The sequence below is a fragment of the Enterobacter cloacae complex sp. BZL2005 genome, assembly GCF_049238885.1.
GTDB lineage: Bacteria > Pseudomonadota > Gammaproteobacteria > Enterobacterales > Enterobacteriaceae > Enterobacter > Enterobacter roggenkampii.
This window is the reverse complement of record NZ_JBMKGI010000003.1, coordinates 171,911-227,599: the sequence shown is the minus strand read 5'-3', so window position 1 is coordinate 227,599 and position 55,689 is coordinate 171,911. Positions and strand designations below refer to the sequence as shown.

Genomic DNA, 55,689 nt, shown 5'->3' with positions numbered 1-55,689 from the left:
GGCGTTTGTCTTCAATACGGTTGAGGCGGCGCTGGCGGCGTTTCTCAACTGCCACATCCATTGCGCTCACCGGTATTGCTGCACGTTTATTACCGTTCCAGATCGCAGTACAGACGTAGGTACCATCCATCCGGCGAACGATAACGGAAGAGGGATCGTGAATATCGAAAGCCACGCGAACCTCTTCGCTATCCACCTGGATCAATTCTTCAGAGAAGTAGTCGTTGTTAAACAGACGCAACCAGCCACGCTGAGCGGTACGCACCATCTCCGGCATAAAGGCTTCACGCAGCTCAACATCAGTCAGATATTCAATATCGTCACCTTCAGCTTCAAGAACGGCCCGACGATAGGCAGCCGGAGTCATGTGACGCCCGTTACGTTTTGGAAGCTCGCGGTGTTCATGCGTGTTGTTGTATACGTCAACTTCGCTGGCGATTGCGTCAAGCAGCTGCTGCCAGGAGGGCAATTTACCCAGGGCATTACGCTGTACAGGTGTCAGCTCCCGTCCGTTCTCCTGCGCCTTGATGGCTGACTGGATTGCACGCGACGTGATGCGGGCATGCTCCCGGTCAGCACTGTCGCCGCTGAACGTATCGAACTGCATGGCCACACGGCGGGGAACACCCTTGTTAAGCCGTTCGATGATGCCGCGAGACTGAGGACGTCCCGGAATACTGGTCGGGTGCTCAATACCAAGGCGGCTGAAAATACCTGTCACATCGGCATCAAGCGTTTTGTTTGTTTCACCGCCGCCGTTATCGGAATACACAAATAACGGTTTTCCGAAATGACGCATGGCGTAACGGTAGGCATCAGCAACAGCAATAACGCTTTCTGAAAGTGCCAGGCTCCAGCCCGTAATAAAGCGTGTCCGGCCATCAATAATTAACGTCAGCTCTGGAGTGAACGGGCGTCCATGGTCAGGGTGTGCCACTTTCATCTCAAGGGATTTACCATCCGCAATCCAGCAGCCATTAACCGGCATAAGGGACCAGTCACGCTTCTGGAAGCATTCATAAGCCAGCGCAGCAGAGCCACTTACGCGGCCACGAGCTTTCTCGCGACGTGGCAGCTTCTCCATGGCCCGACGAACGGCATCATAAGAGGGACATGCAGCAGCCATTGCAGGCTGGTCAGCATAGATAACAGACCATTCCTCCTGGAAATCCCGGTATGCCTCGCGCAGGCTTGGGCCTTTGCGGTTACGCCAGTGAGCAAGGAACGCCGGGAGCCAGGTAATCTGCTCAGGCTTCTTCGCTTTAAGATGGCCAGGGGCCAGCATGGCCATACGCTCAACGCCTGGCTTTGTGGATTCAAAAATGGTCAGCCATTCCTGGAGGCTACGGGTACCAACACCGGCACGGCTGGAGCCTTTGCGGGCATTGGCCATCTCAGCAGCCTTAAGCAGATGTGCAGGCAGTGTACCTTTACGAGACTCGATGGAGATGTAGTTAACCGCTGCGGTACGGGACATCCCGGCATCGCGCAGTTTCTCCACTTCCATTGCCAGAACAGCACGAGCATCGGCGATCTCTTTCTGTTTATCAGTCAGAGAGCCCACTTCACGCTCAAGAAGAGCCGGGCACTGGCGAATCAGAGCAAGTTTACCGTTATCAGATAAACCTATATTCGAACTGGTTTTGGTTTCTTTTGTACTTACCTGTTGAGTTGATAATATTTCTTTGTAATAACGGTTCTTTAATTCTTCCTGAGTCACAATCGGTAACGAATCAATGTGGTATTCAAACGCTTTTGTACCAGTGCGTTTTCTTCTCATTGATGGATTCTTGGATGCAAGATTGTCCAAAAATTTCCGACAACCTCTCTCTGTTGCTGGTACACCAGCACATCCAGCTAACTCAGATACCGTCGACCACATCACAGCACCTCACAATATCTTGAAGGCCAGATAACCGACGGTTCAACGCCTATTGCGGAAGCAATAATGCGCTCACCCTTAGGGTATTTACGGTCTAAAGCGTTATTGAGAGTGCGGGCATTTAAACCAGCGTTACGGGATAATCCAGCCAGGGTGGTCCCTTTCTTACGTAACTCGGCAATGATGTCAGCACGATGCCAATCACAAGAAGTGATTCCATTTGTTGATGTTTTCTGAGATTCTACTCGTTTATACATAGTAATAACTCATCTGTCTTACACACTGTAATAGTAGTGTTGATCACTAAAAGGAAAATTACAAGCTTTTATTGGTTCCTTTTGTGAGTCAAATGACAACTATCGCGAACATGCATCTAACACTGGAGGAATCAATGAGTTATACAGAAAAGGATCCGCAGAACAAAAACGGCCCAAAAGTTCCTTTAAGTGATAATCAAAAAGGAACCACTTTTAGCGACAGGTTGCGGAAAGCGATAGACGGCAAGAGCATCCGTCAATTTGCGGCTGATTGCGGAATTAGTTATGGGGCGATGCATAAGTACTTTGCTGGCCACACACAACCGACATTGGACAACTTAGTTGTGCTGGCCCGTACAGCTGGAGTGAGTATCGAATGGCTTGCTACGGGTGAGCAGAGCAGTACTGGTACCAATTTAATTTCAAGGCCAGCAACTCCACCAAGTACAGCCATAAATGATGTGCATGGAAATGAAGTTGATTTAGAAGAGTTCATTTTTGTGCCGCGCTATAACGTGACTGCGTCTGCGGGCTACGGTGCTTGGAATGATGATGAAACGCCTATGTTCACGGTATCATTTAGACGTTATTGGGTGGTTAATCATTTAAAGGCTGATCCCAAACAGCTGTCTGTTATCAGCGTGCAAGGCGACTCGATGGAAGGCGTCCTGAACGACAAAGATATCATCCTTGTAAATCATGGTGATCGGGAACCTAGAGAGGGAATCTATGTATTGCGACTCGATGGACAATTAATCGTAAAACGAGTGCAGCGCTTGCCAGGAGCACAACTCATTGTTACGAGCACAAACCCGGTTTACAAGCCGTTCAACATTGACCTTAACAATGTCCCATCGGATTTTTGTATTGTTGGCAAAGTGGTCTGGTATGGGCGGGTCATTTAACAGTTTTTAAAACATGTTTAATACCGATCTCATTGCTCTCAAACCAGTGCAAAAGTTAGCGCATTATTTCTCATAATCTATCATTTTCTGTCGAGCTGTGCGGAATCCTCACCGCGCCTCGCAACCCCCGTCATTCATGGCCTCAGCGCCTTTCTTCCCCCACATAACCACCATGCAGAAACGATCACCTCCCCACAAGCAGGCGCTCATTGAGTAACCAGCGGGCAGGCGTCGTTCCCGTTGCCGCTTCGAAGCGACGCAGAAACGTGCGCTGACTCATACCGACACGACGCGCCAGCGAGTCGACGCTGTGCGGCTCGGTAAGATGCGTGTGCAGAAAATCAAACAGCTGACCGAGGCGCTGGCTTTCCCGCAGCTGCGCCACCGGGCGGCTCAGCTGTTGCGGCTGAGATCCATCCCGGTGAGGGGGAATGACAAGCCGCCTCGCCACGCTGTTGGCGGTTTCCATCCCGAAATCCCGACGCACGACGTGCAGACAAAGATCGATCCCCGCCGCGCTGCCTGCGGAAGTCAGGATCTCGCCTTCGTCCTGGTAGAGCACATCCTCGACCACGTCGATGTCAGGGTAGCGGGCTTTAAGCGTCTCAATGTAGCGCCAGTGCGTCGTGGCTTTGCGTCCGTTGAGCAGACCGGAGGCGGCCAGCACAAATACACCCGAGCAGATGGAGAGTAGCTGACAGCCCCGCGCGCTGGCCTGACGTAATGCGTTGCAGAGCGCGTCCGGGACCGGCGAGTCCACCCCCCGCCAGCCCGGCACCACGATCAGATCGGCAGACGCAAGCAGGGAGATATCGCCATCGGTAATGATACGGATCCCGCCGGTCGCCCGAAGCTCACCGTTGTCAACGCTTGCCACGGCAAAACGATACCAGTCGTCACCCAGCTCGGGGCGCGGCAGGCCGAAGATTTCCACCGCCACGCCAAACTCAAAGGTACACAGACCGTCATACGCCAGCACCACCACCTTCGGGCGGGCAATCTGTCTTAACGTTGTCATCTTTTTGCTGTTTTCTGGCATAAGCGAGCGCATTCATGAGCTGAATTTGTGGATAGAGTAGTGTTAACACAAACGCCAAAGATGAGGAAGGATCATGAGCTATGTTACTGAATTTCCGGCTGCCGAACCGCAGGAAGCCGTTACCCATTTTCTGCGTCGCCTGAGCGTCGAAACCGACTGCGCCGATGTGCATCATGCCATCACGCATAATGAGCAGGACTTTGTTTTGCTGCACGTGGTGGGGAGCCCGGAGCAGTTTGCCCGTCGCCATGTGCCGGGCGCTCTGCATATGCCGTGGAGCCAGATGACCGCTGAGCGCATGGCCCAATGGCCTGAAGGGACGCTGTTTGTCGTCTACTGCGCAGGGCCGCACTGTAACGGCGCGGACAGAGCCGCGCTGAAGCTGGCCCGTCTCGGGCTGCCGGTCAAAATCATGCTCGGTGGGATCACCGGCTGGGAAGATGAACGCTACGCGTTTGCCAGCGAGGCGTCCGTCGCCGCGCTGTGAAGATGAATTTTTTTCAACATACGTGAAATTTTCTCGTTTGCCGGCACCGGTGAGGTATGACATTGTTTTTGGACATTTAGACATCCAGAAGTCTAAAGATTCAAATAATGAATTATCACTGCGGGCAATTATCGCCGGCAGACTGAGGAGATTTCCATGCAACGACGCCACGCCCCGTACCGCGCCGACGTAGTCGGCAGTTTTTTACGCCCGGATGCCATCAAGCAGGCTCGCCTGAAATTTGCCAGCGGTGAGATTGATGCCGGGCAGCTTCGTGCGGTGGAGGACGAGGCCATTCGCCACGTCGTCGAGCAGCAGTGTGCGTGCGGCCTGCATGTGGTGACCGACGGTGAGTTTCGTCGTGCCTGGTGGCACTTCGACTTCTTCGACGGTCTTCAGGGCGTTGAGCGTTACGATTCCCAGCAGGGCATCCAGTTTAACGGCGTGCAAACCAAAGCCCACGGCGTGCGCGTCACCGGCAAGCTGGGCTTTGGCGAGCACCCGATGCTGGACGATTTCCGCTATCTGAAAAGCATCAGCGGTAACGCCCAGCCAAAAATGACCATTCCGAGCCCAAGCGTGCTGCACTTCCGCGGCGGTCGCAAAGATATTGATGCGACCGTGTATCCGGACCTTGACGTCTATTTCGATGACCTGGCGACCACGTGGCGCGATGCCATCCGGGCCTTCTACGACGCGGGCTGCCGTTATCTGCAGCTGGATGACACCGTCTGGGCCTATCTCTGTTCGGACGACCAGCGCCGTCAGATCCGCGAGCGCGGCGACGACGCCGATGAGCTGGCGCGCATCTATGCCCGCGTGCTGAACAAGGCGCTGGAGGGCAAGCCGGACGATCTGACCATCGGACTGCACGTCTGTCGCGGCAATTTCCGTTCCACCTGGATTTCCGAAGGCGGCTACGAGCCGGTAGCGGACGTGCTGTTCGGAACGGTTAACGTGGACGCCTTCTTCCTCGAATATGATAACGACCGCAGCGGGGATTTCGCGCCCCTGCGCTTTGTTCGCCCGGGCAAACAGCAGGTGGTGTTGGGTCTTATCACTACAAAAAACGGCGAGCTGGAGAATCCGGAGGGAATTAAAGCCCGTCTTGAGGAGGCGGCGAAATACGTGGCGAAAGAGCAGATTTGCCTTAGCCCGCAGTGTGGTTTTGCCTCGACCGAAGAGGGCAACAGCCTGAGCGAAGCCCAGCAGTGGGACAAAGTCCGGCTGGTCACGCAGATCGCCAGCGAAGTCTGGTAACCCCGTTATACGGCGCTGCATTATAAAAGTGCAGCGCTGTACCATTCTGAGTCGTTCTCTTTACATCCGGCGTTCCCCTCCCAGAAATAGCGCTATCTCCATTCTGGCACTCTTTTTGCTCCTGCTTCGCTGACACTTTTTTTTCCGCGTCCACGCCGTACCGGACGTTTTCGCACAGCGTTCTTTTTCAGGAGTGAAAATATGCAGCGTCGTACCTTATTAAAAGCTTTTGCGTTATCCGCGTCCGTCGTGGCGATAGGGATGAGTTTTGGCGCGCAGGCGGCCGATACCATCAAGGTGGGGATCATGCATTCGCTGTCCGGCACCATGGCCATCTCCGAAACCCCGCTGAAAGACGTCGCGCTGATGACCATCGATGAGATCAACGCCAAAGGCGGCGTGCTGGGCAAGAAACTGGAGCCGGTGGTGGTGGATCCGGCCTCAAACTGGCCGCTGTTTGCCGAGAAGGCGCGTCAGCTGCTGAGCCAGGATAAAGTGGCGGTGGTATTCGGCTGCTGGACGTCGGTGTCGCGCAAATCCGTACTGCCGGTCTTTGAGGAGCTGAACGGCCTGCTGTTCTATCCGGTGCAGTATGAAGGCGAAGAGATGTCGCCAAACGTCTTCTATACCGGCGCGGCGCCGAACCAGCAGGCGATCCCGGCGGTGGAATACCTGATGAGTGAAGACGGCGGCGCGGCGAAGCGCTTCTTCCTGCTGGGCACCGATTACGTTTACCCCCGCACCACCAATAAGATCCTGCGCGCGTTCCTGCATTCGAAAGGGGTGGAGGATAAGGACATCGAAGAGGTTTACACCCCGTTTGGTCATAGCGACTACCAGACCATCGTTGCCAACATCAAAAAATTCTCCGCGGGCGGCAAAACTGCCGTGGTGTCGACCATCAACGGCGACTCCAACGTGCCGTTCTACAAAGAGCTGGCTAACCAGGGGCTGAAGGCGACGGACGTGCCGGTGGTGGCGTTCTCCGTGGGTGAAGAAGAGCTGCGCGGGATCGACACCAAACCGCTGGTGGGTAACCTGGCAGCCTGGAACTACTTTGAGTCCGTGGATAACCCGACTAACCAGGCGTTTGTAGCGGATTACAAAGCCTATGCGAAGGCGCACAAGCTGCCGAACGCCGATACCGTCGTAACTAACGATCCGATGGAAGCCACCTACGTAGGTATTCACATGTGGGCGCAGGCGGTGGAAAAAGCGGGCACTACCGATGTGGACAAAGTGCGTGCGGCGATGGCCGGTCAGTCCTTTAAGGCGCCGTCAGGCTTTACGCTCACCATGGATGCCACCAACCATCATCTGCACAAGCCGGTCATGATCGGCGAAATCGAGGGCAACGGCCAGTTTAACGTGGTGTGGCAGACGGAGCAGCCGGTACGCGCCCAGCCGTGGAGCCCGTTCATCGCCGGGAATGACAAAAAGCCCGACCAGCCGATGAAAACCGCCAGCAACTAAGCCATCACCGCAGGGAGAAACGTCATGAACGCCATGCGCCTGTTCATCGCTCTTGTATGGCTTTCCGGACTGCTGCCAGGGATGGTGCAGGCATCGGATGCCGATCGTTTTGTTGCCGCCAGCCGCAGCCAGCAGGCGGATTTGTTGACGCAGTGGGCCGCCGCGCCGGATGCGTCAAGACTGCCGCTCCTTGAGGCGCTACAAAAGGAAAATCTCTACGTCGATACGCAAAAGCACGCCTTTGCACAACGCGATGGCAACGTCATCCCGCTGGGGGAGAGTCAGACGGCAGAGGGCCCAACCAAAGCCGTGCGCCTGACGAACCGGCTGCGCGTGCTGGCTGCAACCGCTATCGCCACGCATCAGCTGGTGAGTGACAGTGTCACCGAAAGACGGGCGGCGGCGCGTCAGCTGCAGCGCGATGCCCAGCCCGGGATGCTCGCTTTTCTGGAAAAGCGTGTGAACGATGAGACGGACGCCGTGGCGCGTCAGGCGCTGCTGCTGGCGGTCGCGAATCTCCAGCTGGCCAGCCCGCAGCCGGAAGTGCGCCGCAAGGCCGTCGAATTGTTAGGCCAGTCAGACGATCCGGACGTGCAGTCCAGGCTTACCCCGTTTACCCTGCCACAGACGGAGCCGGATAGCGCGGTGCGCGCGGCCGCAGAAGAGAGTCTTAGCCAGATCCAGCACCGCCTGATGTGGGGCGACCTGCTGGGCCAGGCTTTTATGGGGCTGTCCCTTGGGTCGGTGCTGCTGCTGGCCGCGCTGGGGCTGGCTATCACCTACGGCCTGCTGGGCGTGATTAACATGGCCCACGGCGAGATGCTGATGCTGGGGGCATATGCGACCTGGATGGTGCAGCAGGCGATGGCCGGGCTTGCGCCCCAGTGGCTGGCACTCTATCCCGTTATCGCGCTGCCGGTCGCGTTCTGCCTGACGGCGGGCATTGGAATGGCGCTGGAGCGCACGGTGATCCGTCATCTGTACGGTCGTCCGCTGGAAACGCTGCTGGCGACGTGGGGCATCAGCCTGATGCTTATCCAGCTGGTGCGCATGACCTTTGGCGCCCAGAACCTGGAGGTCGCGAACCCGGCATGGCTCTCCGGCGGGGTGCAGGTTTTTGCTAACCTGACGCTGCCGTGGAACCGCATCGTGGTGCTGGGCTTCGTGCTGATGGTGCTGTTCTTTACCTGGCTCATTCTGAATAAAACCCGTCTGGGGCTTAACGTGCGGGCGGTGACGCAAAACCGCAGCATGGCCGCCTGCTGCGGGGTACCGACAGGGCGCGTCGATATGCTGGCGTTTGGGCTTGGCTCCGGGATTGCGGGGTTAGGCGGCGTGGCGCTATCGCAGCTCGGTAACGTCGGGCCGGAGCTGGGCCAGGGCTATATCATCGACTCCTTCCTTGTGGTGGTGCTCGGAGGCGTAGGCCAGCTGGCAGGCAGCGTGGCCGCGGCGTTTGGGCTGGGGATCTTTAATAAAATCCTTGAACCACAGATGGGGGCGGTGCTGGGCAAGATCGTGATTCTGGTGGCGATCGTGCTGTTTATTCAGAAACGCCCGCAGGGGCTGTTTGCGCTGAAAGGGAGGGTGATTGACTGATGAGCCAGCCGCTGACCTTAACGCTGGCGCGCAAAGCGCCACGCACCACGCAGATAGTGGGCAGCCTGCTGGTGGTGTGTTTGCTGATACTGCCGTTTTTCGCCTTACTACCTGCGACGCATCCGCTGGCGCTGTCGACCTGGATGCTGACGCTGATTGGCAAGATCCTCTGCTATGCCATCGTGGCGGTGGCGCTGGATCTGGTGTGGGGATACGCCGGTATGCTGTCCCTTGGGCACGGCCTCTTCTTCGCCCTGGGCGGCTATGCGATGGGCATGTACCTGATGCGCCAGGCGGCAGGTGACGGTCTGCCCGCGTTTATGTCGTTTCTCTCCTGGAGCGAGCTGCCCTGGTTCTGGTGGGGCACCCAGCACTTTGCCTGGGCGCTGGTGCTGATTGTGCTGGTGCCGGGCCTGCTGGCGCTGGTGTTTGGCTGGTTTGCCTTCCGCTCGAAGATCAAAGGGGTCTATTTCTCGATTATGACCCAGGCGCTGACCTATGCCGGGATGCTGCTGTTCTTTCGCAACGAAACCGGGTTTGGCGGCAATAACGGCTTTACCGGTTTTACCACGCTGCTCGGGTTTTCGGTAACGGAAACGACCACCCGCATCGCGCTGTTCCTGGCGACCGTGCTGTTGCTGCTTCTGGCCCTGGGCACCGGGTTTGCGCTGGCGAAGAGCAAGTTTGGCCGCATCCTTACCGCCGTGCGCGACGCCGAAAACCGCCTGACCTTTTGCGGCTACGATCCGCGCGGGTTCAAGCTGCTGGTGTGGACGCTTTCTGCCGTGCTGTGCGGTCTGGCGGGGGCGCTGTACGTCCCACAGGTCGGCATTATTAACCCCGGTGAAATGTCGCCGACGAACTCGATAGAGGCCGCCATCTGGGTGGCGCTGGGCGGGCGCGGCACGCTGGTGGGGCCGGTGATTGGCGCGGCGCTGGTGAACGGGGCGAAAAGTTTCTTCACCGTCGCGATGCCGGAGTACTGGCAGCTGTTTCTGGGGCTGATTTTTATCGCCGTCACGCTGTTCTTGCCGCGCGGTGTCTACGGTCTGTTGCGTAAGGGAGAGAAATAATGCAGCCAACGGAAGGATTATTTACCCGCCAGCTGCCCGGCGATCGCTACCGGGACCAGACTGACCCTGTACTTCAGCTTGAATCCATTAACGTCAATTTTGATGGTTTTCAGGCCCTGACCGATCTCTCGCTGAATATCGGCGTGGGCGAGCTGCGCTGCGTGATTGGCCCCAACGGGGCGGGTAAAACCACGCTGATGGACGTCATCACCGGCAAAACGCGGCCAAAGAGCGGTAGGGCGATTTACGATCAGTCCATCGACCTGACCGCGCTGGAGCCTGCGGCCATCGCCCGCCAGGGCATCGGGCGTAAATTCCAGAAGCCCACGGTCTTTGAAGCGCTGACGGTGTGGGAAAACCTTGAGATCGCGATGAAAACCGATAAGTCCGTCTGGGCGAGCCTGCGGGCAAAACTCAACGGTGAGCAGCGTGACCGCATTGACGAGATGCTGGTTTTGCTGCGCCTTAGCGCGGAGCGCGACCGACGGGCTGGGCTGCTTTCCCACGGGCAGAAACAGTTCCTGGAGATCGGCATGCTGCTGGTGCAGGACCCGCATCTGCTGCTGCTGGATGAACCCGCCGCCGGAATGACCGACGCGGAAACGGAATACACCGCAGAGCTGTTCAAAACGCTGGCGGGCAAACACTCCCTGATGGTGGTGGAGCACGACATGGGCTTTGTTGAAACGATTGCCGACCATGTGACCGTGCTGCATCAGGGGCGGGTGCTGGCGGAAGGGTCGCTTCGCGAAGTGCAGGCCAACGAGCAGGTGATTGAGGTCTATCTGGGACGTTAAGGAGAGGGAATGCTACAGGTCAACGAACTGAATCAGTATTACGGCGGCAGCCATATCCTGCGCGGCGTGAGCTTTGAGGCGGTCACCGGCGAAGTCACCTGCCTGCTGGGGCGCAACGGCGTGGGGAAAACCACGCTGCTGAAGTGTCTGATGGGGCTGATCCCGGCGAAAACCGGGGAGGTCATCTGGCAGGGGAAAACGATTACCCACAGCAAACCGCACCAGCGGGTGCAGTCTGGCGTGGCGTATGTCCCGCAGGGACGCGAGATTTTTCCGCGCCTGACCGTGGAGGAGAATCTCCTGCTGGGGCTATCGCGGTTTTCCGCCCGCGAGGCGAAGCAGGTGCCAGAGGAGATCTGGCAGCTGTTCCCGGTGCTCAAAGAGATGAAGCACCGTCGCGGGGGCGATCTCTCGGGTGGGCAGCAGCAGCAGCTGGCGATTGGTCGCGCGCTGGCGAGTCGTCCGCGGCTGCTGATCCTGGATGAACCGACCGAAGGCATACAGCCTTCCGTCATTAAAGAAATCGGCCACGTGATCCGCACCCTGGCAAACAGAGGCGACATGGCGATCCTGCTGGTGGAGCAGTTTTACGACTTTGCCGCCGAGCTGGCCGACAGCTATTTGCTGATGTCCCGCGGCACCATTATTCAGCGCGGGCGGGGTGAAAATATGGAGCAGGAGGGCGTTCGCGGGCTGGTTGCGATCTGAAATGTTATAATATAACATTCTCATTCTTATAAAACGGAATGAGGGCGTTACTTTGGCTGCACATATTGGGAAATTTGCCATGACTCTGGGGGCGCTGCTGGTCAGCGGCCAGCTGTTTGCTCACTCGCACGGCCACCAGATGACCGAAGCGGAACAGAAGGCGGCGAACGGCGTGTTTGAGGATAAAGACGTGAAGGACAGAGCGCTGTCTGACTGGGACGGCACCTGGCAGTCGGTCTATCCGTTCCTGCTCGATGGTTCGCTGGATCCGGTCTTTAAGCAGAAAGCGCAGAAGGATAAAAGCAAATCCTTTGATGAGGTGAAAGCCTACTACCGCACGGGTTATGCGACGGACGTGGATGCCATCGGTATCGAAAATAACGTGATGGAATTCCATCAGGGGAAAGCGGTCAGCCGCTGCCAGTATGATTACAGCGGCTACAAAATTCTGACCTACGCGTCAGGCAAGAAAGGCGTGCGCTATCTCTTTGAGTGCAAGGACGCCAGCAGCAAGGCGCCGAAGTTCGTCCAGTTCAGCGACCATACCATCGGACCGAAGGCCTCTTCGCACTTCCATATTTTCATGGGCAATACCTCCCACGAGGCGCTGCTGAAAGAGATGGATAACTGGCCGACCTATTATCCGAACGAGATGTATAAAGAGCAGGTGGTGGAGGAGATGTTGCACCACTAGGTTTTTGCTTTTGCCGGGTGGCGGCTTCGCCTTGCCCGGCCTACATTTGCTACGCCGCTTTGGGTGACTCGCACCATGCCTTCACGCTCATCCCGCGCAAAATCATCAGCCACGCCACAATAATCGCGGCCATCATAATCACAAACAGCGACCAGTGCGGCAGGTTGGTCAGGATGATACCGGTGATCATCGGGTTTGCCGCCGCGCCGAGCCAGCCCAGCGCCTGCGCGGAGAAATAGCTCGCCTTCATTCCCGGTGGCGCAATGTTGTCAATCAGCATGTATTCACCCGGGGCATAGATAATCTCACCCAGCGTGAAAATAGCGGCAGCGATGCCCCAGTAAACCAGGTTTTCCCCGGAGAGCATAAAGCCGCCCAGCCCCACGATAAAAAACAGGGTGGCGAGGGACATCAGCGGGCGGATATTGCTGGCTGAGATTTTGCGGCCCAGCGCATATTGCAGCGTTACCACCACGGCGGCGTTGACGGGCAGCACCACGGCGACCACCTTTTCGGCGAAATCACTGTCCGCATGTGCAGCGAGAACGTATTGCGAAATACAGCTCGCGAACGACCCGCCCACGTACGACGCCAGCAGGCCAGAGAGCGTGTACCAGAACAGCGCGCGATCTTTCAGCAAGACCGACGGCTGCCACGGCGTCTTCTCCTCGGCGGTATCTAACGCCACGCTTTTCTGTACAAAGAAGTGGATAAAGCCCAGCGGCAGGGCGGCACAGAAGGCTGCCAGCCAGAACGGCAGCTGCAGGCTGTACATCACCAGCAGGGTGCCAATCGGCGGGCCGACCGTCCAGCCAATGTTCAGGAAGCTGTAGTTTAGCGAGAAGACCCGCGCCTTCTGGCTGGAGGTGAGCACGTCGGAGAACCAGGCTTTCAGCACCGTCGAAAAGACGGAGTAGGCGCAGTTGATCAGCGCAAAGAACAGCACCACCAGCGTGACGTTATTGACCAGCGGGATCGCCACAAATCCGGCGATAAAGGCTACGATGGCGATCAGCATGTAGCGTTTTTTATCAAACTTATCGGCAAGAATGCCAAATCCCAGGCTGAACACCACGCCAATGGTCAGCGCAATCGTCAGGGCATAACCGATATTCTCGACGCTCATGCTGTAGACGCGCGTGAGATAAATGGTCATAAACGGCAGCGTTGCCCCCCGACCGATGGTTAATAACAATGACGATGCCAGCAGCGCCGCGGTTGAGCGCCTGAGAGATGGTTTCATATTCCTGCCCGACAGTTGCTTATGCTTTTATTCGATGTGTGTTAACAGGATTACCATGACATAAGGGGCTTGTATAGCACCCTATTTATCCCTAAGTGCTTCAGCTGCCTGCCAGAAATAATGATCTTCTCGTGACGCACTTTTTTCTGTTACCTTGAAGTGTTAACAAATTATTAATAATTCAGGGGCGGGATATGACGCGGAAAGACGGGCTGCTGGCACTGCTGGTGGTCGTAGTATGGGGGCTCAATTTTGTGGTCATTAAGCTGGGGCTGCACAACATGCCGCCGCTGATGCTGGCCGGCTTACGTTTTATGCTGGTCGCTTTCCCGGCCATCTTCTTTGTGGCGCGTCCAAAGATCCCCTTTAAACTGCTGCTGGGCTACGGTTTGACCATTAGCTTTGGCCAGTTCGCGTTTCTCTTTTGCGCCATCAAGTTCGGTATGCCGGCCGGTCTGGCCTCGCTGGTGTTACAGGCGCAGGCGTTCTTTACCATTATTCTCGGGGCGTTTGTCTTTGGCGAGCGCCTGCAGGGCAAACAGCTGGCGGGGATCACGCTGGCGGTGTTCGGCGTGCTGGTGCTGATCGAGGCCAGCCTGAATGGTCAGCATGTGGCGCTGCTCGGGTTTATGTTGACGCTGGCGGCGGGGCTGAGCTGGGCCTGCGGGAATATCTTCAACAAGCTGATCATGCAGCACGAGGCGCGCCCGGCGGTGATGTCGCTGGTGGTGTGGAGCGCACTGATCCCGGTTATCCCGTTTCTGCTGGCGTCGAGTATTCTGGACGGTCCGGCGGTGATGCTGAACAGTCTGGTCAACATCGATATGACCACGATCCTGTCTCTCGTCTATCTGGCCTTTGTCGCCACCATTGTGGGCTACGGGATCTGGGGATCGCTGCTGGGGCGTTATGAGACCTGGCGCGTCGCGCCGTTATCTCTGCTGGTGCCGGTGGTAGGGCTTGCCAGTGCGGCGATATTGCTGGATGAAACGCTAAGCGCGCTGCAGCTGTTTGGCGCCGTGCTGATCATGGCCGGGCTGTACATTAACGTGTTTGGTCTGCGGGTTCGTCGGACGACGCGGGTAAGCGAAAAGGCATAAAAAAAGCCCCGCGTCTGCGGGGCAAAAACGAATCAGAAGCCGTGCTGATTATAATAAGGCACGCCTAATTCGTCGGATTTGTCGCTACCAGCACCCATGTGGTTGAAATCATAGGGCGACTGGTCATGTGCGGACGGCAAAATCATCGTATCAGGATTATTTTGCTGCGTTGCACGAGGGGTTTGCTCCGCGAAGGTCTGGCTGGAGAACAGCACCAGCAAGGCGAGGGCGGCGGAGGCGATAACTTTCATGATTTCCTCGGTTACGTCTGTGACAGGCGATGATTAACTACAGTGTTTTAACGGATACAGGTATCGGGATTCGCCCGGCACGCTGGTGATTCGGTACTTGTGAGGCGGCACGTCAAAATAGTTCTTGAACGTACGCGTCAGGGTTTGCTGCGATTCAAATCCGTAACGCTCCGCCAGATAAAGGATCGGCTCATTGCTTTCTTTCAGTTTCTGGGCAATCTCCGTCAGCTTGCGGCTGCGAATATATTGACCTAATGAATGGCCGGTCTCTTTTTTGAACATCCGTTGCAGGTGCCATTTGGAGTAACCTGAACGCTCTGACACTTTTTCAAGGGAGAGCGGCGATTCCAGGTTATCCTCGATCCAGTCCAAAATGCTATGAATGGTGATAGCGTCAGTATTGCGTCTGGACATCGTCATACCTCTTTTTTCTGTTTACGGCAGGATTTTCTTCAGCAAAAGCTCAAGGGTTGCCACTTCATCTGCCGTTAAGTTTTTTGTTAGTTCCTGATGCAGTGTTTGTCCTACTAATTGATGACATTGCTCGCACATGGCCGCGCCATCGCTGGTCAGCTTCACTAGTACGCCGCGTTTGTCATTCGGGTTAGGGCTTCGTTCTATCCATCCTTTGCAGACGAGACGATCGAGCATGCGGGTTAACGCACCCAGATCGACAGAGAGCACCTTTTTCAGCTCAACCGGCGTGATACACACTTCGCAGCGAATGGAACACAGCACTTTGAACTGTGTTGCGGTGATATCCAGCGGTGACAGATAGTCATTGAGCAGGCGATCTTTTTTCTGATTGACCATATGAATAAGACGACCCAGCGGAACAACGTCGTTAAAGATATCACTGGTGCTTTTCACAATGGTTGCCCTGGCAAGTAATTAGTCACGGCAGATATTATTGCTCAGGCAAGTATAAGTCAACTGAATGAATCAGCCGATGCCACGAATTGCTAAAACGTTTCATGAACTTTTTTTAAGGTGTTTCAAATCATAGGGATAACTTCCTGTTATCTTTTCAGAAGGAAAATAATCGTTACGTTGCGCCCATGGCTGAATGTCACACTTTCCCCCTATAATTGCTGTGTTAAATATGGATAAGGACGACAACGCACTATGTTGGATTTGATTAAAGCAATCAGCCTTGGGCTGGTGGTCTTGCTGCCGTTGGCTAACCCGTTAACGACGGTGGCGCTTTTCCTCGGGCTGGCAGGGAATATGAACAGCGCCGAGCGCAATCATCAGTCGATGATGGCCTCGGTGTATGTGTTTGCCATCATGATGGTGGCTTACTACGCCGGGCAACTGGTGATGAATACCTTCGGGATTTCCATCCCTGGCCTGCGTATCGCCGGGGGGCTGATCGTGGCCTTTATCGGTTTCCGCATGCTGTTCCCGGCGCAAAAAGCGCATGAGTCGCCGGAAGCGACCAGCAAATCGGAAGAGCTGGAAACCGAACCGAGCGCGAATATCGCCTTCGTGCCGATTGCCATGCCGAGCACGGCGGGGCCGGGGACCATCGCGATGATCATCAGCTCCGCGTCGACGGTGCGTGACAGCGCAACCTTCCCGGACTGGGTGCTGACGGTGGCACCGCCGCTGATTTTTGCGATTATCGGGATTATCGTGTGGGCATCGCTGCGCAGCTCCGGCGCCATCATGCGCTGGGTAGGCAAGGGCGGTATCGAGGCGATTTCCCGCCTGATGGGCTTCTTACTGGTCTGTATGGGCGTGCAGTTTATTATTAACGGCGTGCTGGAGATTATTAAGACTTACCATTAAGTTCATTGCCGGGTGGCGGCTTCGCCTTACCCGGCCTACGAAACCCGTCTTTTTGTAGGCAGGGTAAGGCGAAGCCGCCACCCGGCACAAACGACCCTCACCCGTGCTGCCCCTGTTCCTCCAGCGCCACCGGCCACTTGCGGAAGATGAGTACCGACCAGAACAGCGCCATCAGGGCCGGAATGGCACCCAGATAGCCAATCGCCGACATCGACACGTGCAGGATGACCTGGTTTCCCACCAGCGCACCCGCGCCAATCCCCAGATTGAAAATTCCCGAGAACAGCGACATGGCGACGTCCGTCGCATCCGGCGCCAGGGCTAGCACCTTCACCTGCATGCCCAGGCCAATAATCATGATCGCCACGCCCCAGAACAGGCTGAGGATCGCCAGATGGCTTTCACTTCCCGCGGCGGGCATCAGCAACAGCAGACAGGCCAGCAGCAGGCCTATAGCGCTGCTTACCAGCGAGGAGGCGTGCCGGTTACCCAGCTTGCCGAACAGCACGCTGCCAATAATCCCCGCGCCGCCGAGGATCAGCAGTAAGACGGTGGCAAAGTTGGCGCTAAAGCCTGCTACCACCTGCACAAACGGTTCAATGTAGCTATACGCGGTGTAATGGGCCGTTACCACGATGGCGGTCAGCAGGTAGATGCTCAGCAGCGCAGGGCGACGCATCAGCAGCGGCAGGCTTTTCAGCGAGCCGGAATGTTCGCTCGGCAGCGCGGGCAGCAGCTTAATCAGACACACCAGCGTCACCAGCGCGCCCATGCCGATGGCGAAGAAGGTGGTACGCCAGCCGAAGTATTGCCCCACGATGCGGCCAATCGGCAGGCCCAGCACCATCGCCAGTGCGGTACCGGTAGCAATCAGGCTTAGCGCCTGCGCGCGTTTACCCGCCGGTGCGAGGCGAATCGCCAGCGACGCGGTGATCGACCAGAACACCGCATGGGCAAAGGCGATACCGACGCGGCTGATGACCAGCACCGTAAAATTCCACGCCATAAACGACAGCACGTGGCTCGCGATAAATAAGACAAACAGACCGATCAGCAGCCTGCGCCGCTCTATCTGGCTGGTCAGCAGCATGAACGGCAGGGACATCAGCGCCACCACCCAGGCGTAAATGGTCAACATAATGCCCACCTGCGCCGTTTCCATCTGGAAACTGTTAGCGATGTCAGACAACAGCCCAACCGGCACAAATTCTGTGGTGTTAAAAATAAACGCGGCAATGGCCAGCGTGACCACGCGTAGCCACGCAACCCTGCGGGAAACTGTGTTCGTTGTCATAGGGATGTCGGAGATTCGTTGCTGAAAAGAAGAGGAGACGATCTTAAAACGTTGAATGGCGAAAACTCAACCATTATGTGACGCAGATCTCAATATTTACCTTATGAAAGCGGTAGCCGGGAGCGCTGTTTTCATTGAATATAAAAGAACAACACAATAAAAACAGGCGGTAAGACAATGCAGGAGATTGATTTTTATCTGGTCGATGCGTTCAGCAATACCACGTTTGGCGGCAACCCGGCCGCCGTTTGTCCGCTCAAGGAATGGTTACCCGATGAGACCTTGCTGAAAATGGCGCAGCAGCATAATCAGTCGGAAACGGCCTTTTTCGTCTGCACTAAAGGAGGCATTGAGCTACGCTGGTTTACCACGCTTACCGAAGTCAATCTCTGCGGCCACGCCACCCTTGCCGCCGCGTACGTTCTGTTTAATGAACTGGATTACCCCGACTCGCGGATCCACTTTGATACCGCCTCTGGCCGCCTGACGGTCAGCCGGGAGGGGGAGTGGATGACGCTGGACTTCCCGGCATGTCCAACCCAAGAAGAGACGCCGCCGCCGGAGATGCTCTCGGCGCTCGGTATCCGTCATTACGTTGCAGCACGCAAAGGGCGCGCCTGGCTGATCGTGCTGGATAATCGCCAGCAGGTTGAAGCACTCGCGCCACGCTTTTCGGCGATGACGCCGGGCGAGCATAAGGTGAGCGTGACGGCACGGGGTGAGGGGGAATACGATTTTGTCAGCCGCTTTTTCTCCCCCGGGGTATCCGTTCCGGAAGACCCGGTCACCGGCTCCGCGCACACCATGCTGATCCCATACTGGGGTGAACGGTTGGGGAAAACAGCCATGCTTGCCCGTCAGGTTTCCGCGCGCGGCGGCGACGTGCGCTGTGAGCTGAAAGGCTCGCGCGTGCTGATGAGCGGACAGGCTTCACTTTATCTGAAAGGCACAGTTTTTCTGCGCTAAATAACCCATAACAAGAGAGGAAGAGACAATGCAGGAAATTGATTTTTATCTGGTGGATGCCTTCAGCGACAAAACCTTTGGCGGCAACGCGGCAGCGGTATGTCCTCTGGAAGCGTGGCTGCCGGACGAGACGCTGCTCAAAATGGCGCAGCAGCATAACCAGTCTGAGACCGCCTTTTTTGTACGCACCGACGGTGGGTTTGAACTGCGCTGGTTTACCACGCTCGATGAAATTAACCTGTGCGGCCATGCTACGCTTGCCGCATCGCACGTTATTTTCGAATACCTTGACTATCCGCATACTGAAATTACCTTCACCACGCGCTTCGTGGGCGAGCTGACGGTTAAACGCAGCGGCGACTGGCTGACGCTGAACTTCCCCGCGTGGTCAACGGAGGTGGTCGAGAACCCACCTGCGCTGCTGTTTAGCGCGCTGGGCATCCCAGACGCAAAAGAGGTGCGCGTCGGACGTGATTACCTGGTGGTGCTGGAGAGCCAGCAGCAGGTGGAAGCGTTAACGCCGGATATTGGGGCGATGATCCCGCTGGATAAAATGGTCTGCGTGACGGCGTCGGGCGAAAAATATGACTTCGTCAGCCGCTTCTTCTGCCCGGGGGAAGGGGTGCCGGAAGATCCGGTTACCGGATCCGCCCACAGCATGCTAATCCCATACTGGAGCGAAAAGCTGGGTAAAACGTCACTTTATGCCCACCAGGGGGCGCACCGTGGCGGGGATCTGCGCTGCGAAATGAAGGGCGACCGCGTGCTGATTGGCGGTCAGGCCACCCTGTATCTGAAAGGGAAAATCTTTTTGCGCTAACGGAGCGGTACGATAAGTTAATTGTATGAAGCACCCTGGCAGGCCTGCGCTATGTTGACATTTAGCCTCACAAAAAAAAGCAAGGAGCCTGCCATGTATTCCATTACCTCTGAATCTGCACGTCACCCGGACATTCTTAGCCTGATCGCGGCGCTTGACCGCTATCAGAGCGAACTCTATCCCGCCGAAAGCAATCATCTGATCGATTTGGCTGCGCTGCCGGAAACGTCGCTGATCCTGATGGTCATTCGCGACCAGCAGCTTCAGGCCGTTGGCTGTGGCGCCATCGTGCTCAACGGCGACGGTACGGGGGAGATGAAGCGGGTCTATATCGATCCGGCCCATCGTGGGCAGCACCTTGGGGAGACGCTATTGGCCGCCCTGGAAGATGAGGCCCTGAGCCGTCATTGCCATACGGTACGGCTGGAGACGGGCATCAAGCAGCGCGCCGCGGTGCGTCTTTATGAACAGTGCGGATACGATTTGCGTCCGGCGTTTCCCCCGTACGTTGACGATCCGCTCAGCCTGTTTATGGAGAAGGCGCTGATTGAAGACGTTCGTTTAGCAGCGCTATAAAGGCCTCCAGCTGGCGGGTCATTGCCCCGCGTCGCCACACCAGCCAGGTGGTGAGCCAGCGCCAGTTTTCTGCCAGCGGCCAGGCTTCAACCTGATGATGCCCGGGCATACTCTCCAGCATCGAGCGCGGCATCAGCGCGATGCCCGCGCCCGCAATGACGCAGGCGAGCATGCCGTGATAGGACTCCATCTCGTGAATGCGGCCGGGCGTGGCGCGGTCAGCGTGAAACCAGCTCTCCAGGTGCCGGCGATAAGAGCAGTTGGCGCGAAAGGCATAAACGTCGCTGCCGCTCACCTGCGCGGCGCGTGAGATTTCCGCCTGCCCGGCAGGCGTGACCAGCATCATCTCTTCCCGGTAGACCGGCATTCCTTCCAGCTCCGGGTGCGAGAGTGGCCCGTCGACAAAGGCGGCGCTCAGAGTTCCCTCCAGTACGCCATCAATCATCGTCCCGGATGGCCCGGTAGAAAGGGCAAACTGAATGCGCGGATAGCGCTGGTTAAACTGTGCCAGCGTTTCAGGAATGCGCACGGCGGCGGTACTTTCCAGCGCGCCGAGGGCAAATAACCCCTGCGGCTCATCCCCCGCGACGACCATGCGCGCTTCATCCACCAGGGCGAGGATCTGCTTGCTGTAGCGCAAAAAGTTATGGCCAGCCGGGGATAAACGCAAACGCTGGTTCTCACGAATAAACAGCTCAACGCCAAGATCGGCTTCCAGCTGGCGGATGCGGGTCGTCAGGTTTGACGGCACGCGATGCACCTTCTGCGCCGCCTGGGTGATACTGCCCGTCAGCGCGACGGCGTTAAACATTTCAAGCTGGGTTAAATCCATAGCGTTCTCGTTTCGTGAATAAGGTGGTTAGTATTATTCATTTTTAAGAAATAGCAGAGTGGGCCACAATGAATCAACCGAAAAACGTGGAGAACACCATGACTTATTCCTCTGCAACACATGCCTTCTCTGTCAACCCGGCAACGGGTGAAACCCTCGCCGCGTATCCGTGGGCGACGCCGGAACAGGTTGAACGCGCGATTTCTCAGTCCGACGCGGGCTATCGCCAGTGGCGTCGCGAAAGCGTCTCCCACCGGGCGCAAAAGCTGCGCGATCTTAGCGCCGCGCTGCGTCATCGCGCTGAAGAGATGGCGCAGACGATCTCCCGTGAAATGGGCAAACCCATTCAGCAGGCGCGGGCCGAAGTGGCAAAATCCGCCGGCCTGTGCGACTGGTACGCCGAGCACGGCCCGGCGATGCTGCACGCGGAACCGACGCTGGTCGAAAACCAGAATGCGGTCATTGAATACCGTCCGCTGGGGCCGATCATCGCGGTCATGCCGTGGAACTTCCCGCTCTGGCAGGTGCTGCGCGGCGCGGTGCCGATTCTGCTGGCAGGTAACAGCTATCTGCTCAAACACGCGCCCAACGTCCTCGGCTCGGCGGAGCTTATCGCGCAGATCTTTGCGGATGCCGGTTTCCCTGAAGGCGTGTTCGGCTGGGTAAACGCCACCAATGACGGCGTCAGCCAGGCGATTAACGATCGCCGTATTGCGGCAGTGACCGTCACCGGCAGCGTGCGTGCCGGGGCAGCCATTGGTGCTCAGGCGGGTGCCGCGCTGAAGAAATGCGTTCTTGAGCTGGGCGGCTCTGACCCGTTCATCGTCCTCAACGATGCCGACCTGGATCTTGCCGTGAAGGCGGCGGTAGCAGGCCGCTACCAGAATACCGGGCAGGTGTGCGCGGCGGCCAAACGCTTCATTGTGGAAGAGGGTATTGCGAAGACCTTTACCCAGCGCTTTGTCGATGCGGTTGCTGCGCTGAAGCTGGGCGCGCCGGACCAGGAAGAAAACTATATTGGCCCGATGGCGCGTTTTGACCTGCGCGATGAACTCCATCAGCAGGTGCAGGCGACGCTGGCGGAAGGTGCAACGCTGCTGCTGGGCGGTGAGAAAATCAGCGGTGAGGGGAATTATTACGCCCCAACCGTGCTGGCGAACGTCACCCCGGCGATGACGGCCTTCCGGCAGGAGCTGTTTGGTCCGGTCGCGACCATTACTATCGCGAAAGACGCGGAGCATGCCCTGATGCTGGCCAACGACAGCGATTTTGGCCTGTCTGCCACGGTCTTTACGGCCAGTGATGCGCTGGCAGAGACCTTCTCCCGCGAGCTGGAGTGCGGCGGGGTGTTTATCAACGGCTTTAGCGCCAGCGATGCGCGCGTGGCCTTTGGCGGCGTGAAGAAAAGTGGCTTTGGCCGCGAACTTTCCCACTTTGGGTTGCATGAGTTCTGCAACGTGCAGACGGTGTGGAAGGATCGCGTGTAATCCCGCGATGTCGGCCCTCATCGCGAGGGCCGTTGTCATTAATCTGCAATGGTTCTGTCATTTTCATTTCGTAGACTCGCTCGCGTCTAACGCCTTGTAAATGAAGCTAATTATGAACCTAACGCAAATTTTTCGCCGTATTGCGCAGCGTCTCACTCCCCGTCACTTTGGCCTGCTGACAGGGATCTTTTGCATTATTGGCCTTTTCTCCGCGCTGCAGCTCTCCTCGTCATTCCTGCTTAACGCCTCCCTGAACGAAGCCCAGCGCAACGAGCAGCAAAACCTGCTGGCGTGGCAGCAGCAGAGCAAGCTGGATCTGGCCCGCGTCTCTCTGCTGGCGGCAAGCGATCTCCTTAACCGCTCCGGGGTGTGGTTTATGCAGGATAAAGAGACCGGATCCGACGGAAGCTGGCACAGCCTGATGGATGACGCGCAAAAGGCGCTGACGGTGTCTCAGCAGGCGTGGAAGGCCTGGCTGGCGCTGAATCCACCGAAAGACGACGCCCTGGTAAACAGCTATCAGCTCTTCTACGGCGCGATCAAAGAGCAGGCGGAAGGTCTGGTCAAAACCAATACCATCGACGCTTTTTTTGCCGTCCCGGCGCAGGCTTTTCAGACTGATTTTAACGACAACTATGCGCGCTACCAGCAGGCAAGCGAGAAGCAGGCCATGCAGGGGCGTCAGAGCCTCATGGCGCAGCTCTCTGACCTGCAAACGTTATTCCTGTTTGCCCCGTTGCTGTTAGTCGCCATTGCCGCTGTCGTCTGGTTCGGTATGTCCCGATGGGTGATTACGCCGCTGCGTCGGCTCATCGCGCATATCAACCGGCTGGCAGCAGGGGATCTCTCCGGCACGCCGCCGAACGTCATGCGCTTCAACCGGGAGATAGGGCAGCTTAGCGACAGCATTGCCACGATGCAGCACGGCCTGCAGCAGCTGGTGACGCAGGTCAGCCACGCCACGGCTACCATGGTGGAGAACATTGACTCTCTGGCGCAGGGTAACCAGAAGCTGTATCAGCAGTCGGCACGCCAGGCGAAAGAGCTTGAGGATGTGACGGCGCATATTGCGGCGCTGGAAAGCCACGTGGAAGGAAATACCGGCTATGCCAGACTCGCCAGCTCCCGGGCCGATGAAGCGCGCCAGGCAGCCGTGGGCGGCGACCAGATGATGTCGACCGTAAATGCGTCTATGCAGGCGATCGTCGACCGATCGTCTGAGATGCGCGGGATCGTGGCGATGATCGACAGCGTGGCGTTTCAGACGAACATCCTGGCGCTGAATGCCGCCATTGAGGCCGCCCATGCCGGAAATCAGGGGCGCGGGTTTGCCGTCGTCGCCCGCGAGGTTGGACTGCTGGCCAGAAAGAGCAGCCACTCGACGCAGACCATTCAGGAGCTGATCAACCGTTCACTGCAGGGTATCGAAGACGGTTCCCGTGCCGTCACCCTGATGGAAGAGAATTTGCAGCAGGTCACCGGTCTGGTGGGTAATTTGAGCAGTTTGCTGAATGAGATCTCCACCGCCACGCTCAGTCAGGGAGAGCGTATTCACCTGATGACGCGTCAGCTTCAGGCGCTGAACCAGGTCTCCCGTCAGACGGACCTGCTGGTCTCTGACGCCTCGGAGGCCTCTGAGCGGCTGCAAAAGCAATCCGATCTTTTATTGCAGGCCGTTTCGCGTTTTCGTCTTAGCGCCTGACGCAATACATAAGCCTCTGTTATACTCGCAGCCCGTTTTAGCCTGAGGGCAAGGAGCAAAGTGTGGCTGCGGTCATCCATAATGAGATGTTGGACGAGATTCTGGCGCAGGTTCGTCCGTTAATTGGAAAGGGGAAGGTTGCCGACTATATTCCGGCCCTTGCCTCGGTCAGCGGGAATAAGCTGGGTATTGCTATTTGCACCATCGACGGACAGCGATTCCAGGCAGGGGATGCAACAGAACGTTTTTCCATTCAGTCCATTTCGAAAGTGCTCAGTCTGGTTGCGGCGATGCGCCAGTATGAAGAAGACGAAATCTGGCAGCGCGTGGGTAAAGATCCGTCCGGCCAGCCTTTTAACTCGCTGCTTCAGCTTGAAATCGAGCAGGGTAAACCGCGAAATCCCTTTATCAACGCCGGGGCGCTGGTGGTCTGCGACATGCTGCAGAGCCGCCTCAGCGCGCCGCGTCAGCGAATGCTGGAGATAGTACGCCAGCTCTCGGGGGGTGACGACATTGCCTACGATCCGGTGGTGGCCCGCTCGGAGTTCGAACACTCTGCCCGTAACGCGGCCATCGCGTGGCTGATGAAATCCTTCGGCAACTTCCATAACGACGTGGCGACCGTCCTGCAAAACTATTTCCATTACTGCGCCCTGAAAATGAGCTGCGTTGAGCTGGCTCAGACGTTCCTGTTCCTTGCGCATCAGGGGCACGCGCCGCACCTCGATCAGGAGGTGGTTTCTCCTCTCCAGGCGCGCCAGGTCAACGCGCTGATGGCAACCAGCGGGATGTATCAAAACGCGGGCGAGTTTGCCTGGCGCGTTGGCCTCCCGGCCAAGTCGGGCGTGGGCGGCGGAGTGGTGGCGATTGTACCGCATGAAATGGCGATTGCGGTCTGGAGCCCCGAGCTGGATGAAACGGGAAATTCCCTTGCCGGTGTCGCGGTTCTGGAGAAACTGACCCAGCGTATGGGACGTTCCGTTTACTGATGTCTGACCTGGATCCCCTTTTTTCCCGTCTGGCGCGATCGACGTTTCGCTCGCGCTTCCGCTTAGGCGATAAGGAACGGCAGTATTGCTGGGACAAAGGCCCCGATACCATTGATCAGCATGCCGCTGATTTTGTCGAAAAGCGCCTTGCCCCTGCACAACCCGCGAATGACGGCAAACAGACGCCCATGCGCGGTCACCCGGTATTTATCGCCCAGCATGCCACCGCCACCTGTTGCCGGGGCTGTCTGGCGAAATGGCATAATATTCCTCACGGTGTTCAGCTCACCGCGCAGCAGCAGCAGTATATCGTCAGCGTGATTCACCACTGGCTGGTGCTCCAGATGAACGCCTAAATTTGACGAGTTATGATCCCGTTATATTTGTGTTATAGATTCATCCTAAGTGAGCGCCGATCGTGCTGACGACCGCAATAACTGCCATAAGCTTTCATATGGAATGAAATTTAATGCGTTCTGCTCTTACCGCTTTCAGGCCGTTCCAGCCAGACACGCCGCTGCGAAATGCATCGACGATCTTTATCCTCACCACTTTGTTCTATTTTGTGGGTGCGGAATTACGTCTCGTGGAGGCCTTGTCGCTGTTCTGGCCCCTCAACGGCGTGATGGCAGGGATCTTTGCCCGCTATGTTTTTCTGAATCGCCTGCATTACTACGCGGTATCCTATGTCGCCATGCTGATGTACGACGCGGTGACGACCAACTGGGGGATAGCCTCCGTGGTGATCAACCTGTCTAACATGGTCTTTATCGTCGTGGTCGCCGTGCTGATTCAGCGTGACAGGCGGCTGATGAAGAAAACCCCGGATCCGCTTAACGCATTACGCCTGTTCAACTACTGCCTGATTGCCGCATTGCTGTGCGCACTGCTCGGCGCGGTGGGGTCGGTCGGGATTGACAGCCACACCTTCTGGCCACTCTTTGCCGACTGGTTTAGCGAGCAGTTCTCAACCGGCGTGCTTGTTGTGCCGTGTATGCTCACGATAGGCATGCCCGTGCGCGAATTCAGGTTACGTCTGGAGCAGCTGTTACCGGTTATTGCGCTGATCGTCTCGGTGGTCGCGTCAGTCGTGATTGGCGGCGCGGGGAGCCTCTCTTTTCCACTGCCTGCGCTTATCTGGTGTGCGGTACGCTACCCATTGCCTGTGACCTGCTTGCTGACGTTTGTCACGGGCGCCATTGAAATTATTCTGGTCGCCAACTCGGTGATTAATATTGCCGTGGCGACACCGCTGACCACCCCAATGATGTTTTCTGCCCGGCTGGGTATTGCCACGATGGCGATCTGTCCGGTGCTGGTTTCCGTCAGCATGGCAGCCATTAATTCCCTGATCCGTCAGGTTTCCCTGCGGGCGGATTATGACTTTTTAACGCAGGTTTATTCGCGTTCCGGGCTTTATGAGGCGTTAAAACACGAAGAGACGCACCGCCATTCGCGTTTCCTGACCGTTATGCTGCTGGATATCGATTACTTCAAAAGCATCAACGATAACTACGGCCACGAGTGTGGCGACCGCGTGCTGGCGTCATTCGCCCGGCAGGTTCAGCAGGTGGTCGGTGAAGACGGGATGGTCGCGCGTATGGGCGGGGAAGAGTTCGCGGTGGTGGTCAACTCTGGCGACGCTCGACACGGTTATGAACTGGCGGAACGTATCAGAACTACCGTCGCTAACCATCCTTTTACATGGCGTCAGCAAACGCTCTCTCTGACGGTCAGTATTGGCCTTGGAAGCGGGAAGGCGGAGGCATGGCAGTTGACCGAGGTCTTCAACAAACTCATGACCGAAGCGGACGATCACCTCTATCGTTCAAAAAAAGCGGGTCGAAATCGTACCAGCGCCCGGGTCGCGGACGAGCATATTACTGCCGCCACCGGGCATGAAACAGAGCTGCGTTAATCGTCATAAGGCATTGACGTGAATAGCAAGTGGCTTAACAGACTGTCAGAACACTGACAATGTCACTGTTTAAGCTACGCTTTGAGTAACGCTTTACGTCAGGAGACATTATGAAAGCACCTGCAACCCCTGAAAATGAAACAGACAGACTGAACTCGCTGCGCGAATCAGGTCTGCTTGAGATCGACAGTTCCCCGGCGTTTGACCGGCTTACGCGTCTGGCGAAGCGCTTCTTCCAGGTGCCGCTGGCAATGGTCAACCTCATTGATGAGCACTCGCTGATCGTGAAGTCGGCCGATGGCAAGGCGCCTGACACCGTTCCGCGTAATATCTCGTTTTGTGGCCATACGATCCTCACCGAAGCACCGCTGGTGGTAGGGGATATGCTGCAGGACGATCGTTTTGCGGATAATCCGCTGGTGGCGGGTGAACCTCGCGTGCGTTTTTATGCGGGCTTCCCGCTGCGCCTGCGTGACGGCGCCAGCGTGGGCTCGCTGTGTCTGATTGATTACGCCCCCCGTGAGTTCTCGGCGGCCGATCTTGCCGTGCTGGGAGACCTGGGCGCGCTGGCAGAAGATGAGTTTGCCGCCATCAGCGCGGCGACCACGGATGAGTTAACCGGCTTATTCAACCGCCGGGGCTTTAATCAACTGGTGCGGTTTACGCTTTCGGTTGCCCGACGCCGGGCGGAGCCGCTGACGCTCGGCTGGCTGGATTTGGATCGCTTTAAGGAGATTAACGATCGCTACGGGCATGAAGAGGGCGATAAGGCGCTTAAAGTTATGGCGCAGCTGATGCGCAGCGCTTTCCGTGAGGCCGATATGCTGGTGCGTTTTGGCGGGGATGAGTTCGCGGTGCTGTTCGCGGATACCGACGAGCAGGGCGCCTGGATAGCCATGCAGTATCTCGCCGAGCAGGTGGAAAGCTATAACGCCCGCAAGCTTCACCCGTGGTCGCTACACTTCTCATGGGGGCTCAGTGAATTCGATCATAACGGCAACGACCTGCAACAGTGGTTAAAAGATGCCGATGAAAAGATGTATGCCATGAAGCAGCAGCGCCAGCGCGCCCGGTGACATAATAAAAGCCTATGTCCGAACCGCTTGCGTTAATAAGTTGTTAAACCCAAAGTGAGCGTATTCAACGTAAGGAAAAACAATGAATACCTCACTGCAAATCAAAACCCTCACCCGGGAAGAGATCCTCATCCATCTTGATGCGCTGGCCGGGATCCTCGAAAACTGCGTAAACGGCGGGGCATCCGTCAGCTTTATGCTCCCTTTTAGCCTCGACAAGGCCCGTACTTTCTGGCGCGGTATTGCCGAAAGCGTCGCGCGAGGCGAGCGGCTGGTGCTTGCCTGCGTCGATGCGCAGGACGGCGTCATCGGAACGGTGCAGCTGATCACAGATCAGCCGGAAAACCAGCCGCATCGCGCCGATGTGGCGAAGCTGCTGGTTCACGAGAAAGCGCGCCGGAAAGGGGCCGCGATGGCATTGATGGAAGCGCTGGAGGCTGAGGCCCGGGCCAGAGACATTTCTGTGCTGGTGCTCGATACCTCCACCGGCAGCGGGGCCGAAATTTTCTACCTGCGTGCCGGCTGGCAAAAGGTTGGTGAGATCCCGCGCTACGCGCTGATGCCTGACGGCGCCCTGACCGCCACCTCTGTGTTTTATAAGTTCTTATAATTATTTTGCACAACCGCACCGCGGATTGATCAAAACAGGGTTTCTGGTCGTTAAGTTTTGATAAGTTATCGTACCAATCTTATCAGGCTGTATGACTAATCATAAAAGGAATCCCCTTGTGAACACGCTCAACCGTCGTGATTTTCCCGGTGCGCACTATCCAGAACGCATCATTCAGTTTGGTGAAGGCAATTTCCTGCGTGCGTTTGTCGACTGGCAAATTGACCTGTTAAACGAACATACCGATCTTGACGCTGGCGTGGTAATCGTACGCCCGATTCAGAGCGACTTCCCGCCGTCGTTAAGTACCCAGGATGGGTTGTACACCACGATCGTTCGTGGCCTGAATGAGCAGGGCGAGGCGGTGAGCGAGGCCCGGCTGATCCGCTCCGTTAACCGGGAAATCAGCGTCTATGACGACTATGGCGCATTTCTGAAACTGGCTCACAATCCCGATATGCGGTTTGTATTCTCGAACACCACCGAAGCGGGTATCAGCTACCACGCGGGTGACAGCGTCGACGATGCCCCTGCGGTGAGCTATCCGGCGAAGCTGACGCGTCTGCTGTTTGAGCGCTTTAGCCACTTCAACGGTGCGGCTGACAAGGGCTGGATAATCATTCCCTGCGAGCTGATTGACTACAACGGTGACGCACTGCGTGAACTCGTCTTGCGCTATGCGCAGGAGTGGGCGCTGCCTGCCGCCTTTATTCAGTGGCTCAACGACGCCAACAGCTTCTGCTCGACGCTGGTTGACCGTATCGTGACAGGCTATCCCCGCGATGAAGCGGCCGCACTGGAGGCTGAACTGGGTTATCACGATGGGTTCCTCGACACGGCCGAACATTTTTATCTGTTTGTGATTCAGGGGCCGGCATCTCTTGCGCACGAACTTCGTCTGGATAAGTACCCGTTAAACGTGCTGATTGTCGACGACATCAGGCCTTACAAAGAACGCAAGGTCGCCATTCTGAACGGCGCGCACACGGCGCTGGTGCCGGTCGCCTTCCAGGCCGGGCTGGATACGGTAGGCGAGGCGATGAATGATGCCGAGATCTGCGCGTTCGTCGAAAAAGCGATTTATCAGGAGATCATTCCGGTCCTCGATTTGCCGCGTAACGAGCTGGAATCGTTCGCCAGTGCGGTGACAGGACGTTTTCGTAATCCCTACATCAGACACCAGCTGCTCTCCATCGCGCTTAACGGTATGACCAAATACCGTACCCGCATCCTGCCGCAGCTGCTGGCAGGGCAGAAGGCGACGGGGCAATTACCGGCTCGCCTAACGTTTGCTCTGGCCGCATTGATCGCGTTTTATCGCGCGGAGCGTAACGGGGAGAGCTATCCGGTGCAGGATGATGCACGCTGGCTGGAACGTTATCAGCAGCTGTGGGCGCAGCACCGCGACCGGCAGCTTAGCACCCGTGAACTGGTGCAGTCGGTGCTCAGCGCACGCGACCACTGGGAGCAGGACTTGACGCAGGTAAGCGGTCTTGTCGACCAGGTCACGCTGGATCTGGATGCCATTCTGCTTAAGGGCATGCGCGCCGCGGTTAAACCGCTTTGCTAATGCATTCACCCGGCTTCGGCCGGGTTTGAATAGGCCCCATTTAGTTACAACATACTATGTGCTTTGTTTTTAAAAAGCACATGCAGCACCGTGCGAATTTCGCTAATCAGGGGAGAAAATCCAATGTCCCGTTAACAAGCTTGCAACGGTGACGGGGATCACGTTTAATAGCCTCGCTCTTTTCTTGCCTGAAACTCACTATGATCGTTCGTCCTAAACAGCACTGGCTACAACTGATTTTTGTCTGGCACGGTTCGGTACTTCCCAAGATCTATACCCGATTGCTGCTCAACTTCCTGCTCTCTATCGCCGTTATCCTGATGTTACCGTGGTATACCTCGCTCGGTATCAAATTTACCGTGGCGCCATTCAGCATTCTCGGCGTGGCGATCGCTATCTTTCTGGGTTTCAGAAACAACGCCTGTTATTCACGCTACGTTGAGGCGAGGCTGCTCTGGGGGCAGTTGATGATAGCGGCACGCTCGCTGTTTCGCGAGGTAAAAAACACCTTACCCGACGATAAGCACCTCGGCGAATTTGTCCGTCTGCAGATTGCTTTCGCCAACTGTCTGCGCATGACCCTGCGCCGGGAACTGAATGCTGAGCAGCTCTCTCGTTATCTTGCTGCGGAGGATTTACGTAAAGTCATGGACGCCAACTCACCGGCGAACCGTATTTTGCTGATCATGGGGGAGTGGCTGGCCGTGCGGCGGCGAAACGGGCAACTCTCAGACATTCTGTTCCATAGCCTGAACAACCGTCTGAACGACATGTCTATCGTCCTTTCCGGCTGCGAGCGCATTGCGACCACGCCGGTGCCGTTTGCCTACACGCTGATTTTGCACCGCACGGTATATCTGTTCTGCATCATGCTGCCGTTCGCGCTGGTTGTGGACCTGCACTACATGACGCCCTTTGTTTCGGCGCTGATTTCCTACACCTTTATTTCGCTGGACACCCTGGCGGAAGAGCTGGAAGACCCGTTTGGCACGGAAGATAACGACCTGCCGCTGGACGCCATCTGCAACATGATGGAACGCGATCTGCTGCAGATGAATGATGAAGAGAACATTCCGGACAGGCTGATGCCGGATAAGCACTATCAGCTGACCTGACGGGCGTTCCACTCGTCGCGGGTAATCTCCCACAGCTCGGAGTCCAGCATCCCGCTGACGTAGGCTTTCTTCTCCGTTCTGATAAGCCGCATGCCGCTACTGTCCGAAATACGACGGGAGCGGCTGTTGGCGGCGGCCTTCGGGGCCCGCAAAACGGATTTGTTTAGCGTGTTGAACCAGTAATCCGTCGCCGCAATACTGGCTTCGCGCATATATCCGAAACCCTGAAACTCCGGCGCGAGCCAGAACCCGCGGTTGTTATCCTCGACGTCGTACAGGCAAATAATGCCCATCAATTCATCCGGCACCTCACGTCGCCGGATGCTCCAGAACCAGGCAATTCCTTTTGCCATATCCGGCAGCGCCACGTTGTTGACATAGTTTTCCGCGCCGTTATCCGGGTAGGGCCAGGGGACGGAAGAGACCATATAACGGACGATCTCCCAGCGCGGATAAAGCGTTTGTATCTGGGCGGCATCTTCGGCAACCAGCGGTTTCAGCAGTAAACGTTCTGTCGTGAGCGTCGGTATCGTCATGCGCGGATCTCCCTATTTAGGCGTTATGCTTTTGTTTGCGTTCTGGTATTTTTATCTCTATCACATTCAGCTGAGGCGCGCTGGGTTCATTCCCTACCAGAAATGGGCATCCTTTCTTTAATGGCGAAATATTGATGAGCTTTGTGTCTCTTTTAACCGGACGGGTTTTCCAGGATCTCCTGCAGCATGGCAAAGAGATAGAGGAGACTATTGCTCATCGTGATATCCGTATCCGTCTCTTGAATCATTCCACGCCCGAGCTGGAACGGTATTTTTCGCGTCCTCTCAGCGAACTTCCGCGTCAAAATCCTTATCCGGTAGCGTTTCTGTTACCTCTGTTTTTAGTGGCGTTTGCGTTAAACCTTCTGCCTTTTCTCAGCGCGTTGCAGGGGTTGTCACCTTTACATCATGCATTGAGCTTTTTCGTACCATCATTGACGATGACAGGCGCGCTCATTGTGATAAGCGTACTCCTGGCTCGTGGGAAGACGTCGGGATTATTGGGGTTTAGGGCGTTGTTAATCATTCTGCTGATAACGACCCTCGTTCAGGTTCTACATGTCATGCTTTCTCATGATGGAAGCCTCTGGCCACACGTCATTGCATCTTTCGCGCTGTTACTTTGTCGGGTGGTGATGAACGGCAGCGGCTTTGTTCTGTTTACGCTCTATTGTCGTACTCAGCGTCTTGCCAGATTGGCACGGGAAATGCGGCTAAAAAGCCGTTAAAGGGGGAGGTTATGACATTACGAAAAGCCACGCCACAGGAAGCCGAAACACTCTGGAATATACGCAATCAGGCGATTCGTCACGGCTGTAAAACCAGTTACGACGCTGAGGTCATTGCGCGCTGGACGCCCGATCTGATGCCCGAACGCTATCGGCAAATGGTCATTGAATACCCTTTTTACGTGGTTGAAGATGAAAAGGGCGATGTTGCGGCAACCGGCTACCTCGATCTGGATACCCATTGCCTGGAGGCGATTTTCACCTTGCCCGCAGCCTCCGGCAAAGGCATGGCGACCCGGATTATCGAGGCCCTCAAACATGAGGCCCGTTGCCGGGGGATAACCCGCCTGACGCTTGATGCAACGCCTAACGCCCAGTCGTTTTATCAGAAGCTGGGGTTTGTGACGCTGCGCGAAAACTATCATCACTCGCGTATGGCGGGGGCTGATTTACGCTGTTTTGAAATGGCGATTACTCTGTAATGTGAGGAAAACATGGCTGTTACGGTACGACCTCTATGCAAAGACGACTATTCCCAATGGCGACCGCTGTGGGACGGCTATACCCATTTTTATGATTGCTACCTCGAGGAATCCGTCACCGCAGCGACGTGGGAAAGGGCGCTCTCAGCGCATTCATCGATGTTCTGCCGGGTCGTGGAGAAGGACGAAAAGATCATCGGTTTCGCAATGCGTGTTCTGCACGAAGGCACCTGGTCAACCGCGCCCATCTGCTACCTGGAAGATCTGTTTGTTGATGCTGCCGAACGCGGGGCGGGGGCCGGTAAGGCGCTCATTGACGCTCTGATTGAGGAAGGCAAGCGCGAAGGGTGGTCGAAACTGTACTGGGTCACCCGGGAGAACAACCCGGCGCGTAAACTTTATGACAAATATGGTGAAGCTGACGACTACGTCCGCTACCGTCTCTCCCTCTAAGACTTCAAGGCCTGTGTTTGTATCACACTGTATCAGCGTCCCGGATACATACACAGGCTTGCAATAAACCCGCTTTCGCACATATCCGCTATACATTGAGGTGTTGTGATATCCCCGTGAATTGTACTCAACCGGAGATACCAACATGTTCAGCAAACTTGCTTACTCAACCCTCGCACTGACCGTTTCGCTTGGCACCGTGATGTCCTGTCAGGCGGAAGCCACCGGCACGAATTTCGCGGCCGCCTTTGATCATCCCCAGCAAATTAACGCTGGCGATCTGAACGTCGGTTATGTCGACATTGGCCCGAAAGACGGTCAGCCGGTTATTTTATTGCACGGCTGGCCCTACGATATTCACAGCTACGCCGAGGTTGCACCGGCTCTGGCGGCAAAAGGTTACCGGGTCATTGTGCCGTCTCTGCGCGGCTACGGTACCACGCGCTTCCTGTCAGCAAACACACCGCGCAACGGCCAGCCCTCGGCGATGGCGAAAGATATCGTTAATCTGATGGATGCCCTGAATATCAGGCATGCGGTATTTGCAGGCTATGACTGGGGCGCCCGGACGGCGGATATCGTCGCTGCGCTGTGGCCAGAGCGCGTAAAATCACTGGTGTCGGTGAGCGGGTATCTCATTAGCAGCCAGCAGATTGGCAAACAGCCGCTGCCGCCAAAAGCAGAGCAGCAGTGGTGGTATCAATTCTATTTTGCGACAGAGCGCGGTGCGGAAGGCTATGCCAAAAACACGCATGACTTTGCGCGCTTAATCTGGTCGCAGGCCTCGCCTGACTGGAAATTCAGCGACGCGGTCTTTAACGCCAGCGCCAAATCCCTCGATAACCCGGACCACGTCGCGGTGACGCTCAGTAACTATCGTTGGCGTTTAGGGCTGGAAAAAGGCGAGCGCAAATACGACCGCTACGAGCAAAAACTGGCCACGCTACCGAATATCACCGTACCAACGATCACCATCGAAGGCGGCAACAACGGCGCGCCGCATCCGGCACCGCAGGCCTATGCAGCTAAATTTACCGGCAAATATGAGCACCGCACCTTCGGCGCAACCGTGGGGCACAATCCGCCTCAGGAAGATCCGCAGGATTTCGTTAAGGCGGTTATCGACGCGGACAAGCTGTGAAATGTGCTATTTTCAGTACGTTACCCTTCGGTCTGGAGAGTTCGGTGGAACATATTGACCACATCCTTGTCGTCGATGACGACAGGGATATTCGTGAACTGATTGTCGACTATCTCGTTAAGTCCGGTTATCGCGCCTCCGGCGCGGCGAACGGCAAAGAGATGCGTGCCGTGCTGGATAAACAGCATATCGACCTGGTGGTGCTGGATATCATGATGCCCGGTGACGACGGCCTTACGCTGTGTCGAGAGCTGCGCGTCGGGAAGTATAAAGATTTGCCCATTCTGATGCTGACCGCGCGTAACGAGGAGACGGACAGGATCCTGGGGCTGGAGATGGGGGCGGATGATTACGTCGTGAAGCCGTTTGTCGCGCGTGAACTGCTGGCGCGCATTAAAGCGATTTTACGGCGTTTTCGCGCGATGCCGCCCAATTTACAGGTAACGGAAGCAGGGCGGCTGGTGATGTTCGGTGAATGGCAGCTCGATACCGTCGCTCGCCACTTAATCGACCCGGAAGGGGTGATCGTCGCGCTCAGCGGAGCGGAGTATCGTCTGCTGCGCGTTTTCCTTGACCATCCGCAGCGCGTGCTGACCCGAGACCAGCTGCTCAACCTGACGCAGGGGCGAGACGCCGAGCTGTTTGAACGCTCAATCGACCTGCTGGTTAGCCGGGTTCGCCAGCGTCTCAATGAAGATGCCCGCACGCCCGCCTATATCAAAACCGTGCGCAGCGAAGGCTACGTCTTTACGATGCCGGTGACCATCAAAGAGGTTAACGAATGACGATCTGGCCGCGCTCGCTGCTGGCCCGTTTGCTGCTCGTCGTGCTGGCCGGTCTGCTGCTGGCTAACGCCCTGAGCCTGACGCTGGTCATGGTTGAACGCATGCACAGCGCCCGCACGGTGATGCTCGGTAATCTGGAAAACGATGTCGCAACCAGCGTCGCCATTTTAGACCGCTTACCGGCCAGCGAACGCGCCGCCTGGCTGCCGCGGCTTGAACGAGGTAACTATCGTTATATCCTGGGCACAGGGGAACCCGGCGCAGCGCCGACGGATAAGCGTTCGCAGGACGCCATCAGAACCTTAAAAGCGACGCTGGCCGCGCATTACCCGCTTAGCTTTACCGCCGTTCCTGGCGCCATTTCACATATTCAAGCCCACCTTACGTTACGTGATGGCGCACCGCTGACCATTGACCTGATCCCACGCATGCCGCCCGTCGCCAGCTGGCTACCGGTCGTCCTCATCCTGCAGCTGCTCGTACTGGCCGTCTGCGCCTGGATCGCCGTGCGGCAGGTGGTACGGCCTTTTTCACACTTTACCCGCGCGGTGGATGCGCTGGATCCGGCGGCCAGCACGCTTATGACGGAAAAAGGGCCGCTTGAGGTGCAGCGGGCAGCGCATGCCTTCAACGCCATGCAGGCGCGCATTCAGTCTTATCTCCGGGAACGCGCGCAGATCCTGGCCTCGATTTCTCACGATCTCCAGACGCCCATTACCCGCATGAAGCTGCGCGTCGAAATGGCCGGAGAGCCTGAACTTCGCGACAAGCTCCTGAACGACCTTGATAACATGTCTCGTCTGGTGCGGGAGGGCATTGCGTATGCCCGGTCATCGGAATCACTGGAGGAGACGTCTCTGAAGCTGGAGCTGAACGCCTGGATCAACAGCATCGCCTGCGATTATCAGGACATCGGTAAAAACGTGCACTTTCAGGCAAGCGATACCCGCTTGCCCATCGTCACGCGGCCGCAGGCGCTTCGCCGGGTGATGACCAACCTGCTGGATAACGCCCTCAAATTCGGCGAGCGTGCTGCGATTGCGATAGACGTTTCGTCGGACAGCGAGGTCATTATTCACATTATGGACGACGGACCGGGAATACCCGAAGCCGAGCTGGAGGCGGTTCTGCAGCCGTTTTATCGGGTTGAAACCTCGCGTAACCGCGATACCGGCGGGACAGGACTCGGCCTGGCGATTGCCGCGCAGCTGACCGCACAGCTGGAAGGAAAACTCAGGCTGGCGAACCGCGCCGGGGGCGGACTGGATGTCGCCATTACGCTACCGCGTCGTTCGTAGAATTGTACGGCTTTGTATCTCCCGGCCTGGGCGATACAGAGCCAGACAAAACCCACGCGTTTACACATACCCTGAACACATCCGCACGATGAAATAGCCTCACTGCAGTGTCGCAGGACATGTCATGTGAGGTCACTATGTTTCTGGTAATCGCTTTTCTGGGCGGGATGATAAGCCTGCTCAGCCCATGTACGCTCCCGGTTATTCCACTCCTGTTCGCCGGTTTCCAGGGGCAGCGTCGGCATATTCTGGCCCTGCTTGCGGGGATGATCGTGATGTTCACTCTGGTGGCAATGGTCGTCACCGTCGCCAGCGAGTGGATAACAGAGGCAACCATTGTCGGGCGCTGGATCGCGCTCGTCATTCTGGCCACCGCCGCGCTGGCCTTGATTTTCCCGTCTTTCGCCCAGCGTATTGCGGGACCGGCCGTCAGCGCGGGACATGTTCTCAACAGCCGTAGCGGGCAAACGCGCGGAATGGCATCGGCTTTTCTGGCCGGGCTAGCGGTTGGGCTGCTCTGGTCTCCCTGCGCCGGGCCTATTCTGGGCGCGATTTTCAGCATTAATATTGCGGGGCATTCGGCCATCGCCACAGGCGCACTGCTTGCCGCCTATGGCAGCGGATGCGCGCTGATGCTGGGTCTACTCGTGTTCGGCGGACGCTCGCTGATGGCACCACTGAGAGCAAAATCGGCGCTAATGGCGAAGTTGCGTCAGGGTGCGGGGGTGGCGATGTTAGCCGCAGTCGTCCTGAACGCGACGGGGATGACTTCGCTACTGAAAGGGGCAAACGGCGTCGCGGACCGTCTTGAGACGGCGCTCTTGAATCTAACGAAACCTGCCACCGCGCCGGTGAAGCTCCAGCCGGTAGTCATGACAGAGCCCAGCAGCCAGCTGCCTTCGCTAAGCGGTGGAACAGGGTGGATAAACGGTGACCCTGTCACGCCTGAATCGTTACGGGGAAAGGTTGTACTGATTGATTTCTGGACGTGGGACTGCATTAATTGCCAGCATACGCTCCCCCATGTGCGGGAGTGGGCCACAAAGTACCAGCCGCAGGGTCTGGTGGTGATTGGCGTTCACACCCCGGAATATCCCTGGGAGAAACCGCTGTCGTCGGTTAAAAATGCGGTGAATAAATGGCAACTGCCGTATCGGGTGGTGACGGATAACAACTATCAAATCTGGAATGCGTTCGGCAATCAGTACTGGCCAGCACATTACTATTTTGATGCCAAAGGGCAGCTGCGCTATACCGCCTTTGGCGAAGGTGACTATGAGCAACAGGAAAAGGTTATCCAGCAGCTGCTCAAAGAAGCCCGCTCATAATCGGATCAGGGCTGGCGTTGAGCCACGATAAACAACCTTGGAAAAGCCAGCAGTATCTGCCCGTTTTCCTGGAGCGGATACTGCTCTTCCAGCAGTTCATGGTAGCGTTTCAGGAACCGTTTCTGCTCGCTCTCGTTCAGTTCCTGAAGCCAGGGGCGCAGGCCGGTGGCGCTTACCCAGTCAATAATCGCCTGATGAGAGCTCATTTTGTGATAATAGGTTGTCCGCCAGATATCCACGTCACAGCCAGCTTCCGACAGAATATCGTAATAAGCGTGTACGCCCGGCAGCGGTTCGCGGCCACGGTCTGGATAGTCTTGCTCCAGCGCCACTTCACGCATCGCCACATGGGTGGGTTCCAGCCAGTTATCAGGCATCTGGACCGCCAGCACGCCATTTAGCTTAAGCAGGGAAACAAGATGCGGCAGGAGATCGTAATGGTCCGGAATCCATTGCAGCGACGCGTTGGCATAAATCAGGCTCAGCGGCTGGCCGGGCGTGTACTGACGAATATCGGCCTCTACAAAATGGCAATCGGGTAAGGCGGCGCGTGCTTCCTCGAGCATGGCAGGGGAGTTATCGACCCCGGTGATGTGAGCAGAAGGCCAGCGATGCTTCAACAGCGCGGTGCTGTTTCCCGGTCCGCAGCCCAAATCCGCAATGGTAGCGGCCTCATCCAGAGGAACTCTGGCGAGCAGTTCTGCGGCCGGACGCGTTCTTTCTGCGCCAAATTGCAGGTAAAGAGAAGGGTTCCAGTCGGCCATTATCAATTCTCCGTTTTGCATGTTTCTGCAAGAATAGCACAGGCAGATGCCTGCAAAGCGGTATTGGCGAGGGTGTTTGGCCAGAAGAAGCCAGCAGAGTCAGAAAATGAGGAGAGGTGCAAAAAATAATAAAACGGAAATATTACCCCTTAAAAGATTAAGGGGCAATACATTTATTGAATTATTTTATGATTATTGTTTTTTAATATTTTATCGGCAAAGTGCTTCTTATGCTCTGTACCCGAAACTTTAAATATTAGATAATCATCGATGGGTATATCCCTGGTGTTTCGTAGGTCTTTGACCTCCTGGCCGCTTAGTTTTGCGAGAACTTCGTGGTCAGGTACTTTTTAAGTATAGGGAATATGCGGCACAATGAAAGCTGTCCTAAAAGACAGGTGATAATAGTTTCAGGTGTTATTATCAGGAACAAGAGCATGAATTCTGTCATTGAATTTTTTTTACACGACTACGATGATTTACCCCCAGCATTAGCGCGCGAACTTTACCGACTCCGGAGAAAAACGTTTCGGGACCGACTCGACTGGAAAGTGGAATGCGTCGAAGGTATGGAGAAGGATCAATTTGATTCCCATAACACGACATATTTACTGGGTATGTATGATGGACAACTGTTATGCGGCGCACGATTTATTAACGCAACGCAGCCCACGATGATAAGCGAAATTTTTCATAATTATTTCGACAACCCCATTATTTTTCCCGCAGATGTTCCTTGTTGTGAAGTGAGCCGTTTATTTTTAGATAAAGAAATACGAGATTCCGCAAGTCTGCATGGCGTGCCCGCCAGTAAAGCATTGTTTCTTGCAATGAATATTTATTGCATGAAGAACAAATATCATGGAATGTATGCTGTAGCCAGTCGTGGAATGTATGCCATATTTCGCCATGCGAACTGGAAAGTTGAAGTTATTCAGCGTGGTGTTTCTGAAAAAGGCGAGATTATTTACTATATTTATATGCCCGCCAGCACCAGCATTATTGAAGACATTATTAGCAAAGACAAATCCAGTCACTGGCTTCGCGAAATGCTCGAGCACTTACGCCATTTATAACCAGTGGCTGAGGCTCAGTCCTCCAGTAACCGGAGTTCCGTTCCAAGTTTTATTGCGTGCCTTGCATTATTCACGCCGAGCTTTTTCATGATGTTGCCCATATGGAATTTAACGGTGCGCTCAGCAATAGACAATATAACAGAAATTTCTGCGTACGTTTTTCCGGCGCTGACCCATTTAAGGATTTGGCGCTCACGTGGCGACAGGAAAACATTCTTTTTCTGCTGATGCTGACTATACAGATTGAGTGTCTTCTGGTGTAACTGAACTAGGAAACGTAGAAAATGCGGCCGATATTTTTCAATGTCAATCCCAGAATGCTTAGGACTGATGACGGATAAGACAACAAGATTATTCAAATAGTCATGCAGAGGAAACGTCTGTCCCTGATAAATATCATACTGGACACTTTCGTCGAAAATACGCGTCAGGTTATAACCATCTGACAGGACAACATCACTTTCCCAGAAAAAATCTTCCACACAGCGTAAAGCCCGAATGATAACAGGGTCAATGAACTGATATTTTTTTTCAAGGTAGATAGTAAACCACTCTGGACTGTTATTGATTATCCTCATCTGTGAGGGATCTTTCTTGTTCATAATGGCGTAGGCGAAGACGATCCCTTTGAAGTCCTCAAAAAACGCGTCCAGCTCACTCTGAATTTGCGTATTGATCGTTAAGTCGTTGTAATATGTATCCTTCACGTGAGTTGCTGCCTCCTGTACGAGTGGAGGAGCAAGTATAATATGCTTCGTTATCTGTAGCGAGTCGCATTTTAATCCAGTCAACAGATAAGACAGGCTGCCTCAACTGGCAGCCTCGTGAACATTTGGGATTTTTGAATGGTAAATGCAGATGACTTAGGGAATTGTTGATGTTTTTATCGAATTTCGAAATCGTTCACTAAATATAGTAGGCTGCAAAATTTAGGAGGTTTTACCCTTTTCCCTCAGGTTCATACAAATTGAAATCAGGATTTAAACCAGTGGGTTACAGAATGCCTTTCAGGGCAATATGATAAAGCAACATGATGGTTTTACCGTCGACAATCTTGCCGGTTTCAATGCGGCGTAATGCCTCTTCAAGCGTCATTTCCAGCACGTCGATATCTTCTCCCTCAGCCTTGATCCCGCCGCCGACGCCGGTTCTGTCTTTCGGCTGATACTCGGCAAGATAAAAATAGAGTTTTTCCGTGACAGAGCCCGGGCTCATATAGGCTTCAAAGATTTTCTCTACGCGCGTAACGTGGAATCCGGTCTCTTCTTCCGCTTCTGCTTTGATGCGGCTTTCAGGAGCCATGTTGTCCAGCAATCCCGCCGCCGCTTCAATTAAATCGTCCTCATGGCCGTTAATAAAAACAGGGAAGCGGAACTGGCGCGTCAGGATGACCGTCTTTTTCTCACGGTTGTAGAGAAGAATCGTCGCGCCGTTACCACGGTCATAGACTTCCCGCTGTTGCCGCTGCCATTCGCCATCACGGCGCTGCAGGTCGAAGGTGTATTTTTTTAGGATGTACCAGTTATCTGACAGGGTTTCACTGTTAATGATGCGCACATCTGCACGTTTTGATTGCACGATTGTTCCTCCTTACGTAGAGTAATACTCATAAACAGCAACATCATGCACTTTCAAGGTAAAACATGCAACATCAGGAAAACAGGATGCTCACTCGTCAGCGAAAACAATTGATCCTTGAAAAGCTGGGTGCCGAAGGTCAGGTCCAGTCAAAAGCGCTGAGCATTCTTTTCGACGTCTCTGAAGACACTATCCGGCGCGATCTCCGCGAGCTGGCGGCAGAAGGGCGTTTGCAGCGTGTTCACGGCGGCGCACTACCGTCATCTTCCGCAATTGCTCCGTTTGCCGAACGACAATCCGTGAAGATGGATGCAAAAAAAAGGGTGGCCCGCAAAGGGGCACAGCTGATTTCATCAGGCCAGGTAGTGATTATCGACGGTGGCACGACAACCTCGGAGCTGATTACCTTTTTCCCGCCTGACTTGCGCATCACCGTGGTGACGCACAGCCCGAGTATTGCTCTGGGGCTTGTTGATCATCCTGCCATTGAGGTGATTTTGATCGGCGGACGGTTGTATAAACACTCGATTGTTGCGGTCGGCGCGGCGGCCATCGAAGGCATAGAGAATATTCATGCAGATCTGTTCTTTCTGGGCGTGACCGGTATTCATCCGGATGCGGGGCTGACAACCGGCGATTTCGAAGAGGCATGCATCAAACGTGCATTTTCCGGCAGAGCCGCGGAAACGGTCGTTCTGGCGTCTCCGGAAAAGATCAACACCGCGTCGTCGTTTGTGATTGGCGATGTATCTTCAGTGAATACCATCATCGTTGAAGACGGTACAGATAAGGAGTGGATCCGCGCGGTATCGGAAAAGGGGGTATCCGTCGTGCTGACCTCAGATCGTGACAGCCTCTGACAGCCAGCGACTGGCTGTCAGGATTTAGCTTCTAAAATGTTCTCAAGCGAAATATTTGGGCTACCGACTTTGCGGCGCATGGCATACGGCTTCGATGTTATGACCATCAGGCGAGATGACAAAAGCGGCATAGTAATTTTCACCATAGGAACGTAGCCCCGGCTCACCGTTATCACGTCCGCCAGCGCCCAGCGCGGCATGGTAAAAATCATCTACCTGCTGACGGGTCTTGGCCACAAACGCCAGATGCAGAGGCGCTGGTTTGTCATTTGTCTGGAAAAGGCAAAGCGAAACGTCGCCAGAGCTCATCTCAACACCATAATCCGGCGCGCCTTCATCGACGAGTTCAACACCAAGCGGACGAAGCGCCTCGAGGAAGAAGGTTTTACTTTTTTCATAATCGCTGACGCCAAATTTCACATGATCAAACATTATCGACTCCTTGAAAGCGATAGAGAAATGAAGAGTATAGAAGGTGACAGGAGTCGAATATGAGCACAGGTGCGTCTATGTGACAGATATCTCGTTACATAGCAGACCGTTTCCGTCCAACAAATGTCCAGCGCAGGTAATCGTAAACCCAGTTAAACAGCATCGTGTACGGCAGGAAAAACAGTACCAAACCAATCTCAACAAAAAATGCCTCCGTCATCGTTAAATGCAGCATCACCATGGCCACAGGAATTAACGTGATGATAAGTCCGGCTTCGAAACAGGCCGCATGGAGCGCGCGGACGAGGAACGTTCTTTCAAACTGGTATTTTTTCTGAAGAGCGTCAAAGAATTTGTTAAACACAAAATTCCAGGCCGTGGCGGTAAGCGCGGATATCACGGACAGCGAGCCAGACTGGAGTACCGACACGTTCATCAGCCAGGCAAGCGACAGCGCGATGATAATGTTGGCCGTGACTTCAAAAATAACCGCGTGGAAAATCCTTTCTCTAAAGCTTTTATCTAATTCAATTTCCATAGGTTTACGGCAGCAGTGGGCAAAGGCTGAAGTATATCAAACGTCTTTCAACCATGTGTAAACGTAGACGTTGGGTCGTGCGGGGCCTCGACACAAATCATGCCTGAAAAGGTGGCTTCACATGCTTAATGGACCAGGTCAATCATGACCGCAGAAATGCAGATTTTGCCTCCACTTACGTTAGTGCGCATAATGTATATTATGTTAAATGGCATCTGATAGCTAATCACGAGCTGATACATCAATCTGTTATTAATTCTGACCACCCTCTCGCTTCTCGTCTTTCACTGTCGATAACGACGATTTGTGAAAAAAACTCAAAACACCATTCGATGGCGCATGCTGGTTCCCTTCATGTCAGTGCAATACCCTGTCACATACAGAATTGCTGGCAATAAAAGAAGGAACACCGAATGAAGTATGTGAATCTGGGTCGTAGCGGTTTGAAAGTCTCCCGTCTTTGTCTCGGTTGTATGAGCTATGGTGACCCCGAACGTTTGCCTCAACCCTGGTCCCTGGATGAAAAGGCGTCACGTCCGCTCATTCGACAGGCGCTTGAAGCGGGCATTAATTTTTTTGATACCGCGAATATCTACTCGGGCGGAAGTTCTGAAGAGATCACTGGAAAAGCGCTGAGAGAAATGGCCAGACGCGATGAGATCGTTGTGGCGACAAAGACCTTCTTTCCGTGGCGCAACTCACCCAATACCGGGTTTCTTTCCCGCAAGGCCATTTTTCAGTCTATTGACGATAGCCTGATGCGCTTAGGTAGGATTATGTGGATCTCTTTCAGATTCACCGCTTTGACCACTCCACGCCTGTTGAAGAGACCATGGAGGCTCTGCATGACCTCGTTAAATCAGGAAAAGTACGTTACATCGGCGCATCATCTATGGAAGCCTGGCGCTTTGCAAAAATGCAGCATACTGCAGAGCGTAACGGCTGGACTCGATTTATCACGATGCAACCGCAATACAACCTGCTTTACCGGGAAGAAGAGCGCGAGATGCTGCCCCTGTGTGAAGACCAGGGCGTTGGAGTGATCCCCTGGAGTCCGATGGCGCGCGGCAGGCTTACGCGCGACTGGAGTGTCACGTCCCGACGAACGCAAAACGATGCCTTTGCATTAAAAATGTACGAGAACGCAGCCCTTCTGGATAAGCCCGTTATTGATGTTGTTGCCAGCATTGCTGAAAAGCACCATGTGCCAAGAGCCCATGTTGCACTTGCCTGGTTGCTATCAAAAACGGTCATCACAGCCCCGATCATTGGCGCGACCAAACCAGAACATCTTTCCACGGCTATCAGCGCACTAGACTTTTCACTTAGCGATGCTGAAATCACGGAACTCGAGGCACTCTATCTGCCGCACCCCGTCGACGGGATCATTCCCCCGCTTCCTGATACGCCCCCTTCACTCACGCCGCCTTCAGCAATACAGAACCGTTAACACCCTTCCCTGGCCCGGCGTTGCCGGGTCTCATTATTTTCAAGAATAACGAAGCACACCGTTTTCAGTGAGAGGCGATAAGTGGATGGACTTGTGAAAAAAATTCAGCAACGGATTAGCGCTAATCGGTCTATGGTGTATATCATTTCCGTATCAACGCAGTCGGGCGTTAAGGCACAAGGAAAAGGATTCTGTATGCAAATAAGCAGAGCTGAAGTTGCCGATCTCATTTATTTCATGGCTATTGCACGTCATCGCAGTTTCAGCCGTGCTGCCATTGAATTAGGTGTCAGTGCATCAGCGCTTAGTCATGCCCTGAAGGGACTGGAAACCCGGCTCGGGGTTCGCCTGCTTAATCGCACGACCAAGAGCGTCACCCCTACGGCAGCAGGTGAAGAACTGGTTCAGTCTGTCCTTCAGCCTTTCGACATAATAGAAGGCGCACTTGAATCGCTTAACAAGTATCGTAATACCCCTGGCGGACGTATCCGCATCAATGCTGCCGTTGAAGCGGCCAATCTTTTGCTTGCGCCAGTTATGCCCGCGTTTATGGATCGCTATCCCGATATTGAAATCGATATTGTGGCCAGCAACCGTATGGTTGACGTCACTGATGCGGGCTTCGATGCCGGTATCCGCTATGGTGGCACCGTCCCGGAAGACATGGTTGCCCGGCGTTTATCTGCCGATATTCGCTGGGTTATCGCCGCATCCCCAGACTACCTGGAACGTTACGGAACGCCTGAACATCCGGATGATTTATTACACCATCGTTGTATAAGCAATCGTCTCGGCGACGATCGGATTTATCGCTGGGAACTTGAGCGAGACGGCGAAACGTACCAAATCACTGTGCCAGGCTCAGTGACGGTCAACCAGGCTGAAACGGGCCTTGTGGCCGTATTAGGCGGAGCTGGTCTGATGTATTTTCCGGAGCCTCTTGTTGAACCCTATGTGAAGGATGGTCGGCTCCGCCTGGTGCTCACGGAATGGTCCCCGCTGGAGGAAGGTTTTCATATCTATTATTCAAGCCGCCGGCAACTGCCGACCGGGCTTCGCCTTCTGATTGAGTTCATACAGGAGGCCAGGCCGCTGGGGTTGTGAAATAGCGCTTCCATGCGGGACGATACGGGAACAGTTGTAGGAATCATTTGATCACCGAGTTAACGCTGCTATTATCAAAGTATTAATCTTCGAATCATAAATTTTTTCAATATATTACCCTGCTAATTAATAGTCCTCACGGAATGAAGGAGCTTCCTCGATGAACTTACCCGGTCAGCAGTCGCCTGACAGCACCCTTCCCTCTTATGATCTCTCGCGAAGCCTTGGCCTACAGGCCGGTGCAGATATCGATTTTAAAAAGCTGGCCGCACAGCTCGACTGCACGCGTAATTTTTACAATGTCGGCATCATTTTTGATGATGGCAAGCAACGCTGGCTGGTTCGCCCGTCTCGACGCATTGCTGATGTGAATCAGAGCACCGTCAGCCATGTAGTCATCAGTAAAATTCCGGATGCTAAGGAAATCAGTGCAGAAAAAGCTGTGGTTGCGACGCTAACTACTCCGTCACTTGCTACGGAAATTACCTCGACCGGTTTTGCCTGTGGCGCGATGATTGTTACGCTTGTCATGGCGTTTGGTGCCGGTGCGGCAGTACCGTTTACCGCTGGCGGGTCTGGTGTGATTGCGGCGATTAGTCTGTCCGGTACACTGGCTACGGGAGCGCAATGCATGATTGGCGCGGGCCGTCTGCTGGCTATCCATAACGACCATGGTTCCGATGTTGCATGGCTTGACAGCCAGGACTGGTACGTTGCCACCACGACAGTTCTGGATGTCATTTCGCTTGCTGCGGCAGGAACCGCGCTAAGAGGTACTTTAGAAACGTACAAGCTGATGAAAGCGGCGTCTTCAAGTAAAGTTACCGCCTGGTTCCAGAGCCTGAGCCGTGCCGAACGTAAGCGCATCACGGAAGAGATCATTAAAGCGCAGAATCCAGGTATCTCCAGTGCCGGGGTAAAGGCCGCGATCCGCGCAGGTGTTTATCCGAAACGTTTCCCAAGCGAATCGTTACAAAAATCACTGCAGCGCGAACTGATGAGTGCGGTCAACAACGCATCGGCCTTTGTGGGGAGCTCACTCACTGGGACTATCCGCAATCCACAAAATACCGTCCAGTCAGGACGCTATGTAGTAGGTGTGCTGCAATCATTTTTACCTAACTGAACGCTGAGTATTTAAATGTTTAAAGTTTTAACCCGTCGCCTGCAACACTGTAACGAGGTGGCTACCAGCATAAGCAATACCTCCCCGACACAGCTGCAACAGCTAAAGACTCAGTTGGCTGAAGAAATGGGCAAACCTGTGGGTCTACACACCATGGGTATTCCGGCGGCAATCAGTACTCTCGGGGTAATTGTCAGCTTCGCGATTCCTCAGCTGTGGTTGGGCTATGATGTACTCGCCGCACTCGGCCAGCCAGCCGAACGCGTATTCGTGTGGGTTGTGCTGATCGCCCTCCTGTTCGCAAGCATCAACGGCGTGACGATGTTTATGATTGGCAAAGGCAGCATGCGCGCCGTGCGGTTACATCTTACGCTGGCGGTGATGAGTCTGGTATTAACGGCAGCCTATTTGCTGGCCGCGCTGAGCGGTAGCGCTGCTCCGGGCGTCAGTCTGACCGCTGCGATGGTGAGTACTGTCATGCTGGGGCTTAGTGGCAGCTGCATCTTCTCTACCGCTTTCTATAAGATGCTGCTATTTACTCTGCATAACAGAGCCTGGCGCAAACTGATCAGCAAGGCGCGCTAAGCATTCATCCCGTAAAAACCCGCCGCTACCGGCGGGTTTTTTTAAGGCTTTTTATGCCTGCGCAACCAAATTAACTTATACGCCGCAGGAATAATAAACAGCGATAGCAGCGGTGCCGTAATCATCCCGCCGATCATGGGCGCCGCTATCCGGCTCATGACTTCTGAGCCTGCCCCGGTCCCCCAGAGAATGGGCAGCAGACCGGCAATAATCACCGCGACGGTCATCGCCTTTGGCCGCACGCGCAGCACGGCGCCCTGATAAAGGGCGTCATCAAGCCCCTGTTCAGTGAACGTTTCGCGCTGGGACAGCGCCGGATGTGCTTCAACGGCATGACGCAAATACATCAGCATGACCACTCCAAACTCTGCTGCCACCCCGGCCAGGGCGATAAACCCGGTGCCGGTTGCCACGGACATATGGAAGCCCTGCCAGTACAGGAACCATATCCCGCCGACCAGCGCGAACGGCAGGCTCATCAGGATCAGCAACGCTTCGTCCACGCGACGGAACGCCAGATAGAGCAGAATGAAAATGATCATCAGCGTCATCGGCACCATCAGCTTCAGTTTCTTGTTGGCGTGCTCAAGCAGTTCAAACTGCCCGGAGAATGACACGCTGGTACCCGGCCTGAGCTTCACGTTCTGGCCGATGGCCGTCTTAATGTCGTTCACCACCGACACCATATCCCTGCCGCGGGCATCGATATAAATCCAGCTCGCAGGCCGGGCATTCTCCGTTTTCAGCATCGTGGGGCCTGAAACAACGTTGATATCCGCCACATCACCCAGCGTAATCTGCTGTTTCATTGGCGTCAGGATCGGCATCTGCTTCAACGCGCTCGGGCTATTCCGGTAGTCCTGAGGATAACGAATATTAATCGGATAGCGGGCCACGCCTTCCACCGTTTCACCCACCGTCGCACCGCCGATGGCCGAGGAGACGAACAGCTGCACGTCGCCCACCGTCATTCCATAGCGGGAGGCTTTCTCCCGGTTGATATCGACATCGATGTAGCGCCCGCCTTCCAGACGTTCTGCCAGGGCAGACACCACGCCCGGCACCGTTTTGGCTACCGCTTCGATGCTCTGCGCCGTGGCGTCGATATCAGCCAGAACGGTACCAGACACCTTGATGCCAATCGGGCTTTTAATCCCGGTCGACAGCATATCAATGCGGTTGCGAATGGGCGGAACCCAGAGATTCGCCAGACCGGGCAAACGAACGGTCTTATCAAGCTCCTCAACGATCTTGTCAATCGTCATCCCGGGTCGCCACCGATCCTCAGGCTTAAGCTGAATTGTGGTTTCCACCATTTCGAGCGGCGCGGAATCCGTTGCCGTTTCGGCTTTGCCGGTCTTGCCGAAGACAGAGGCCACTTCAGGGACGGTTTTTATTAACTTGTCCGTGGTCTGTAAGAGCGCGGCCGCTTCTGCCGGAGAGACGCCGGGCAACGTCGACGGCATATACAGCAGATCGCCCTCATTAATCTTCGGCAGGAACTCACCGCCTACCTGGCTCAGGGGCCAGATCACCGTGAAGATGGATAAGGCCGCAACCAGCAGGGTTGTTTTGGGCCAGTTGAGCACCCGAATCAGCAGCGGATGATAGGCGTTAATCAGCAGCCTGTTCAGCGGGTTACGACTCTCGGCGGGGATTTTACCCCGGATCCAGAATCCCATCAGAATGGGGATCACGATGATGGCCAGCGCGGCCGCTCCTGCCATGGCGTACGTTTTGGTGAAGGCCAGCGGACCAAACAGCCGCCCTTCCTGCCCCTCAAGGGTAAAGATGGGAATGAAGGATAAAGTGATGATCAGCAAGCTGATAAACAGAGCCGGTCCAACCTCTACAGAGGCGTTGGTAATCACCTTCCAGCGGGTGACGTTATCAATCTGCTCTCCCGGGTGCTGGTGATCCCACTCTTCCAGCCGCTTATGCGCGTTCTCAATCATCACGATGGCGGCATCCACCATCGCGCCGACGGCGATGGCAATGCCTCCCAGCGACATAATATTGGCGTTCAGCCCCTGGAAATGCATGACGATAAAGGCAATACACAGGCCAAGCGGCAGAGAGATAATCGCCACCAGCGCCGAGCGAATGTGCCAGAGGAACAGCGCGCAGACGATGGCCACCACGATAAACTCTTCGAGAAGTTTGCTGCTCAGGTTATCAATGGCCCGGTCGATGAGCTGGCTGCGATCGTAGGTGGTCACAATCTCAACGCCCTCCGGCAGGCTGGCCTTCAGCGTCTCCAGCTTGTCTTTTACCGCCGTAATGACCTCGCGCGCGTTTTTACCCGAACGCAGGATCACCACGCCGCCCGCCACTTCACCCTGCCCGTTCAGCTCGGCAATACCACGGCGCATTTCCGGCCCCGTTTGTACGCGGGCAACATCACGCAGGTAAATCGGCACACCGTTCTCACCGGATTTCAGGACGATGTGATTGAAATCATCGATGGTCTGCAGATAGCCGCTGGCCCGCACCATATATTCCGCTTCCGCGATTTCTACGGACGATCCCCCCGCTTCCTGATTAGACGATTCAAGGGCCTGCTTAACTTCCGGCAGGCTGACGCCGAACTGCGCCAGCTTTAACGGGTCAACCTGAATCTGATACTGCTTCACCACGCCGCCAACGGAGGCCACCTCGGCCACGTTCGGGATTGTTTTCAGCTCAAATTTCAGGAACCAGTCCTGCAATGATCGCAGCTCGGCGAGATCGTGTTTTCCGCTACGGTCCACCAGCGCATATTCAAATATCCAGCCTACGCCCGTGGCGTCCGGGCCGATTTCGGAACTCACCCCGGCGGGGAGTTTGCCCTGAACCTGATTCAGGTACTCCAGCACGCGCGAGCGGGCCCAGTACAGATCGGTCCCGTCTTCAAAAATAACGTACACATACGAATCACCAAACTGTGAAAAACCGCGCACGGTCTTCGCGCCAGGAACAGACAGCATGGTGGTGGTGAGTGGATAGGTCACCTGGTTTTCAACAATCTGCGGGGCCTGGCCGGGATAGCTTGTTTTGATAATCACCTGAACGTCAGACAGATCGGGCAAGGCATCGACCGGGGTGTTGATGATGGTCCATGTCCCCCAGACGCTGAGAAACAGCGCACCCATCATCACCAGGAAACGGTTGGCAACCGAACGCCGGATAATCCATTCAATCATCATCGTCTCCTTAATGGCCTGAATGCGCGTCGTCAGCGGCTTCAGCGTGGCGCATGCGCTCCAGCGCGCCGGTAATATTGGCCTCCGAGTCAATCAGAAACAGACCGCTGACCACCACCGACTCCCCCTCTTCCAGTCCGGTACCAATGCCGGACTGCTGCTGTGATTCATGCAGAACGTGGATCCTTTTCGGTACAAACTTCCCGTTCGCATCAACGGTAATAACGCGCTGTTCTTTCCCGGTATCGATAACGGCCTGAGACGGAATGAGCAACATTTCCTGACTTTGGGTATTCAGCTTCAGGTAGGCATTCATGCCCGGTTTCAGCAGTTCATCCTTGTTGGAGACCTGCAGGCGCACCTGCAGCGTACGGGTGGTTTGATCCACGCTCGGCAGGAGACGCCATTTTTCAACCGGGAAGGATTTATCCGGATAAGCCGGTACCGAAACAGTAAACTGCGAGGTATCTTTCAGCAGATAAGCAATGGATTCAGGAACCGCCGCGCCGATCCAGACCGGATCCATCCCCTGAATCTGCGCCACCACCTTCTCTTTGGAAATATTCATTCCGGTGCGCAGGTCAAAGGCCGTGATCACCCCGTCAATGGGCGCCTTGATGGTAAACCGGGTCTGGATAGTGCGGGTCGCACGCAGCCGCTGAATGTCGTCATCCGGCATACCCGCCAGGCGCAGACGCTCCAGAACGCCTTTTATCTGCGTGGGCGTTCCACCGGTGCCGGAGAGCAGGAGGAACTCGCTCTGCGCTTCGACCCAGTCCGGAATGGTAATATCAATCAGCGGGGTGCCTTTCATCACCTTATCGCCGACCGTCAGCGGGTAGACTTTCTCAACGAACCCTTCCGCACGCGCCTGCACAATGACAAACTGATAGTCGTTATAGCTGACGTTGGCCGGGATCGTCTGGGCATAATTCAGCGTTCCGCGCGTCACTTTTTGCGTTTTTAATCCTAAATTCTGGACCTGCGTCGGATCGATACGTATTCCGGTGCTGCTTTTATCGTCATTTTCGTCCGTATATTTCGGGACCAGATCCATATCCATAAACGGTGATTTACCGGGCTTGTCGAATTTCACGTCAGGCTTCATCGGGTCATACCAGAAAAGGACCTTTCTTTCAGAGACGCTATTTTCTGTTTTTTCAGATGAATGAAGAGCCTGCCAGGCCGTCACCGATATCAGCCCTCCCGCAATAAGGCTGCCGACTATCACAGCAGCATATTTTATTTTTAATGAGGCCATGCCGTATCTCGCTATTTAATGCTCTTGAGTAAAGAGAGATTGCCCTGCTGAACAAACGAGAAATTCACGTGGCTGCCGACTTTTAAGGCAGTAATACTCGCGTCGGCCTGCATAAAAGTAAAACGCATGGTCATCGCGGGCCAGCCAATTTCCGGGATGGCTTCGTGAGAAATCGTCACTTTTTTATTCGTGAGATCAATATCCTTCACAATGCCGGTCCCGGTGATAACCTGCTTGGCGGCGCTCATCTCCGCGTGCTGATGAACCTCAGCCTGAAGACCGGCAGAAAACATAATGATTGCACCAAATACGACGGCGTTAAGTGAATTGCGCATGTTTAATATCCTTTTTAATTAAGTGAGGTTATTCGGCCCAACCGCCGCCCAGCGCGGTGAAGAGGTTAATTTCATTAACCTGCCGGGCATAAATAAGGTCGAGAATATTTTGCTGCGTGGAAAACAGCGACCGTTCCGCGTCTAATACTTCGATATAGCTCACCGCGCCGCTGGTATATAATCCTCTGGCCCGCTGCAGGGTAATGTTTAGCGAATCAAGATACCGTTCTTGCGCAGCAAGCTGCTGGTTGAGGCTGTCCCGCAGCGCGAGCGCGTCGGCAACCTGCCTGAAGGCAGCCTGTATTTTTTGTTCGTAATTCACAACCGACTGCTGCTGACGAATTTCAGCCAGCTTCAGGTTGGCCTTATTCCTGCCCGCATTAAAAATCGGAAGCTCAATTTTGGGGATGAAATTCCACATCCCACTGCCCGCGGTAAACAGGCTGGATAATTCCGTACTGCCTGTTGAAAGCCCGCTGGTCAGGGAAATAGACGGGAAAAAAGCGGCACGTGCGGCGCCGATATTCGCATCGGCCGCGTTAAGCTGATACTCCGCCTCCATAATATCCGGGCGTTGCAGCAGTATCGCTGAAGAAAGATGGGGCGGGAGTTTTACCGGCGCAATATCGCGGGCGTTCATTCCGCTGTCGCCCGGCAATCCGCGATAGGTGCCGAGGAGCAACTGCAGAGCATTGTTGGCCTGCGCCAGCTCCCCCTCTCGTTTGGCAATCTCTGCCTGCGTGCTTTCGATCTGTCCCCGGGCCTGTTCCAGCGCCAGCACGTTGGTGCTCCCCGTCGCCAGCTGGTGCTCAACGAACGCATAAGACTGCCGGTAATTTTTCAGCGTTTCCCGCGCGATGCGCAGCTGTTTATACGCCAGCTGCTGGTTGAAATAGCTCTGCGACACGTTAGAGACAAGCAGAATATGCACCGCGCGACGGGCCTCTTCGCTGGCGAAATAGTTTTGTCGGTCGGCCTCGCTCAGGTTCTTCAGCTTGCCGAAAAAGTCGAGTTCGTAGCTAAGCGCAAGACCGGCGTCGTACTGCCGTGAGGTCGGTTTGTCACTTTTTAGCCCGCCGCTGTACGTGATACCCGCGGATCCATTCAACTGCGGATAACGATCCGCCTCCGTCACGTTGAACTGCGCCCGGGCCTCTTCAATCTTCAGGGCGGCCATTTTGATATCGCGGTTGTTTTTCAGGGCTTCTGTAATCAATCCAGCTATCTGTGGGTCGACGAAGAAGTTGCGCCAGCCGGTGTCCTGATACCCGGCCGCCGCGGGCGTCAGGTCGTTGCGCGAGAGCGAAAACTGCCGGGGTACCGGTGATGCCGGGCGCGGGTATTCAGGCGCCAGCGAGACGCAGCCTGCCAGGATAAATACCGTAGTGATGCTGAGTCGTTTTAACAGGAACATAGCGGTTCAAATCAAGTCCAGAGGGTTTTTAGGGCTACTCTACTGAACGCATCCTGTTTGACCGGTGACAGGATAATGACAATGCTGTCATTTATGGCGTAAGTCATTGTTAACGATCGCGGGCTGACTAGAATGTCATCAGCAGCCAGTCTGGGGAGCAAGATGAAAATACTGATCGTTGAAGACGAAATGAAAACCGGGGAATACCTCAGCAAGGGGCTGACGGAAGCGGGGTTTGTCGTGGATCACGCGGATAATGGCCTGACCGGGTACCACCTCGCCATGACCGCGGAATATGACCTGCTGATTCTGGATATCATGCTGCCCGACGTGAACGGCTGGGATATCGTCCGCATGCTTCGCTCTGCCGGCAAAGGAATGCCCATCCTGTTACTCACGGCCCTCGGGACGATAGAGCACCGGGTTAAAGGGCTTGAGCTGGGCGCGGATGATTATCTGATTAAGCCTTTCGCCTTTGCGGAACTGCTCGCCCGGGTCAGGACGCTGCTAAGACGCGGAAATACGGTGATCGCGGAAAGCCAGCTTCAGGCGGCTGACCTGACGGTTGACCTTGTGTCGAGGAAGGTCAGCCGGGCGGGCAATCGCATCCTGTTAACCAGCAAGGAGTTCAGCCTGCTGGAGTTTTTCATGCGTCATCAGGGCGAGGTGCTGCCCCGCTCCCTGATTGCCTCCCAGGTGTGGGATATGAACTTTGACAGCGACACGAACGCAATAGATGTGGCGGTAAAGCGCCTGCGCGCAAAGATCGATAACGATTTTGAACCCAAGCTGATCCAGACGGTACGCGGCGTAGGCTATATGCTGGAGGTGCCGGATGCCCGTTAAGCCCCTCCGACGCCCGTTCTCGCTTGCGCTGCGGCTGACCTTTTTTATCAGCCTCTCCACCATACTGGCCTTCTTCGCCTTTACCTGGTTTATGCTGCACTCCGTTGAGAAGCACTTTGCCGAGCAGGATATCAGCGACTTACAGCAGATTAGCAGCGCAATTCATCGCATCCTCCAGTCTCCGGCCGATCCCGACCAAAAGAAAATCAGCAAGCTCAAAGAGTCGGTCGCCAGCTACCGCAACGTGGCCGTCCTGCTTCTGGATCCGCAGGGCAATACCCTGTTCAGCTCGGCGCAAGGCGCGGCATTGCGCCCGGCGATGAACACAGCGAACTTTAGCGAACACCGTCAGGCACAGGATGTGTTTCTCTGGACGATAGAAGACCCGGTCAACCCTATGCATGCCGGGTCCGACATGAAAATGGAAACGTACCGGATTATCGCCTCCTCAGGCAGGACAACGCTGCAGGGCAAAACCCAGGACTACGTCATGCTGATCGGGCTCTCAATTAATTTTCATCTCCACTACCTTGAGGCGCTGAAGAAGAATCTTTTTGCCATTGCCGCGGCAATCAGCCTGCTGATTGTGCTGGTGATTCGTATCGCGGTGCGTCAGGGACACTTGCCCCTGCGTAACGTCAGCACCGCCATTAAAAATATCACCTCCGAAAATCTGGATGCGCGACTGGAGCCGTCCCGCGTGCCCGTTGAGCTGGAACAGCTGGTGATCTCCTTCAACCATATGATTGGGAAAATTGAAGATGTCTTTACCCGGCAGGCGAATTTTTCCGCCGACATCGCCCACGAAATCAGAACCCCCATCACCAACCTGGTGACGCAAACGGAAATTGCGTTGAGTCAGAACCGCTCCCA

At 55.3% G+C, this 55,689-nt stretch carries 56 protein-coding genes and 1 pseudogene (2 of these 57 only partly in view); 38 read left to right on the top strand and 19 right to left on the bottom strand.

The genetic code is table 11. The features are described from left to right. Window positions 1–1,882, bottom strand: the 5' portion of a protein-coding gene (locus ACOTXI_RS08405) for a Mu transposase C-terminal domain-containing protein (protein ID WP_421633974.1). The gene continues 164 nt to the left of window position 1, outside the view; 1,882 of the gene's 2,046 nt are visible here — the first part of the coding sequence; the start codon lies at window positions 1,880–1,882; its stop codon lies off the left edge, out of view. Next, window positions 1,882–2,139 (bottom strand): helix-turn-helix domain-containing protein, encoded by a 258-nt coding sequence (locus tag ACOTXI_RS08400; RefSeq protein ID WP_023311692.1) that lies wholly within the window; start codon window positions 2,137–2,139, stop codon window positions 1,882–1,884. Before ACOTXI_RS08400 ends, ACOTXI_RS08405 begins: the two co-directional genes overlap by 1 nt. A gap of 134 nt (window positions 2,140–2,273) precedes the next feature. On the opposite strand from ACOTXI_RS08400, the gene ACOTXI_RS08395 reads away from it, so the two are divergent. Next, on the top strand, window positions 2,274–3,044 hold the full coding sequence (locus ACOTXI_RS08395; protein ID WP_248352008.1) for an XRE family transcriptional regulator: 771 nt from the start codon (window positions 2,274–2,276) through the stop codon (window positions 3,042–3,044). Window positions 3,045–3,228: 184 nt separating this feature from the next. Here the strand turns inward: ACOTXI_RS08395 and ftrA are convergent, their stop codons facing one another. Further along, entirely contained in the window at window positions 3,229–4,083 is an 855-nt protein-coding gene (gene ftrA / locus ACOTXI_RS08390) for a transcriptional regulator FtrA (RefSeq protein ID WP_421766135.1), read from the bottom strand. A gap of 73 nt (window positions 4,084–4,156) precedes the next feature. Here ftrA and ACOTXI_RS08385 point away from each other — a divergent pair, with 73 nt between their 5' ends. From ACOTXI_RS08385 to zinT, 8 genes are all read left to right on the top strand, one after another. Next, complete coding sequence (locus ACOTXI_RS08385) at window positions 4,157–4,570, top strand: rhodanese-like domain-containing protein (protein WP_008502248.1); 414 nt, start codon at window positions 4,157–4,159, stop codon at window positions 4,568–4,570. A gap of 156 nt (window positions 4,571–4,726) precedes the next feature. Beyond that, the gene (locus ACOTXI_RS08380) at window positions 4,727–5,830 is read left to right on the top strand and encodes a cobalamin-independent methionine synthase II family protein (RefSeq protein WP_058654419.1); all 1,104 of its coding nucleotides are present in this window, start codon (window positions 4,727–4,729) and stop codon (window positions 5,828–5,830) included. A 201-nt stretch (window positions 5,831–6,031) separates the two neighbouring features. After that, complete coding sequence (gene urtA / locus ACOTXI_RS08375) at window positions 6,032–7,303, top strand: urea ABC transporter substrate-binding protein (protein WP_047748932.1); 1,272 nt, start codon at window positions 6,032–6,034, stop codon at window positions 7,301–7,303. A 24-nt stretch (window positions 7,304–7,327) separates the two neighbouring features. Beyond that, entirely contained in the window at window positions 7,328–8,902 is a 1,575-nt protein-coding gene (gene urtB / locus ACOTXI_RS08370; protein WP_058654420.1) for an urea ABC transporter permease subunit UrtB, read from the top strand. Continuing rightward, on the top strand, window positions 8,902–9,975 hold the full coding sequence (gene urtC / locus ACOTXI_RS08365; protein WP_058654421.1) for an urea ABC transporter permease subunit UrtC: 1,074 nt from the start codon (window positions 8,902–8,904) through the stop codon (window positions 9,973–9,975). The genes urtB and urtC overlap by 1 nt, the downstream gene beginning before the upstream one ends. Beyond that, window positions 9,975–10,772, top strand: a complete 798-nt coding sequence (gene urtD, locus ACOTXI_RS08360) for an urea ABC transporter ATP-binding protein UrtD (protein ID WP_008502243.1) — start codon at window positions 9,975–9,977, stop codon at window positions 10,770–10,772. Before urtC ends, urtD begins: the two co-directional genes overlap by 1 nt. 9 nt (window positions 10,773–10,781) lie before the next feature. Further along, on the top strand, window positions 10,782–11,480 hold the full coding sequence (gene urtE, locus ACOTXI_RS08355; RefSeq protein WP_023327459.1) for an urea ABC transporter ATP-binding subunit UrtE: 699 nt from the start codon (window positions 10,782–10,784) through the stop codon (window positions 11,478–11,480). Window positions 11,481–11,532: 52 nt separating this feature from the next. Further along, window positions 11,533–12,174, top strand: a complete 642-nt coding sequence (gene zinT / locus ACOTXI_RS08350; protein WP_008502241.1) for a metal-binding protein ZinT — start codon at window positions 11,533–11,535, stop codon at window positions 12,172–12,174. Between the two features lie 49 nt (window positions 12,175–12,223). On the opposite strand, the gene ydeE is transcribed toward zinT, so the two are convergent. Further along, window positions 12,224–13,417, bottom strand: coding sequence for an efflux MFS transporter YdeE (gene ydeE, locus ACOTXI_RS08345; RefSeq protein WP_008502240.1), 1,194 nt, complete (start codon window positions 13,415–13,417; stop codon window positions 12,224–12,226). A 194-nt stretch (window positions 13,418–13,611) separates the two neighbouring features. Between ydeE and eamA the strand changes: the two genes are divergently transcribed. Further along, a complete protein-coding gene (gene eamA, locus ACOTXI_RS08340) occupies window positions 13,612–14,517 on the top strand; it encodes an O-acetylserine/cysteine exporter (protein ID WP_058654422.1) in 906 nt (301 codons plus the stop codon). A gap of 32 nt (window positions 14,518–14,549) precedes the next feature. Here eamA and marB read toward each other — a convergent pair whose 3' ends face one another. Genes marB through marR form a run of 3 tightly spaced genes read right to left on the bottom strand, consistent with a single transcriptional unit; the run spans window position 14,550 to window position 15,638 of the window. Beyond that, complete coding sequence (gene marB / locus ACOTXI_RS08335; protein WP_008502238.1) at window positions 14,550–14,768, bottom strand: multiple antibiotic resistance protein MarB; 219 nt, start codon at window positions 14,766–14,768, stop codon at window positions 14,550–14,552. A 33-nt stretch (window positions 14,769–14,801) separates the two neighbouring features. Further along, the gene (gene marA / locus ACOTXI_RS08330; RefSeq protein WP_008502237.1) at window positions 14,802–15,182 is read right to left on the bottom strand and encodes an MDR efflux pump AcrAB transcriptional activator MarA; all 381 of its coding nucleotides are present in this window, start codon (window positions 15,180–15,182) and stop codon (window positions 14,802–14,804) included. A gap of 21 nt (window positions 15,183–15,203) precedes the next feature. Next, complete coding sequence (gene marR, locus ACOTXI_RS08325) at window positions 15,204–15,638, bottom strand: multiple antibiotic resistance transcriptional regulator MarR (RefSeq protein WP_008502236.1); 435 nt, start codon at window positions 15,636–15,638, stop codon at window positions 15,204–15,206. Between the two features lie 255 nt (window positions 15,639–15,893). On the opposite strand from marR, the gene ACOTXI_RS08320 reads away from it, so the two are divergent. Continuing rightward, window positions 15,894–16,559: a MarC family NAAT transporter gene (locus tag ACOTXI_RS08320; RefSeq protein ID WP_008502235.1), complete on the top strand. Its 666-nt coding sequence runs from the start codon at window positions 15,894–15,896 to the stop codon at window positions 16,557–16,559. 97 nt (window positions 16,560–16,656) lie between these two features. On the opposite strand, the gene ACOTXI_RS08315 is transcribed toward ACOTXI_RS08320, so the two are convergent. Continuing rightward, on the bottom strand, window positions 16,657–17,853 hold the full coding sequence (locus ACOTXI_RS08315; protein WP_058654423.1) for a sugar transporter: 1,197 nt from the start codon (window positions 17,851–17,853) through the stop codon (window positions 16,657–16,659). Between the two features lie 177 nt (window positions 17,854–18,030). Here ACOTXI_RS08315 and ACOTXI_RS08310 point away from each other — a divergent pair, with 177 nt between their 5' ends. From ACOTXI_RS08310 to ACOTXI_RS08300, 3 genes are all read left to right on the top strand, one after another. Further along, window positions 18,031–18,819: a PhzF family phenazine biosynthesis protein gene (locus tag ACOTXI_RS08310; RefSeq protein WP_032663529.1), complete on the top strand. Its 789-nt coding sequence runs from the start codon at window positions 18,031–18,033 to the stop codon at window positions 18,817–18,819. Between the two features lie 28 nt (window positions 18,820–18,847). Next, window positions 18,848–19,639 carry a PhzF family phenazine biosynthesis protein gene (locus ACOTXI_RS08305; protein ID WP_045354027.1) on the top strand — a complete coding sequence of 264 codons (792 nt, stop codon included), beginning with the start codon at window positions 18,848–18,850 and terminating at the stop codon, window positions 19,637–19,639. A gap of 93 nt (window positions 19,640–19,732) precedes the next feature. Then, entirely contained in the window at window positions 19,733–20,215 is a 483-nt protein-coding gene (locus ACOTXI_RS08300) for a GNAT family N-acetyltransferase (RefSeq protein WP_058654424.1), read from the top strand. On the opposite strand, the gene ptrR is transcribed toward ACOTXI_RS08300, so the two are convergent. Next, window positions 20,169–21,047: a putrescine utilization regulator PtrR gene (gene ptrR, locus ACOTXI_RS08295; protein WP_058654425.1), complete on the bottom strand. Its 879-nt coding sequence runs from the start codon at window positions 21,045–21,047 to the stop codon at window positions 20,169–20,171. The genes ACOTXI_RS08300 and ptrR overlap by 47 nt on opposite strands. A 98-nt stretch (window positions 21,048–21,145) precedes the next feature. Between ptrR and sad the strand changes: the two genes are divergently transcribed. The 9 genes from sad to ACOTXI_RS08250 all read left to right on the top strand — a co-directional run bounded on the left by sad (window position 21,146) and on the right by ACOTXI_RS08250 (window position 31,514). After that, window positions 21,146–22,534, top strand: coding sequence for a succinate-semialdehyde dehydrogenase (sad, locus tag ACOTXI_RS08290; protein WP_058654523.1), 1,389 nt, complete (start codon window positions 21,146–21,148; stop codon window positions 22,532–22,534). Between the two features lie 112 nt (window positions 22,535–22,646). Then, entirely contained in the window at window positions 22,647–24,236 is a 1,590-nt protein-coding gene (locus tag ACOTXI_RS08285) for a methyl-accepting chemotaxis protein (RefSeq protein WP_021242500.1), read from the top strand. 62 nt (window positions 24,237–24,298) lie between these two features. Then, on the top strand, window positions 24,299–25,225 hold the full coding sequence (gene glsB / locus ACOTXI_RS08280; protein WP_058654426.1) for a glutaminase B: 927 nt from the start codon (window positions 24,299–24,301) through the stop codon (window positions 25,223–25,225). After that, window positions 25,225–25,581: a DUF4186 domain-containing protein gene (locus tag ACOTXI_RS08275; protein ID WP_021242499.1), complete on the top strand. Its 357-nt coding sequence runs from the start codon at window positions 25,225–25,227 to the stop codon at window positions 25,579–25,581. The genes glsB and ACOTXI_RS08275 overlap by 1 nt, the downstream gene beginning before the upstream one ends. 113 nt (window positions 25,582–25,694) lie before the next feature. Further along, window positions 25,695–27,143, top strand: a complete 1,449-nt coding sequence (locus tag ACOTXI_RS08270; protein ID WP_021242498.1) for a GGDEF domain-containing protein — start codon at window positions 25,695–25,697, stop codon at window positions 27,141–27,143. 110 nt (window positions 27,144–27,253) lie between these two features. Then, complete coding sequence (locus ACOTXI_RS08265) at window positions 27,254–28,219, top strand: sensor domain-containing diguanylate cyclase (protein ID WP_021242497.1); 966 nt, start codon at window positions 27,254–27,256, stop codon at window positions 28,217–28,219. Between the two features lie 82 nt (window positions 28,220–28,301). Further along, the gene (locus ACOTXI_RS08260) at window positions 28,302–28,829 is read left to right on the top strand and encodes a GNAT family N-acetyltransferase (RefSeq protein WP_008503205.1); all 528 of its coding nucleotides are present in this window, start codon (window positions 28,302–28,304) and stop codon (window positions 28,827–28,829) included. A gap of 118 nt (window positions 28,830–28,947) precedes the next feature. Continuing rightward, window positions 28,948–30,399 (top strand): tagaturonate reductase, encoded by a 1,452-nt coding sequence (locus ACOTXI_RS08255; RefSeq protein WP_058654427.1) that lies wholly within the window; start codon window positions 28,948–28,950, stop codon window positions 30,397–30,399. A gap of 200 nt (window positions 30,400–30,599) precedes the next feature. Continuing rightward, entirely contained in the window at window positions 30,600–31,514 is a 915-nt protein-coding gene (locus ACOTXI_RS08250; RefSeq protein WP_023292420.1) for a bestrophin family protein, read from the top strand. Here ACOTXI_RS08250 and ACOTXI_RS08245 read toward each other — a convergent pair. Continuing rightward, on the bottom strand, window positions 31,502–32,050 hold the full coding sequence (locus ACOTXI_RS08245) for a GNAT family N-acetyltransferase (RefSeq protein WP_023327471.1): 549 nt from the start codon (window positions 32,048–32,050) through the stop codon (window positions 31,502–31,504). The genes ACOTXI_RS08250 and ACOTXI_RS08245 overlap by 13 nt on opposite strands. Before the next feature lie 134 nt (window positions 32,051–32,184). Here ACOTXI_RS08245 and ACOTXI_RS08240 point away from each other — a divergent pair, with 134 nt between their 5' ends. The 7 genes from ACOTXI_RS08240 to ACOTXI_RS08210 all read left to right on the top strand — a co-directional run bounded on the left by ACOTXI_RS08240 (window position 32,185) and on the right by ACOTXI_RS08210 (window position 38,265). Continuing rightward, on the top strand, window positions 32,185–32,778 hold the full coding sequence (locus tag ACOTXI_RS08240) for a hypothetical protein (RefSeq protein ID WP_058654428.1): 594 nt from the start codon (window positions 32,185–32,187) through the stop codon (window positions 32,776–32,778). 11 nt (window positions 32,779–32,789) lie between these two features. Further along, window positions 32,790–33,260 (top strand): GNAT family N-acetyltransferase, encoded by a 471-nt coding sequence (locus tag ACOTXI_RS08235; protein WP_058654429.1) that lies wholly within the window; start codon window positions 32,790–32,792, stop codon window positions 33,258–33,260. Between the two features lie 12 nt (window positions 33,261–33,272). Next, a complete protein-coding gene (locus ACOTXI_RS08230; protein WP_058654430.1) occupies window positions 33,273–33,713 on the top strand; it encodes a GNAT family N-acetyltransferase in 441 nt (146 codons plus the stop codon). Between the two features lie 145 nt (window positions 33,714–33,858). Further along, entirely contained in the window at window positions 33,859–34,854 is a 996-nt protein-coding gene (locus ACOTXI_RS08225) for an alpha/beta fold hydrolase (RefSeq protein WP_023292416.1), read from the top strand. 44 nt (window positions 34,855–34,898) lie between these two features. Next, window positions 34,899–35,639: a response regulator gene (locus ACOTXI_RS08220; protein ID WP_045335759.1), complete on the top strand. Its 741-nt coding sequence runs from the start codon at window positions 34,899–34,901 to the stop codon at window positions 35,637–35,639. After that, window positions 35,636–36,937: an ATP-binding protein gene (locus ACOTXI_RS08215; RefSeq protein WP_039266404.1), complete on the top strand. Its 1,302-nt coding sequence runs from the start codon at window positions 35,636–35,638 to the stop codon at window positions 36,935–36,937. Before ACOTXI_RS08220 ends, ACOTXI_RS08215 begins: the two co-directional genes overlap by 4 nt. Window positions 36,938–37,074: 137 nt before the next feature. After that, on the top strand, window positions 37,075–38,265 hold the full coding sequence (locus ACOTXI_RS08210) for a cytochrome c biogenesis protein/redoxin (protein WP_058654431.1): 1,191 nt from the start codon (window positions 37,075–37,077) through the stop codon (window positions 38,263–38,265). Between the two features lie 5 nt (window positions 38,266–38,270). On the opposite strand, the gene tam is transcribed toward ACOTXI_RS08210, so the two are convergent. After that, window positions 38,271–39,029, bottom strand: coding sequence for a trans-aconitate 2-methyltransferase (gene tam / locus ACOTXI_RS08205; RefSeq protein ID WP_008503216.1), 759 nt, complete (start codon window positions 39,027–39,029; stop codon window positions 38,271–38,273). A gap of 437 nt (window positions 39,030–39,466) precedes the next feature. Between tam and ACOTXI_RS08200 the strand changes: the two genes are divergently transcribed. Next, complete coding sequence (locus ACOTXI_RS08200) at window positions 39,467–40,105, top strand: acyl-homoserine-lactone synthase (RefSeq protein WP_058654433.1); 639 nt, start codon at window positions 39,467–39,469, stop codon at window positions 40,103–40,105. A 14-nt stretch (window positions 40,106–40,119) separates the two neighbouring features. On the opposite strand, the gene ACOTXI_RS08195 is transcribed toward ACOTXI_RS08200, so the two are convergent. Together ACOTXI_RS08195 and ACOTXI_RS08190 are read right to left on the bottom strand one after the other, a co-directional pair. After that, window positions 40,120–40,812, bottom strand: coding sequence for a helix-turn-helix transcriptional regulator (locus ACOTXI_RS08195; protein WP_008503218.1), 693 nt, complete (start codon window positions 40,810–40,812; stop codon window positions 40,120–40,122). A gap of 286 nt (window positions 40,813–41,098) precedes the next feature. Next, window positions 41,099–41,683 carry an NUDIX domain-containing protein gene (locus tag ACOTXI_RS08190; RefSeq protein ID WP_058654434.1) on the bottom strand — a complete coding sequence of 195 codons (585 nt, stop codon included), beginning with the start codon at window positions 41,681–41,683 and terminating at the stop codon, window positions 41,099–41,101. An 86-nt stretch (window positions 41,684–41,769) separates the two neighbouring features. On the opposite strand from ACOTXI_RS08190, the gene ACOTXI_RS08185 reads away from it, so the two are divergent. Continuing rightward, entirely contained in the window at window positions 41,770–42,543 is a 774-nt protein-coding gene (locus ACOTXI_RS08185; protein ID WP_058654435.1) for a DeoR/GlpR family DNA-binding transcription regulator, read from the top strand. 60 nt (window positions 42,544–42,603) lie between these two features. On the opposite strand, the gene ACOTXI_RS08180 is transcribed toward ACOTXI_RS08185, so the two are convergent. Continuing rightward, window positions 42,604–42,975 (bottom strand): VOC family protein, encoded by a 372-nt coding sequence (locus ACOTXI_RS08180; RefSeq protein ID WP_058654436.1) that lies wholly within the window; start codon window positions 42,973–42,975, stop codon window positions 42,604–42,606. 94 nt (window positions 42,976–43,069) lie between these two features. Further along, window positions 43,070–43,513: a PACE efflux transporter gene (locus tag ACOTXI_RS08175; RefSeq protein WP_008503221.1), complete on the bottom strand. Its 444-nt coding sequence runs from the start codon at window positions 43,511–43,513 to the stop codon at window positions 43,070–43,072. 413 nt (window positions 43,514–43,926) lie between these two features. Between ACOTXI_RS08175 and ACOTXI_RS08170 the strand changes: the two are divergent. From ACOTXI_RS08170 to ACOTXI_RS08155, 4 genes and pseudogenes are all read left to right on the top strand, one after another. Further along, window positions 43,927–44,963, top strand: a pseudogene (locus tag ACOTXI_RS08170) (aldo/keto reductase). A 195-nt stretch (window positions 44,964–45,158) separates the two neighbouring features. Then, the gene (locus ACOTXI_RS08165) at window positions 45,159–46,067 is read left to right on the top strand and encodes a LysR family transcriptional regulator (protein WP_058654437.1); all 909 of its coding nucleotides are present in this window, start codon (window positions 45,159–45,161) and stop codon (window positions 46,065–46,067) included. Window positions 46,068–46,227: 160 nt separating this feature from the next. Beyond that, window positions 46,228–47,193, top strand: a complete 966-nt coding sequence (locus ACOTXI_RS08160; RefSeq protein ID WP_008503224.1) for a hypothetical protein — start codon at window positions 46,228–46,230, stop codon at window positions 47,191–47,193. Window positions 47,194–47,208: 15 nt separating this feature from the next. After that, the gene (locus tag ACOTXI_RS08155; RefSeq protein ID WP_008503225.1) at window positions 47,209–47,778 is read left to right on the top strand and encodes a hypothetical protein; all 570 of its coding nucleotides are present in this window, start codon (window positions 47,209–47,211) and stop codon (window positions 47,776–47,778) included. 41 nt (window positions 47,779–47,819) lie between these two features. Here ACOTXI_RS08155 and silA read toward each other — a convergent pair whose 3' ends face one another. Genes silA through ACOTXI_RS08135 form a run of 4 tightly spaced genes read right to left on the bottom strand, consistent with a single transcriptional unit; the run spans window position 47,820 to window position 53,970 of the window. Continuing rightward, window positions 47,820–50,960: a Cu(+)/Ag(+) efflux RND transporter permease subunit SilA gene (gene silA / locus ACOTXI_RS08150; protein ID WP_058654438.1), complete on the bottom strand. Its 3,141-nt coding sequence runs from the start codon at window positions 50,958–50,960 to the stop codon at window positions 47,820–47,822. A gap of 10 nt (window positions 50,961–50,970) precedes the next feature. Continuing rightward, entirely contained in the window at window positions 50,971–52,221 is a 1,251-nt protein-coding gene (locus ACOTXI_RS08145; RefSeq protein ID WP_058654439.1) for an efflux RND transporter periplasmic adaptor subunit, read from the bottom strand. Window positions 52,222–52,232: 11 nt separating this feature from the next. Then, window positions 52,233–52,556 (bottom strand): cation efflux system protein CusF, encoded by a 324-nt coding sequence (cusF, locus tag ACOTXI_RS08140; protein WP_058654440.1) that lies wholly within the window; start codon window positions 52,554–52,556, stop codon window positions 52,233–52,235. A gap of 28 nt (window positions 52,557–52,584) precedes the next feature. Further along, a complete protein-coding gene (locus tag ACOTXI_RS08135) occupies window positions 52,585–53,970 on the bottom strand; it encodes an efflux transporter outer membrane subunit (RefSeq protein ID WP_058654441.1) in 1,386 nt (461 codons plus the stop codon). 162 nt (window positions 53,971–54,132) lie between these two features. Between ACOTXI_RS08135 and ACOTXI_RS08130 the strand changes: the two genes are divergently transcribed. Then, on the top strand, window positions 54,133–54,816 hold the full coding sequence (locus ACOTXI_RS08130; RefSeq protein ID WP_008503517.1) for a copper/silver response regulator transcription factor: 684 nt from the start codon (window positions 54,133–54,135) through the stop codon (window positions 54,814–54,816). Beyond that, window positions 54,806–55,689, top strand: partial view of a Cu(+)/Ag(+) sensor histidine kinase gene (locus ACOTXI_RS08125; RefSeq protein WP_058654442.1) — the 5' portion only. It continues 571 nt past the right edge of the window; the window shows 884 of its 1,455 coding nt (coding positions 1–884); its start codon is at window positions 54,806–54,808; its stop codon lies beyond the right edge, outside the window. The genes ACOTXI_RS08130 and ACOTXI_RS08125 overlap by 11 nt, the downstream gene beginning before the upstream one ends.

Bases quoted from the DNA above. Each gene is read 5' to 3' on its own strand.
- ftrA (WP_421766135.1), bottom strand. From the start codon at position 4,083: ATGCCAGAAAACAGCAAAAAGATGACAACGTTAAGACAGATTGCCCGC.
- ACOTXI_RS08250 (WP_023292420.1), top strand. From the start codon at position 30,600: ATGATCGTTCGTCCTAAACAGCACTGGCTACAACTGATTTTTGTCTGG.
- ACOTXI_RS08265 (WP_021242497.1), top strand. From the start codon at position 27,254: ATGAAAGCACCTGCAACCCCTGAAAATGAAACAGACAGACTGAACTCG.
- ACOTXI_RS08145 (WP_058654439.1), bottom strand. From the start codon at position 52,221: ATGGCCTCATTAAAAATAAAATATGCTGCTGTGATAGTCGGCAGCCTT.
- ACOTXI_RS08260 (WP_008503205.1), top strand. From the start codon at position 28,302: ATGAATACCTCACTGCAAATCAAAACCCTCACCCGGGAAGAGATCCTC.
- ACOTXI_RS08285 (WP_021242500.1), top strand. From the start codon at position 22,647: ATGAACCTAACGCAAATTTTTCGCCGTATTGCGCAGCGTCTCACTCCC.
- ACOTXI_RS08180 (WP_058654436.1), bottom strand. From the start codon at position 42,975: ATGTTTGATCATGTGAAATTTGGCGTCAGCGATTATGAAAAAAGTAAA.
- ACOTXI_RS08400 (WP_023311692.1), bottom strand. From the start codon at position 2,139: ATGTATAAACGAGTAGAATCTCAGAAAACATCAACAAATGGAATCACT.
- ACOTXI_RS08240 (WP_058654428.1), top strand. From the start codon at position 32,185: ATGAGCTTTGTGTCTCTTTTAACCGGACGGGTTTTCCAGGATCTCCTG.
- silA (WP_058654438.1), bottom strand. From the start codon at position 50,960: ATGATTGAATGGATTATCCGGCGTTCGGTTGCCAACCGTTTCCTGGTG.
- ACOTXI_RS08230 (WP_058654430.1), top strand. From the start codon at position 33,273: ATGGCTGTTACGGTACGACCTCTATGCAAAGACGACTATTCCCAATGG.
- ACOTXI_RS08275 (WP_021242499.1), top strand. From the start codon at position 25,225: ATGTCTGACCTGGATCCCCTTTTTTCCCGTCTGGCGCGATCGACGTTT.
- ACOTXI_RS08270 (WP_021242498.1), top strand. From the start codon at position 25,695: ATGCGTTCTGCTCTTACCGCTTTCAGGCCGTTCCAGCCAGACACGCCG.
- ACOTXI_RS08305 (WP_045354027.1), top strand. From the start codon at position 18,848: ATGCAGGAAATTGATTTTTATCTGGTGGATGCCTTCAGCGACAAAACC.
- marA (WP_008502237.1), bottom strand. From the start codon at position 15,182: ATGTCCAGACGCAATACTGACGCTATCACCATTCATAGCATTTTGGAC.
- ACOTXI_RS08130 (WP_008503517.1), top strand. From the start codon at position 54,133: ATGAAAATACTGATCGTTGAAGACGAAATGAAAACCGGGGAATACCTC.
- urtB (WP_058654420.1), top strand. From the start codon at position 7,328: ATGAACGCCATGCGCCTGTTCATCGCTCTTGTATGGCTTTCCGGACTG.
- ACOTXI_RS08315 (WP_058654423.1), bottom strand. From the start codon at position 17,853: ATGACAACGAACACAGTTTCCCGCAGGGTTGCGTGGCTACGCGTGGTC.
- ACOTXI_RS08155 (WP_008503225.1), top strand. From the start codon at position 47,209: ATGTTTAAAGTTTTAACCCGTCGCCTGCAACACTGTAACGAGGTGGCT.
- ACOTXI_RS08320 (WP_008502235.1), top strand. From the start codon at position 15,894: ATGTTGGATTTGATTAAAGCAATCAGCCTTGGGCTGGTGGTCTTGCTG.
- ACOTXI_RS08395 (WP_248352008.1), top strand. From the start codon at position 2,274: ATGAGTTATACAGAAAAGGATCCGCAGAACAAAAACGGCCCAAAAGTT.
- cusF (WP_058654440.1), bottom strand. From the start codon at position 52,556: ATGCGCAATTCACTTAACGCCGTCGTATTTGGTGCAATCATTATGTTT.
- ACOTXI_RS08225 (WP_023292416.1), top strand. From the start codon at position 33,859: ATGTTCAGCAAACTTGCTTACTCAACCCTCGCACTGACCGTTTCGCTT.
- urtA (WP_047748932.1), top strand. From the start codon at position 6,032: ATGCAGCGTCGTACCTTATTAAAAGCTTTTGCGTTATCCGCGTCCGTC.
- urtE (WP_023327459.1), top strand. From the start codon at position 10,782: ATGCTACAGGTCAACGAACTGAATCAGTATTACGGCGGCAGCCATATC.
- ydeE (WP_008502240.1), bottom strand. From the start codon at position 13,417: ATGAAACCATCTCTCAGGCGCTCAACCGCGGCGCTGCTGGCATCGTCA.
- ACOTXI_RS08175 (WP_008503221.1), bottom strand. From the start codon at position 43,513: ATGGAAATTGAATTAGATAAAAGCTTTAGAGAAAGGATTTTCCACGCG.
- ACOTXI_RS08385 (WP_008502248.1), top strand. From the start codon at position 4,157: ATGAGCTATGTTACTGAATTTCCGGCTGCCGAACCGCAGGAAGCCGTT.
- ACOTXI_RS08165 (WP_058654437.1), top strand. From the start codon at position 45,159: ATGCAAATAAGCAGAGCTGAAGTTGCCGATCTCATTTATTTCATGGCT.
- urtD (WP_008502243.1), top strand. From the start codon at position 9,975: ATGCAGCCAACGGAAGGATTATTTACCCGCCAGCTGCCCGGCGATCGC.
- ACOTXI_RS08200 (WP_058654433.1), top strand. From the start codon at position 39,467: ATGAATTCTGTCATTGAATTTTTTTTACACGACTACGATGATTTACCC.
- tam (WP_008503216.1), bottom strand. From the start codon at position 39,029: ATGGCCGACTGGAACCCTTCTCTTTACCTGCAATTTGGCGCAGAAAGA.
- sad (WP_058654523.1), top strand. From the start codon at position 21,146: ATGACTTATTCCTCTGCAACACATGCCTTCTCTGTCAACCCGGCAACG.
- ACOTXI_RS08380 (WP_058654419.1), top strand. From the start codon at position 4,727: ATGCAACGACGCCACGCCCCGTACCGCGCCGACGTAGTCGGCAGTTTT.
- urtC (WP_058654421.1), top strand. From the start codon at position 8,902: ATGAGCCAGCCGCTGACCTTAACGCTGGCGCGCAAAGCGCCACGCACC.
- ACOTXI_RS08210 (WP_058654431.1), top strand. From the start codon at position 37,075: ATGTTTCTGGTAATCGCTTTTCTGGGCGGGATGATAAGCCTGCTCAGC.
- ACOTXI_RS08185 (WP_058654435.1), top strand. From the start codon at position 41,770: ATGCTCACTCGTCAGCGAAAACAATTGATCCTTGAAAAGCTGGGTGCC.
- ACOTXI_RS08245 (WP_023327471.1), bottom strand. From the start codon at position 32,050: ATGACGATACCGACGCTCACGACAGAACGTTTACTGCTGAAACCGCTG.
- ACOTXI_RS08215 (WP_039266404.1), top strand. From the start codon at position 35,636: ATGACGATCTGGCCGCGCTCGCTGCTGGCCCGTTTGCTGCTCGTCGTG.
- eamA (WP_058654422.1), top strand. From the start codon at position 13,612: ATGACGCGGAAAGACGGGCTGCTGGCACTGCTGGTGGTCGTAGTATGG.
- marB (WP_008502238.1), bottom strand. From the start codon at position 14,768: ATGAAAGTTATCGCCTCCGCCGCCCTCGCCTTGCTGGTGCTGTTCTCC.
- ptrR (WP_058654425.1), bottom strand. From the start codon at position 21,047: ATGGATTTAACCCAGCTTGAAATGTTTAACGCCGTCGCGCTGACGGGC.
- ACOTXI_RS08160 (WP_008503224.1), top strand. From the start codon at position 46,228: ATGAACTTACCCGGTCAGCAGTCGCCTGACAGCACCCTTCCCTCTTAT.
- ACOTXI_RS08300 (WP_058654424.1), top strand. From the start codon at position 19,733: ATGTATTCCATTACCTCTGAATCTGCACGTCACCCGGACATTCTTAGC.
- ACOTXI_RS08135 (WP_058654441.1), bottom strand. From the start codon at position 53,970: ATGTTCCTGTTAAAACGACTCAGCATCACTACGGTATTTATCCTGGCA.
- ACOTXI_RS08235 (WP_058654429.1), top strand. From the start codon at position 32,790: ATGACATTACGAAAAGCCACGCCACAGGAAGCCGAAACACTCTGGAAT.
- ACOTXI_RS08310 (WP_032663529.1), top strand. From the start codon at position 18,031: ATGCAGGAGATTGATTTTTATCTGGTCGATGCGTTCAGCAATACCACG.